The organism is Arthrobacter sp. TmtSoilC51 (assembly GCF_055388015.1).
The window spans coordinates 3,442,717-3,499,142 of record NZ_AP035877.1 but is presented as its reverse complement, the minus strand read 5'-3'; the positions used below and the strand labels follow the sequence as shown (position 1 = coordinate 3,499,142).

52 protein-coding genes, 1 tRNA gene, 1 other RNA gene, 1 pseudogene and 1 riboswitch (2 of these 56 only partly in view) are annotated in these 56,426 nt (G+C 61.5%); of the genes and pseudogenes, 29 read left to right on the top strand and 26 right to left on the bottom strand.

Annotation, left to right across the window (positions count from 1 at the left end):
- Positions 1-1,403, bottom strand: the start of a protein-coding gene (locus ACZ5G6_RS15985; protein ID WP_498686499.1) for a chitobiase/beta-hexosaminidase C-terminal domain-containing protein. It extends 1,906 nt beyond the left edge of the window; the window shows 1,403 of its 3,309 coding nt (coding positions 1-1,403); the start codon lies at positions 1,401-1,403; the stop codon falls past the left edge of the window.
- Positions 1,404-1,665: 262 nt separating this feature from the next.
- Between ACZ5G6_RS15985 and ACZ5G6_RS15980 the strand changes: the two genes are divergently transcribed.
- Positions 1,666-2,556, top strand: a complete 891-nt coding sequence (locus ACZ5G6_RS15980; protein ID WP_498686497.1) for an Rv1352/Rv1906c domain-containing protein — start codon at positions 1,666-1,668, stop codon at positions 2,554-2,556.
- Positions 2,557-2,642: 86 nt separating this feature from the next.
- Positions 2,643-3,179, top strand: coding sequence for a hypothetical protein (locus ACZ5G6_RS15975; protein WP_498686495.1), 537 nt, complete (start codon positions 2,643-2,645; stop codon positions 3,177-3,179).
- 79 nt (positions 3,180-3,258) lie between these two features.
- Here the strand turns inward: ACZ5G6_RS15975 and ACZ5G6_RS15970 are convergent, their stop codons facing one another.
- On the bottom strand, positions 3,259-4,605 hold the full coding sequence (locus ACZ5G6_RS15970; protein WP_498686493.1) for a neutral/alkaline non-lysosomal ceramidase N-terminal domain-containing protein: 1,347 nt from the start codon (positions 4,603-4,605) through the stop codon (positions 3,259-3,261).
- 247 nt (positions 4,606-4,852) lie between these two features.
- A complete protein-coding gene (locus ACZ5G6_RS15965) occupies positions 4,853-7,573 on the bottom strand; it encodes a GH25 family lysozyme (protein WP_498686491.1) in 2,721 nt (906 codons plus the stop codon).
- A 286-nt stretch (positions 7,574-7,859) separates the two neighbouring features.
- Between ACZ5G6_RS15965 and ACZ5G6_RS15960 the strand changes: the two genes are divergently transcribed.
- The 13 genes from ACZ5G6_RS15960 (at position 7,860) to ssrA (ending at position 18,294) form a co-directional block, all read left to right on the top strand.
- The gene (locus tag ACZ5G6_RS15960; RefSeq protein ID WP_498686489.1) at positions 7,860-9,083 is read left to right on the top strand and encodes a TadA family conjugal transfer-associated ATPase; all 1,224 of its coding nucleotides are present in this window, start codon (positions 7,860-7,862) and stop codon (positions 9,081-9,083) included.
- The gene (locus tag ACZ5G6_RS15955; protein WP_223933564.1) at positions 9,083-9,940 is read left to right on the top strand and encodes a type II secretion system F family protein; all 858 of its coding nucleotides are present in this window, start codon (positions 9,083-9,085) and stop codon (positions 9,938-9,940) included. The genes ACZ5G6_RS15960 and ACZ5G6_RS15955 overlap by 1 nt, the downstream gene beginning before the upstream one ends.
- Positions 9,937-10,878 carry a type II secretion system F family protein gene (locus ACZ5G6_RS15950; protein WP_223933562.1) on the top strand — a complete coding sequence of 314 codons (942 nt, stop codon included), beginning with the start codon at positions 9,937-9,939 and terminating at the stop codon, positions 10,876-10,878. The genes ACZ5G6_RS15955 and ACZ5G6_RS15950 overlap by 4 nt, the downstream gene beginning before the upstream one ends.
- 131 nt (positions 10,879-11,009) lie before the next feature.
- Positions 11,010-11,213, top strand: coding sequence for a hypothetical protein (locus tag ACZ5G6_RS15945; RefSeq protein ID WP_498692015.1), 204 nt, complete (start codon positions 11,010-11,012; stop codon positions 11,211-11,213).
- Positions 11,214-11,258: 45 nt separating this feature from the next.
- Positions 11,259-11,645: a TadE family protein gene (locus tag ACZ5G6_RS15940; protein WP_223933560.1), complete on the top strand. Its 387-nt coding sequence runs from the start codon at positions 11,259-11,261 to the stop codon at positions 11,643-11,645.
- A 118-nt stretch (positions 11,646-11,763) separates the two neighbouring features.
- Positions 11,764-12,180, top strand: a complete 417-nt coding sequence (locus ACZ5G6_RS15935; RefSeq protein WP_498686486.1) for a hypothetical protein — start codon at positions 11,764-11,766, stop codon at positions 12,178-12,180.
- Positions 12,181-12,249: 69 nt separating this feature from the next.
- Complete coding sequence (locus ACZ5G6_RS15930; RefSeq protein WP_223933559.1) at positions 12,250-12,660, top strand: pilus assembly protein TadG-related protein; 411 nt, start codon at positions 12,250-12,252, stop codon at positions 12,658-12,660.
- A 70-nt stretch (positions 12,661-12,730) separates the two neighbouring features.
- Positions 12,731-13,846, top strand: a complete 1,116-nt coding sequence (gene prfB / locus ACZ5G6_RS15925; protein ID WP_498686482.1) for a peptide chain release factor 2 — start codon at positions 12,731-12,733, stop codon at positions 13,844-13,846.
- Positions 13,847-14,026: 180 nt separating this feature from the next.
- Positions 14,027-14,791: a cell division ATP-binding protein FtsE gene (gene ftsE, locus ACZ5G6_RS15920; protein ID WP_223933555.1), complete on the top strand. Its 765-nt coding sequence runs from the start codon at positions 14,027-14,029 to the stop codon at positions 14,789-14,791.
- Entirely contained in the window at positions 14,788-15,702 is a 915-nt protein-coding gene (gene ftsX, locus ACZ5G6_RS15915; RefSeq protein WP_223933554.1) for a permease-like cell division protein FtsX, read from the top strand. The genes ftsE and ftsX overlap by 4 nt, the downstream gene beginning before the upstream one ends.
- Before the next feature lie 55 nt (positions 15,703-15,757).
- Positions 15,758-17,170, top strand: coding sequence for a M23 family metallopeptidase (locus tag ACZ5G6_RS15910; RefSeq protein ID WP_223937612.1), 1,413 nt, complete (start codon positions 15,758-15,760; stop codon positions 17,168-17,170).
- 152 nt (positions 17,171-17,322) lie between these two features.
- On the top strand, positions 17,323-17,793 hold the full coding sequence (gene smpB, locus ACZ5G6_RS15905; protein ID WP_026540087.1) for an SsrA-binding protein SmpB: 471 nt from the start codon (positions 17,323-17,325) through the stop codon (positions 17,791-17,793).
- 132 nt (positions 17,794-17,925) lie between these two features.
- Positions 17,926-18,294, top strand: a transfer-messenger RNA (tmRNA) gene (gene ssrA, locus ACZ5G6_RS15900).
- A 21-nt stretch (positions 18,295-18,315) separates the two neighbouring features.
- On the opposite strand, the pseudogene ACZ5G6_RS15895 reads toward ssrA, so the two are convergent.
- Positions 18,316-18,840 (bottom strand): annotated as a pseudogene (locus ACZ5G6_RS15895) (integrase core domain-containing protein); the annotation flags it as partial.
- A gap of 407 nt (positions 18,841-19,247) precedes the next feature.
- Between ACZ5G6_RS15895 and ACZ5G6_RS15890 the strand changes: the two are divergent.
- Positions 19,248-20,255, top strand: a complete 1,008-nt coding sequence (locus tag ACZ5G6_RS15890; RefSeq protein ID WP_223933551.1) for a S1C family serine protease — start codon at positions 19,248-19,250, stop codon at positions 20,253-20,255.
- Positions 20,256-20,309: 54 nt separating this feature from the next.
- Here ACZ5G6_RS15890 and ACZ5G6_RS15885 read toward each other — a convergent pair whose 3' ends face one another.
- Positions 20,310-20,684: a hypothetical protein gene (locus tag ACZ5G6_RS15885; RefSeq protein ID WP_223933550.1), complete on the bottom strand. Its 375-nt coding sequence runs from the start codon at positions 20,682-20,684 to the stop codon at positions 20,310-20,312.
- 120 nt (positions 20,685-20,804) lie between these two features.
- Between ACZ5G6_RS15885 and ACZ5G6_RS15880 the strand changes: the two genes are divergently transcribed.
- The gene (locus ACZ5G6_RS15880) at positions 20,805-22,253 is read left to right on the top strand and encodes an MFS transporter (protein ID WP_498686477.1); all 1,449 of its coding nucleotides are present in this window, start codon (positions 20,805-20,807) and stop codon (positions 22,251-22,253) included.
- A gap of 18 nt (positions 22,254-22,271) precedes the next feature.
- Here ACZ5G6_RS15880 and ACZ5G6_RS15875 read toward each other — a convergent pair whose 3' ends face one another.
- The 7 genes from ACZ5G6_RS15875 to ACZ5G6_RS15845 form a co-directional block, all read right to left on the bottom strand.
- Positions 22,272-22,985: a metal-dependent transcriptional regulator gene (locus ACZ5G6_RS15875; RefSeq protein WP_223933546.1), complete on the bottom strand. Its 714-nt coding sequence runs from the start codon at positions 22,983-22,985 to the stop codon at positions 22,272-22,274.
- Positions 22,986-22,994: 9 nt separating this feature from the next.
- Positions 22,995-23,801: a class I SAM-dependent methyltransferase gene (locus ACZ5G6_RS15870; RefSeq protein ID WP_498691907.1), complete on the bottom strand. Its 807-nt coding sequence runs from the start codon at positions 23,799-23,801 to the stop codon at positions 22,995-22,997.
- An 89-nt stretch (positions 23,802-23,890) separates the two neighbouring features.
- Positions 23,891-25,297: an aminotransferase class V-fold PLP-dependent enzyme gene (locus ACZ5G6_RS15865; protein WP_498686475.1), complete on the bottom strand. Its 1,407-nt coding sequence runs from the start codon at positions 25,295-25,297 to the stop codon at positions 23,891-23,893.
- A 31-nt stretch (positions 25,298-25,328) separates the two neighbouring features.
- Positions 25,329-25,442: riboswitch (SAM riboswitch) on the bottom strand.
- Positions 25,443-25,624: 182 nt separating this feature from the next.
- A complete protein-coding gene (gene hisN, locus ACZ5G6_RS15860) occupies positions 25,625-26,437 on the bottom strand; it encodes a histidinol-phosphatase (RefSeq protein ID WP_223933543.1) in 813 nt (270 codons plus the stop codon).
- Positions 26,438-26,492: 55 nt separating this feature from the next.
- The gene (rsgA, locus tag ACZ5G6_RS15855; RefSeq protein WP_223933542.1) at positions 26,493-27,608 is read right to left on the bottom strand and encodes a ribosome small subunit-dependent GTPase A; all 1,116 of its coding nucleotides are present in this window, start codon (positions 27,606-27,608) and stop codon (positions 26,493-26,495) included.
- A gap of 2 nt (positions 27,609-27,610) precedes the next feature.
- Positions 27,611-28,999, bottom strand: a complete 1,389-nt coding sequence (gene aroA / locus ACZ5G6_RS15850; RefSeq protein ID WP_223933539.1) for a 3-phosphoshikimate 1-carboxyvinyltransferase — start codon at positions 28,997-28,999, stop codon at positions 27,611-27,613.
- Positions 29,000-29,005: 6 nt separating this feature from the next.
- Positions 29,006-29,521 carry a DoxX family membrane protein gene (locus tag ACZ5G6_RS15845; protein WP_223933537.1) on the bottom strand — a complete coding sequence of 172 codons (516 nt, stop codon included), beginning with the start codon at positions 29,519-29,521 and terminating at the stop codon, positions 29,006-29,008.
- A 191-nt stretch (positions 29,522-29,712) separates the two neighbouring features.
- Here ACZ5G6_RS15845 and ACZ5G6_RS15840 point away from each other — a divergent pair, with 191 nt between their 5' ends.
- On the top strand, positions 29,713-30,525 hold the full coding sequence (locus ACZ5G6_RS15840; RefSeq protein WP_275959786.1) for a sigma-70 family RNA polymerase sigma factor: 813 nt from the start codon (positions 29,713-29,715) through the stop codon (positions 30,523-30,525).
- Positions 30,522-30,782, top strand: coding sequence for a mycothiol system anti-sigma-R factor (rsrA, locus tag ACZ5G6_RS15835; RefSeq protein WP_216923992.1), 261 nt, complete (start codon positions 30,522-30,524; stop codon positions 30,780-30,782). The genes ACZ5G6_RS15840 and rsrA overlap by 4 nt, the downstream gene beginning before the upstream one ends.
- 119 nt (positions 30,783-30,901) lie before the next feature.
- On the opposite strand, the gene ACZ5G6_RS15830 is transcribed toward rsrA, so the two are convergent.
- The 6 genes from ACZ5G6_RS15830 to ACZ5G6_RS15805 all read right to left on the bottom strand — a co-directional run bounded on the left by ACZ5G6_RS15830 (position 30,902) and on the right by ACZ5G6_RS15805 (position 37,834).
- Positions 30,902-30,976, bottom strand: a complete 75-nt coding sequence (locus tag ACZ5G6_RS15830) for a 50S ribosomal protein bL37 (RefSeq protein ID WP_369299106.1) — start codon at positions 30,974-30,976, stop codon at positions 30,902-30,904.
- Between the two features lie 91 nt (positions 30,977-31,067).
- The gene (locus ACZ5G6_RS15825) at positions 31,068-31,682 is read right to left on the bottom strand and encodes a PadR family transcriptional regulator (RefSeq protein ID WP_498686469.1); all 615 of its coding nucleotides are present in this window, start codon (positions 31,680-31,682) and stop codon (positions 31,068-31,070) included.
- Positions 31,682-32,530, bottom strand: a complete 849-nt coding sequence (locus ACZ5G6_RS15820) for a DUF4097 family beta strand repeat-containing protein (protein WP_223933534.1) — start codon at positions 32,528-32,530, stop codon at positions 31,682-31,684. The genes ACZ5G6_RS15825 and ACZ5G6_RS15820 overlap by 1 nt, the downstream gene beginning before the upstream one ends.
- An 81-nt stretch (positions 32,531-32,611) precedes the next feature.
- Positions 32,612-33,040, bottom strand: coding sequence for a serine hydrolase domain-containing protein (locus ACZ5G6_RS15815; RefSeq protein WP_498686468.1), 429 nt, complete (start codon positions 33,038-33,040; stop codon positions 32,612-32,614).
- A 237-nt stretch (positions 33,041-33,277) separates the two neighbouring features.
- Positions 33,278-33,877 carry a GDSL-type esterase/lipase family protein gene (locus ACZ5G6_RS15810; protein ID WP_223933530.1) on the bottom strand — a complete coding sequence of 200 codons (600 nt, stop codon included), beginning with the start codon at positions 33,875-33,877 and terminating at the stop codon, positions 33,278-33,280.
- A gap of 141 nt (positions 33,878-34,018) precedes the next feature.
- Complete coding sequence (locus tag ACZ5G6_RS15805) at positions 34,019-37,834, bottom strand: multifunctional oxoglutarate decarboxylase/oxoglutarate dehydrogenase thiamine pyrophosphate-binding subunit/dihydrolipoyllysine-residue succinyltransferase subunit (RefSeq protein WP_498686466.1); 3,816 nt, start codon at positions 37,832-37,834, stop codon at positions 34,019-34,021.
- Positions 37,835-38,320: 486 nt separating this feature from the next.
- Between ACZ5G6_RS15805 and ACZ5G6_RS15800 the strand changes: the two genes are divergently transcribed.
- From ACZ5G6_RS15800 to ACZ5G6_RS15780, 5 genes are all read left to right on the top strand, one after another.
- The gene (locus ACZ5G6_RS15800) at positions 38,321-39,673 is read left to right on the top strand and encodes a hemolysin family protein (protein ID WP_223933526.1); all 1,353 of its coding nucleotides are present in this window, start codon (positions 38,321-38,323) and stop codon (positions 39,671-39,673) included.
- Entirely contained in the window at positions 39,670-40,743 is a 1,074-nt protein-coding gene (locus ACZ5G6_RS15795) for a hemolysin family protein (protein WP_498686465.1), read from the top strand. The genes ACZ5G6_RS15800 and ACZ5G6_RS15795 overlap by 4 nt, the downstream gene beginning before the upstream one ends.
- A 135-nt stretch (positions 40,744-40,878) precedes the next feature.
- Positions 40,879-41,850, top strand: a complete 972-nt coding sequence (locus tag ACZ5G6_RS15790) for a metal ABC transporter solute-binding protein, Zn/Mn family (RefSeq protein WP_498686463.1) — start codon at positions 40,879-40,881, stop codon at positions 41,848-41,850.
- 153 nt (positions 41,851-42,003) lie between these two features.
- Positions 42,004-42,837 (top strand): metal ABC transporter ATP-binding protein, encoded by an 834-nt coding sequence (locus ACZ5G6_RS15785; protein WP_498686460.1) that lies wholly within the window; start codon positions 42,004-42,006, stop codon positions 42,835-42,837.
- Complete coding sequence (locus ACZ5G6_RS15780) at positions 42,838-43,728, top strand: metal ABC transporter permease (RefSeq protein ID WP_223933519.1); 891 nt, start codon at positions 42,838-42,840, stop codon at positions 43,726-43,728.
- Here ACZ5G6_RS15780 and ACZ5G6_RS15775 read toward each other — a convergent pair.
- Positions 43,725-44,192, bottom strand: coding sequence for a Fur family transcriptional regulator (locus ACZ5G6_RS15775; protein WP_223933517.1), 468 nt, complete (start codon positions 44,190-44,192; stop codon positions 43,725-43,727). The two genes, ACZ5G6_RS15780 and ACZ5G6_RS15775, sit on opposite strands and share 4 nt — an antisense overlap.
- Before the next feature lie 94 nt (positions 44,193-44,286).
- Between ACZ5G6_RS15775 and ACZ5G6_RS15770 the strand changes: the two genes are divergently transcribed.
- Complete coding sequence (locus ACZ5G6_RS15770) at positions 44,287-44,964, top strand: MBL fold metallo-hydrolase (RefSeq protein ID WP_498686457.1); 678 nt, start codon at positions 44,287-44,289, stop codon at positions 44,962-44,964.
- Here the strand turns inward: ACZ5G6_RS15770 and ACZ5G6_RS15765 are convergent.
- A complete protein-coding gene (locus ACZ5G6_RS15765; RefSeq protein WP_498686455.1) occupies positions 44,961-46,043 on the bottom strand; it encodes a PLP-dependent cysteine synthase family protein in 1,083 nt (360 codons plus the stop codon). The two genes, ACZ5G6_RS15770 and ACZ5G6_RS15765, sit on opposite strands and share 4 nt — an antisense overlap.
- Before the next feature lie 97 nt (positions 46,044-46,140).
- On the opposite strand from ACZ5G6_RS15765, the gene ACZ5G6_RS15760 reads away from it, so the two are divergent.
- Genes ACZ5G6_RS15760 through ACZ5G6_RS15750 form a run of 3 tightly spaced genes read left to right on the top strand, consistent with a single transcriptional unit; the run spans position 46,141 to position 48,640 of the window.
- The gene (locus ACZ5G6_RS15760; RefSeq protein ID WP_498686454.1) at positions 46,141-47,070 is read left to right on the top strand and encodes a sulfurtransferase; all 930 of its coding nucleotides are present in this window, start codon (positions 46,141-46,143) and stop codon (positions 47,068-47,070) included.
- Entirely contained in the window at positions 47,067-48,215 is a 1,149-nt protein-coding gene (locus tag ACZ5G6_RS15755; protein ID WP_223933510.1) for an NAD(P)-dependent alcohol dehydrogenase, read from the top strand. Before ACZ5G6_RS15760 ends, ACZ5G6_RS15755 begins: the two co-directional genes overlap by 4 nt.
- On the top strand, positions 48,212-48,640 hold the full coding sequence (locus tag ACZ5G6_RS15750) for an HIT family protein (protein WP_223933508.1): 429 nt from the start codon (positions 48,212-48,214) through the stop codon (positions 48,638-48,640). Before ACZ5G6_RS15755 ends, ACZ5G6_RS15750 begins: the two co-directional genes overlap by 4 nt.
- An 82-nt stretch (positions 48,641-48,722) precedes the next feature.
- On the opposite strand, the gene hrpA is transcribed toward ACZ5G6_RS15750, so the two are convergent.
- Both hrpA and ACZ5G6_RS15740 read right to left on the bottom strand, forming a co-directional pair.
- The gene (hrpA, locus tag ACZ5G6_RS15745; protein ID WP_498686452.1) at positions 48,723-52,754 is read right to left on the bottom strand and encodes an ATP-dependent RNA helicase HrpA; all 4,032 of its coding nucleotides are present in this window, start codon (positions 52,752-52,754) and stop codon (positions 48,723-48,725) included.
- 206 nt (positions 52,755-52,960) lie between these two features.
- Positions 52,961-53,131 (bottom strand): hypothetical protein, encoded by a 171-nt coding sequence (locus ACZ5G6_RS15740; RefSeq protein WP_223933505.1) that lies wholly within the window; start codon positions 53,129-53,131, stop codon positions 52,961-52,963.
- 81 nt (positions 53,132-53,212) lie between these two features.
- Here ACZ5G6_RS15740 and ACZ5G6_RS15735 point away from each other — a divergent pair, with 81 nt between their 5' ends.
- Positions 53,213-54,181, top strand: a complete 969-nt coding sequence (locus tag ACZ5G6_RS15735; protein WP_223933503.1) for a GlxA family transcriptional regulator — start codon at positions 53,213-53,215, stop codon at positions 54,179-54,181.
- Here the strand turns inward: ACZ5G6_RS15735 and ACZ5G6_RS15730 are convergent.
- From ACZ5G6_RS15730 to ACZ5G6_RS15715, 4 genes are all read right to left on the bottom strand, one after another.
- Positions 54,178-54,480 (bottom strand): protealysin inhibitor emfourin, encoded by a 303-nt coding sequence (locus ACZ5G6_RS15730; protein WP_223933501.1) that lies wholly within the window; start codon positions 54,478-54,480, stop codon positions 54,178-54,180. The two genes, ACZ5G6_RS15735 and ACZ5G6_RS15730, sit on opposite strands and share 4 nt — an antisense overlap.
- Before the next feature lie 81 nt (positions 54,481-54,561).
- Positions 54,562-55,605 carry a M4 family metallopeptidase gene (locus ACZ5G6_RS15725; protein WP_498686448.1) on the bottom strand — a complete coding sequence of 348 codons (1,044 nt, stop codon included), beginning with the start codon at positions 55,603-55,605 and terminating at the stop codon, positions 54,562-54,564.
- Positions 55,606-55,832: 227 nt separating this feature from the next.
- Positions 55,833-55,905 (bottom strand) — tRNA-Arg (locus ACZ5G6_RS15720).
- Between the two features lie 153 nt (positions 55,906-56,058).
- Positions 56,059-56,426, bottom strand: the end of a protein-coding gene (locus ACZ5G6_RS15715; RefSeq protein WP_223933498.1) for an FAD-dependent oxidoreductase. Its footprint extends 1,135 nt past the window's final position; only the last 368 of its 1,503 coding nucleotides appear in the window; its start codon lies beyond the right edge, outside the window — the gene reads right to left on this strand; its stop codon occupies positions 56,059-56,061.

The following is a 56,426-nucleotide window of genomic DNA, read 5'->3' as shown; positions in this document are numbered from 1 at the left end:
GTCGTCGAATCTACCGAGCAGGACAGGATGGTATCCGCCTCGGAGGTTACGCCCAGGACAGGCGCACCGTTGACTGTTGCTCCAGCGGTAGGTGAGGTGATGACCGGAGCGGCGGGGGCAGTCAGATCAACCGTGAATGACCGGGATACCGGAAGCCCTGTCGGTGCCGCACGTACCGAGAATGTGTACGCGCCGTTGGCCAAGGCTGTGGCTGGCGTATACGTGCCTCCCGTGCACACCTGCCAGACAGGTGTTGCGGTGCTCAATTGGAGGCTGCATTCAAGTGCGCCGCCGGGAGGCGTCGAGGCTACCGTAAAGGTAGGCGTGGAGTCATTGGTGAAGGCCGGGTTGGCTGCCTGGGTTCCGTCTGCCGCCGTCGGACCGCTCACGATTGAAGGTACGACGCCACCGAGGGTGAGCAATCTTCCCTGCTGGGCGGGTTTGGCAGGATCCAGCTGACCTGGATCTTCCATGACCAGGAGCTTGCCGCCGCGCATTGACAGGCCGCCAATCTTGCTGAAACCGAGGGCCCATTGGTTGTTCACGGTGTCAGTGCTCAGGTCAATGCGCGAGACCGTGTCCTTGCCGGCGTCGGCCGTGGTGGTTCCCACACCTGTTCCCGTGTAAAGGACCAGGGGCGACTGCCAGTCGTAGTAGATGGCTGTCGGCTTGCCGACGTTATAGAGCGGCGCGGGTACGAAGTTGGTGAGTACGCCGTCCTCAGGTGCCGTGAACACGGTCAGTCCCGAGGTTTCAGCGACATAAACAACGACGTTGCCGGCACTGTTGCGGTGGGTGGCAGCAAGGCTCAAGGAGCTTGTGCTCACCGAAGCTATTGATTCGATGCTGGGATGGAGAGCCGTTGGATCCACGATCTTCACAATCGACCGGGCATTTGCGAACGACAAATAGATGTTGCCATCGGGGCCGTCACTGACGGCATTCGGGCGGAGGTCGCCGTCGAAGATGGTCAACTGGCTGTCGTAGTCGAATAACCCGGCGGTGGGGTTCCAGACCGCACGAACTACCTCGGAACTTCCGACGGCGGCATCCGGAATGAACGCGATTTCGTCACCATTGCCGTTGTTGGCGGGAGACGGATCGATCATTGCAGGAGTCCCAGCCAGCGCGGGACCCCTTTTGTGTCCAGCCAAGGTGCCTCCAAGGCAGGTGCCTGTCTCGAGGCCGCCCGGTGTAGCTCCTGATGCCTCGGTCACGCGGCAGAATCCTGCACGCGCATCCGAAACCCAGATCCTTCCACCGGGATCCACAACAGCGCCTGCGGCCTTGGTCAGACCAACAGCCAGCGTCTGGCGGGCTTGGTCAGCTGCGGCAGGCCCTCCAGTAAGCACTCCTGTCAGCGCCGCAGCAGCGAGGCTGGCAGTGGCAAGAAGGGCGGTCAATGTACGGCTATGCCGTCTTCGATCCACTCGGCCCCGGGACGGGCTATGGGAGTCTACCTGAGAGGTTCTTGAGCGACCGGCGAGGGCAAGACATGCCAAACCAAGCTGAAGAACACTGCGATTGCGCGTGTCCACCGAGGGATCCCCACTTCATTCGGATGCTCCCCAGCTCCGCATGCATTGGTTATTCGCCCCACGCCGTTCCCGGCTGCGTCTACGTACATCTTCCCCCAATTTTCACATTTGTCACTAGTGACTTTTGATGCAGGGCATTTTTCTTGGCCTCGCGTTCGCCGGTTCCAATGTCTTGACCGCGCCTACGCAGCCCCGCACGATTGAGGTGGAGGTCACAATGCGCAGACTGTTTCCGATCGTGGTGCCGTTGGTGGTGCTGTTGGCCGCCTGCACGGGTCCGTCGCCCCAACCCACCCCGGGAACGACTACGGCGTCGGCAACAGCAACCACCAGCGGAACAGCGGAACCCAGCCACTCGCCGTCGACGGTTCCCAGCAGCAGCACCTCAGGGGACGGCGAACCGTTGGGGGAAGGCGATGAACCCGACCGTTACGCCTATCGCTGCACAAGTCTTGACGCCTCGCCGGAAGTCCAGTTGTCGAGTCTGGCGGAGGTCTGGGCCGCCACAAATTACACACGGATGGGCTCGTGCGATGTCACCTACACCGGCCCGGAACCGTTCCAGCCGACGCCTCGGGAAGCAGAGGCAATTTCGACGGCGGCGCCGGGCGGAGCGGGCGATGATGACGGCCTTGCTGTGATGCTGGACGTCCTCCGCCTGTGTACGCGGGTCAGCGATGAAAGCGGTCCCGGCGGTTTCCAGGGCGCAGGTCACGGGGCGTTGCTCGCCGCAGCCTCGCTTTGCCCAGATGCTCCGCAGGGCAAAATCATCGCGGCGTGGGCCGATGGCACACGGGTAGGCGATGGCATGTACCAAGTGGGCGAGTCAGTCCAACCGGGCAAGTATCAATTGGTCAAGCAAGGCCCGGTCGCAGCTGAATGTAAGTGGTCCGTTGCCGCTGCGGGGGGCGCCCTTGCTGCCGGTGGAGGGCTCCCGGCGGTGGGCCAGAGCGTCGATCTCGCTACCGGCCAAAACTTTACTAGTGACAAATGCGGAATTTGGGGGAAGATGTACTAAGACGCAGCCGGAAACGGCGTGGGGCGAATAACCAATGCATGCGGAGCTGGGGAGCATCCGAATGAAGTGGGGATCCCTCGGTGGACATGCGCAGGCGCAGTGTTCTTCAGCTCGGCGTGGCAGCTCTTGCCCTCGCCGGTTGCTCAGGAACCAATGTAGAAACTTCCCAGCCACCAGCACTCGATATGGCGCCTGTGGTCGCAAACGACAACAAAATCCCCGTGGAACGTCCGGAACCTTTGATCCGGTATCAGTTCACGTGCACAGCGGCAGATGGCAGCCTGATAGGCAAATTCTCGAGCCTTGACGAAGTCTGGGCCTCCACGCGCTACATGCACGTCACTGAGTGCCAAGTGGACTATGTCGGAAATGGACCGCATATTCTGACTCCAGAGGAGACGGCCGCCGTCAATGCCGCCCTGGCAGCGGGTGCCGTTCCCGGAGACGCCTCGGCCCTTTGCCTGCGCATCATTAAGGCCTGCACCCGGACGGATCCCAGGACGCTCGCAGCCTCACTTGCCGCTTATGGAGTTCCTGTGGTGAAGGGCGCCTTGACACTTGCGCCGTTGGCGCCACAGGCGGCCGTGCTCACCAAGTGGCTCAAGACGGCAGTGTCCGGATAGGCGGGCGGCTCCCACAAATTAGACAAACACGCAGGGCGCGGACCTCTTTAGGCCCGCGCCCTTTACAGCGGCCCTGCGGTCAGGCAAGCAAGCTATTCATCGCGTTGATCAGCGTGGTTTCCACGCCATTGGTGCCCGCCTTGAAGTGGGCCAGATGCCCGTAAACGGTCATTGATCCACCGGCTATTCCCGGGAAATCCGGTTCCCAGCCGCCCTCATAACTGCCAAGCGGCATGAACGGTGGAAAGAATTCGTTGCTGGGTATGTAGCAGCAGGATTCGTTCGCGTATCCACCAACGAGGATTCCGTTGGTTCCGCCGTTGCGATTGCGGAAATAGGCCGCATAACCGCTGACGAGTTCGCCCCCGATCATGGCGATCTTTAGTTGCGGACTGCCGTTGAACTTCCACACCTGGAAGGGGGAAGGCACCGCTGTTTTGTAGCTATTGCTGTCGATGCGTCCGATCATGACCTGGGCGTGACGCTGATACCACAGCGGCTGGCCGTTGGGGTTCGCCAAACGAGCCACATATGCGGCGCGAACGGCGGCCAGGTTGTCCGCCGTCGGTGTGATATCCAGTGGAAGCTGGACCTCCTGATAGCGCGTCACCATCGGGCCGCTGAGTGCCCGGCCCGCGGACTGCATGTTTGAATTGACAGTCGCGCCGAGGGCGTCCCCATGCTGGTCCCTGAGTTCCCAGCTGCGGACTCCTCCGGGGTCCTGGTCCCCGGCTGGTCCCTGCACGAACATCGCGAAACAATTCGGGTTCCGGTTCTCGATGTAATTGCAGGCGCCCGCCGCGAAATCTCCGTCAAAGAGTGTGCGCAAACCTGCACTGATCGGGTGGCAGCCGTAGCTGAAGATCACGGCTGCGGGTGTGCCGTTGCCCCGCCTGGCTACCAGAATGGGGACGGCGGTTTCTGTGTATGGCAGGCCTACCCTGTTCGCGGAAAAGTTCTGAGTTGAAACTTTGTAGTCGAAGGTGACTGACTCTTCATTCGCGTTCAAGGCTTCCTGCGCTAGGTTCACGACCGTGTCCTCCAGGTCGTCGCTGTACGAACGGACCAATCCCAGGTCCGCCAGTCCGTAGGCCATGAAGGGGTGCAAGGTGTCGATCAGCGCGGGACCGTTGTGCGTATGTGTCGCTTGGATCAGAATGTCGCTGCTGGACCAATCGGCGAGTTGGATGATCCTGTCGCGGATCCGTTGATGCATGGCCCGAGGCAGCGCCAGGACATCCAACGAGATGATGATGTGGGGGTGGGCGTCTTCCCAGATGAGGATTGCCCGTGCGTAGAGGGGCTCGAACGGCGAGCTACTGGTGGCCTCGCGTCCGCCGTCCGTGGTTCCATATCCGGCCATATACGGATTCGTGCTCAGCGACGGCGTAATATCAGCGCTTGCAGTTCCAACTCTAAACGCCATAAAAGATCACTCCTTGATTGTGCGCAATGGGTGATCTTCGCTTGCCCCCAAACAAAGTCCGTATCCCAAAATGCGCTGAACAGCCAATACGTGAGACCACCTTCATTAGACCATGTGATCCCCGAATTTAGGCCGCTCCACGGCGATATTTATCGCATGGCCGTACGCCGCACAGGCTGGAAATCAACCGAGGGCCCTTTCACGGAAGTTTTCCACGAAAGGGCCCTCGAAAGGGGCGGGTTGCATGCTATTTGGTGGCTGGCGCCAGGATCGTGAGGCTGTTCCAGCCCGTGCCGATCCGAGACAGTGTTCCCCACGACCGGTTCGAACCCACAGGGTAGTATCGGAGCTCGCCGACGGTGGTACGGGCGATGATGCCGCTGGAGCCGGCTCCGGCAAATCCCCGTACCGCACCGAAGCTGGAGATAATATTCCAACCTGTTCCGACCACGCCGGCAGCTTCCTGCATAAAGTTGCCAGTGCCGTTCGAACGGTACAGCTTCAGATCACCTTCTGAGTTCTTGGCCAGGAGGTCCGCATTGGAATCTTTGTCAAAGTCCATCTGCACTATGTCCAGGCCGGTCCAACCGACTCCAATGGAGACACCAGTGGACACCGTTTTTCCCGTGGGGTTGCTGAAGTAATAGAGGCGACCAGTGGAGTCGTATCCTACGAGGCCGGGATGGGCATCGGCTTTCTTCCACGTGCCAGCGGTCAGCGTCCAATCCTTCCAGTTGCTGCCGAGGGCGATCGGAGACCCAAAACCGCTGCCTGTCCGGCCCGGGTAGACGTTTAGCCGGCCGTCGGACCACTGCGCCACAATGTCCAGGGTGCCGTCTCCGTTCCAATCCGTGACGAACCCGGCCTTCAAGCCGGCCCATCCCGTTCCGATGAGGTCCTCCGGGAGAAGCGCGGTGGTGCCCGTTCCGGGATAGCGGTAGAGGTTGGCGTCTGGGCGGACCGCCACCACATCCTCTTGGTCGATGCCGAGGGTTGTCTCTACATCCAAGGGAGCGTCGCTGATCCGGATTGCGTCATCCCAACCCAATCCGATGAGACTGCGGTTGCCCCACGACCCTGAGACTGCAGGGTAATAGTAGAGGTCACCGTTGGCGGTACGGGCGTGAAGCCCCTGCGACCCGGCGTCACTGAAGCCGATGGCTGAACTGACCGACGTCATGCCGTTCCATCCGGAACCAATCACTTGGGGGGCTTCGTTGAGGAAGCTGCCCAAACCATTCGAGCGATACAAGCGAAGGGTGCCGTCGGACGTTCGCGTAACTATGTCCTGGCTGCCGTCGCCATCGAAGTCGATCTGGTTCAGTTGGTGGCCACTGAAACCGGTCCCTATCAATGTCCCGTTGCTGAGCGTTCCACCGCCCGTGTTCGGGTACCGGTACAAATTGCCCAGGTAGTCCTGTCCTATGACGCCCGGATAGGCATCCTTGGAGTTCCACCACCCCACAGTCAGGGACATTTCCTGCCAGCCGGAACCGACCTGGACGGGGGCGTAGAAGCTACCCCCGGGAGCCCCCCGGAAGAACTTCAACGTCCCATCGGGCCATTGCGAAAGAATGTCCTGGACACCGTCCTGGTTCCAGTCCACTACGTACAGCGATTTTGCTCCTGCCCACCCCGAGCCGATTGCCACGGGGCCACTGATCCGCCCGCTTCCGCTTGCCGGGAACACATCCAGGCGGCCCGTAGAGCTTGTCGTGAGAATGTCCGCACCGGACTTGATGGATGGGTTGGAAGGGGTTGAGACGCCGCGTGCGAACGTTCGCAGCTGGTCGTAGCTACCGTTGAAGATGTTGGAATCACCTTCGAACGGCCCTGTGCTGCTGTACTGCCACATGCTGTAATCGCCCCAGCTTGCGGGCAGGTAGCCGGGAGAATTCGTGGGGTTGTTCCAGTAGGAAGCAATCCAAAGCGGGTAGCTGCCGAACGTGGAGTTGCCTACGCACGTATTCCACCAGTCCGTGGTGCTGTAGATAACCGGGAAGCGGCCCGTCAGGGCTTTGACCGTGTTGCCGAAGTCCGCAGCCCACTGGCCAAGCTGTGCTTTGGACATGTTGTAGCACGTGTTGCCGAAGTAGAACCCGTTGATGGTTCGCCCGGCGTAGGGGTTGTATTCGATGTCCAGGACGGGTGGAAGCGTGTAGCCATCCGCTGTCCATCCGCCTCCGTTGGCGACGAAGTACCTTGCCTGGTCCGCACCTGAGGACCAGTTGGGGATGGCGAAGTGGTAAGCGCCGCGTACCATTCCGACGTTGCGTGAACCGTCGTATTGCTGCGTGTAGTTTTCGTTGACGTAGTAGTTGCCCTCGGAGGCTTTTACGTAAGCCCAACGTGAACCTTGGTTCCATTGGCTCTGCCAGTTGACGTTGCCTTGGTGCGCACTGACATCCTGTCCGTGGACACCAATAGTAGGCCTCCAGTGCCCTGGGTCGGCCGCCATGGGCACCACTTGGCCGACTGCCCGTGCGCCGGCAGGCCCTGAATTTCCGTTATCTTGCTTTGCCGCCACGACCCTGGGCGAGCGCTGACCCATTTCTGCTCCGCCCGCCGGAATTGCGGCACGCATTGCCGCCTTCATGGTTTCGGCGTCCGGAGCGTTGCCGGGCATTGCCAGGGTCGTTGGAAGCGTAGCTGGATCGTCCGCCGCGGGGCCGACAGCCGGCAGGGGTGGAACAGCAGGAGGAGGCTCGACGGCGGTGGGCGACGGCTTCTGACTCGTCACCACCGGGGCGCTTTCCGCCGGGACAGCCCGGGGTTCTGTCGACGGAAGGAGTGAGCCTGGCGCTGCCGGGGTCTCTTCGGCGGTGGGAGCTGGAACCGGCCGAGGGCCGGAATTCACGGCCCATGCAGGAACGCCGGGAAAGGTGCCTGCCAGCAGGGCCAGGCAAAGGGCGATTCCAGTCCTGGCAAGTGGCATGCGACGGACCGACTCTACTGAGGTTCTTGTCATATCCAATTCCGGCCCTGTGCCGCGGCTCAGCGGCGCATGGTGTGGCTTGCTGACAAGCTCCGGGGCGGGCGCCTGCGCATGGGACCAAAGGCCAGCTCCTAACGGGCTTTACCCTAACATTCCGAAACTGGAGTGACTAGTGGGGCTGGGGATACTGGAGGGACTCTTGTTTCAATAGTTATCCACAAGCGGCCAAGCAGGACTTGGACCCGGACCACGGCTGTCCTAGCGTAGGTGACTCGAGATACGCCTCTCGGATACGGACACGAAGGTTTTTGGGGGATATATGGAGGCTGTTCGGATTGTGGAGGGTGAGGTCCGCGAGCTTATTAGGCGCCGCGGGTTAGACCCCCTCGAACAGGCAGCGGACGTTCGGCGCTTGGTGGAAGATGCCGTCAACGACTATGACGAAAGGGCTCTCCTGGGACCCCTTCCGCCGCTGGGACATCTGGAAACTGCCCGCCGGCATGTCTTTGATGCCGTAGCCGGATTCGGTCCGCTGCAGCCGTTCTTGGATGATCCCGGCATAGAGGAAATTTGGATCAACGCGCCTCACGAAATCTATGTCGCGCGCAATGGGGAGTCCGAACTCACGGGAATCACCCTGGCCGAGCAGCAAGTCCGGGATCTCGTGGAACGGATGCTCAAGAGCTCGGGCCGGCGGTTGGACTTGTCGTCCCCGTTCGTGGATGCGGCCCTGCCGGACGGATCCCGGTTGCATGTTGCCATTCCTGACATCACCCGGAAGCACTGGGCCGTCAACATCAGAAAGTTCATCGCCAGGGCGAGCCGGCTTGAGCATCTCGTCGAATTGGGCAGCCTCACGCCCCAGGCTGCGAGGTTCCTCGGTGCAGCGGTTGCAAGCGGGCTTAATATTCTGGTCTCAGGTGCCACCCAGGCAGGGAAGACCACAATGCTGAATTGCCTTGCGGCAAGCATTGGCTCACGTGAGCGCGTAGTGACGGTTGAAGAGATCTTTGAATTACAACTCCCACTGCGTGACGTCGTGGGGCTCCAGTGCCGGCAACCGAACCTCGAAGGCCACGGTGAAATTCCGTTGCGAAGACTCGTTAAGGAAGCCCTTCGCATGAGGCCTGACCGTCTGGTGGTCGGTGAAGTCCGAGAAGCCGAAAGCCTCGACATGCTGATCGCGTTGAATTCCGGGCTTCCGGGCATGTGCACGGTCCACGCAAACTCGGCCCATGACGCGGTCACCAAGATTTGCACCTTGCCCCTACTGGCAGGGGCGAACATTTCCAGTGCATTCGTCGTGCCAACAGTCGCCTCATGTATTGACTTGGTAGTCCACTGTGCCCGGCAGTCCAATGGGCGCCGGCAGGTAACCGAAATCCTGTCGCTGGGACGCCGTGTGGAAAACGGCGTCATCGAATCCTCCGTGGTGTTCCGCATGCTTGAGGGGCAGTTGCAGCCCAAAGCCAACTCCATGCCAGCCGTCGACAAGTTTGCCTTGGCTGGTTTTGATGTCGCAGCCCTGCTGGAGCTGAACTGATGGCCCCGTTACTGGGGATCCTTTGCGGCAGTGGAGCTTTCCTCATTTGGTGGTCGACCTGGGAGCATCCACCAGCAGCCACGGCCAGGGAACCCCATCCCCGGCGGTTGGAACTGCTCTTGCTCTCGGCAGGCATAGAAAAGGTCACCGGTGCGGGCCTGCTTCTCAGCTGCGCTGGCTGCGGACTCGTTGCGATGCTCCTATTCTTCGTTCTCACCTCTTCACTGCCCGTCTGCCTTTGCTTCGGGATCTTCGGCGCTTGGATCCCTTTTGGCCTCGTACGTCGTCGGGCGCGGAAACGCCGCGCGATGTTGCGCCAACTCTGGCCGGATGTTGTGGACCATCTCAGGTCAGCCATTCGCGCTGGCCTGGCATTGCCAGAGGCCCTGATCCAACTCGGGCATAAAGGGCCAGACGAACTACGCAGCCTGTTCCTTGATTTTGGTGCCGACTATCGATCGGGCGGTCACTTCGACTCGGCGGCAAACAGGCTCAAGGACCGCCTGGCAGATCCGGTGGCTGACCGGATTATTGAGGCACTCCGGATGACGCGGGAAGTGGGTGGCTCGGACCTTGGACGCATGTTGGGAACGTTGGCCGGCTTTCTGCGGGAAAGCGCCCGGACGCGCAGCGAACTCGAGGCCAGGCAATCCTGGACAGTCAACGGTGCCCGGCTTGCTGTCGCTGCGCCGTGGATAGTCTTGGTGGTTATGGCTGGCAGGCCGGAAGCCATGCTTGCCTATAACACCGGGGTGGGGGCCATAGTCCTGCTGGGCGGACTGCTTGTCTCGGTCATTTGTTATGCAGTCATGCTGCGCATTGGGGCGTTGCCCGAGGATGAGCGGGTCCTGCGATGAGCACGTCGACCGCCATTGCAACGCTCCTCGGACTACTCCTCGGCGGAGGGGCATGGTTGATTCTGGTACGACTTCCATTTATGCGTGGCAGGACCTTCGCGGATCGAATTGACCCGCAGCTTAAGTCGCACAATCTCGAGTCGCGCCTCCTCAGGGCGCCAACGCATAATCTCACACCCTTCGGACCTCTGGAACGCATACTCCGCCCCGTTATCCAGGACGGAATCGGCCACTTGTCCCGCTTCAATGGTGGTGGAGCAGCGCTGCGAAAAAGACTGGCTCGAGCCGGGTCGGCGAAGACGGTGCTGGATTTCCGTGCGGAACAACTTGTGTGTGCCGCAGGTGGATTCTTTCTCGCCCTGCTCGGCGTAGGGCTGGGTGCTGCCTCCGGACGATTCAGCCCGCTTCCATCGCTGATGGCGGTGATCGGAGGTGCTTTGTGTGGATACTTGCTTCGCGATTTCATGCTTGGCCAAAAGATCAAGCGTCGCGAATCGGTGATTCTCGCGGAGTTTCCAAGCCTTGCCGAACTCATGGCACTTGCCGTCGCGGCCGGTGAGAGCGCCGTGGGTGCGATGGACAGGATATCCCGCAGCTCCACCGGCGAGCTTGCCAAGGAATTCACCGCTGTTCTGGCCGACACGCGTTCAGGAAAGTCACTGGTCCAGGCACTCCAGGCGTTCTCGACCCGAACAGAGCTGCCGCCCCTCGTCCGTTTCGTCGACGGGTTGGTGGTGGCCGTGGAGCGGGGGACTCCATTGGCCGATGTACTCCGGGCACAAGCTGCCGATGTCCGGGACGCTGCGAAGCGGGAACTTATGGAATCAGCCGGTCGAAAGGAAATCGGCATGATGGTGCCTCTTGTATTTGGAGTCCTTCCACTAACGGTCATTTTCGCAGCGTTTCCAGCACTCGCTGCGCTGCAGTTGAGCCTTTGACAGGACCCAGCCGGCACATTGACCACCTAGCCTTATCCCTCCACAGCACCTACACATCCAGAAACACAAATCAAACACACATTGGGGAAGTAATGAACAAGCACGGACGCCCGTTTTCTGCCACAAACACGATGACCTTGCCCCTTTTCCCATGGGCGTTCGCGGTGATGGCGGGAAATGCAGTATCGCCACTGGAAGATGGTGAGCGCGGTGACGTCCCTGGATGGGTGATGATCACCTTAATGTCCGCCATATTGGTCGCGGGTCTTCTCGCCATTGCATCGCCGGCATTGGCGGACCTCTTCGCGCAGGCCATGGCCAAAGTGGGCGGCTAGGACATGGGGCAGGTACGCTGCCGCGTACAGAATCGCCATCTCCACGTGCCCAGCGCAAAGGAATCTGGGGAACGGGGTTCTGCAGTTGTGGATTTTGTGCTGGTTGGCGCACTGCTGACGTTGTTTTTCATGGCAATCGTCCAGCTCACGCTTGTCCTTCACGTGCGGAACACGCTTATTGATGCTGCAGCGTCGGGAGCTGGGTATGGGGCCCTTGCCGATCGAACGGCCGCAGACGCGAAGGCAAGGACATCCGAACTGATCGAAATGACGCTCAATGGCGACTTCGCAACAGACGTGGCTACCGCTGAAACAAGACTGGATGGAATTCGTACCTTGGAAGTGACCGTGAGGGCCCCCATTCCAGTCGTGGGGCTCATCGGCCCTGGAGGATTCATGGAGGTGAGCGGACATGCTGCGCTGCCGGAGTAGCGTGCAGAGTCCGACGCCGTTACCCACTTCCACAATGCACGCCATGAGGCATCGGCTGGGTGGGATCCGGCAGCCGGAGCCCGACCCCTCACGAGACACGGCTGCGAATTGGGCAGGCGTGGAAAGTCAACGGGGCAGCGCAATGGTGGAGTTCACGTTCCTGGCTGTGTTGCTCATGGTTCCGGTGGTCTATTTCCTGGTAACCGTAGGCCAAATCCAAGGCGGATCCTTCGCGGTAGTCGGTGCGGCAGATCAGGCAGCAAAAGTTTTTGTTTCGCAGACTAAACCCGCCCTCGCGAGGACTGCCGCGGAGCAGAGTGTCCTCGTGGCGCTGAAGGATTACGGCTATCCGGCGCAAGCGGCCAAAATTCAAATCTCATGCGACCGGTCAGACTGCCTTTCGGCAGGGGCAACAGTGACGGTATCGGTTCGACTGACTGTCCCCCTACTGATGGTTCCGTTTGGTGACGCACTTCATTTGGACGCTGCCGTGCTCAATGCCTCTGCTACTCAAGTCGTTGGGCGCTTCAAATGAGCCAAAAGTGAGGAGGAGGCACAGGTGATGGCGAAAGGGCGGATAAGAGGCAGTGCCGAAGAGGGGCAAATGAGTGTGCTGATTGTTGGCTTCGTGCTTCTGGCGCTCCTGCTGGCCTCGGTGGTCATTGCTACTTCGGCGATCTACCTGGAACACAAGAAACTCCTGTCCTTGGCTGACGGTGCGGCCCTTGCCGCGGCTGATTCGTACGTAGTGGGCGACATCGAAGGAATCAGTGCGCCCTCAGCATCGCTGGTGGATGAGCGGGTACTGGGCGCAGTTGATCTGTATCTGGGCAGCAGCGATGCCTTCTCCAAGCACGATCACTTGGCAATTGCTCCTGGAACGGGCAGTTCAAACGGTGGTACCGCGGTGGTGGTCTTGAGTGCCATCGCCCATCCGCCGTTGGTCAATTTCCTGCTGCCCGGGGGAATTCCCGTTGAAGCCAGATCCACGGCCAGGTCCCGGCTCACGCAATAGCGCAATGATACGGACGCAATGACGTAGCCCAGTCGGGGGAGCCCGGCTGATAGCGTACGCTGGAAAGACCATGGCTGAGATTGATTTTCCCGCAGAAATCCGCGCGCTTCGCGCCACTTACAGTTCCATCGAGAACGTCACCGATGTTGATGCCTTGAAGGCCGAGATCGCCGAATTGAGTGAGCAAGCTGGGGCGCCGGACCTTTGGGATGACCCCGCATCCGCGCAGGTTGTCACTTCGCGTTTGTCCCACCGGCAAGCCGAAGTGGAGCGCTTGTCCAAGCTGGCTTCCCGGATCGACGACCTCGAAGTTCTCGTGGAGCTCGGCCAGGACGAGGGCGACGAAGCGTCCATGGACGAGGCAGCCAAGGAGCTTGCCTCTATTCGCAAGGCCCTCGCCGAGCTCGAAGTTGTCACCCTGTTGTCAGGCGAATACGACGAACGGGAAGCTGTGGTGACCATCCGGGCAGGAGCAGGTGGCGTTGACGCCGCTGACTTCGCCGAGATGCTGATGCGTATGTACCTGCGGTGGGCGGAGCGCCACGGTTACCCCACCACCGTGATGGACACGTCCTATGCCGAAGAAGCAGGTCTGAAGTCCGCCACGTTCGAGGTCAAGGCGCCGTACGCTTTTGGCACGCTGAGCGTCGAGGCTGGCACACACCGCCTTGTCCGTATCAGCCCCTTCGACAACCAGGGCCGCCGGCAGACCTCGTTCGCCGCCGTCGAGGTGATCCCGCTGATTGAACAGACCGACTCCATCGAGATTCCGGACAACGAAATCCGCGTTGACGTCTTCAGGTCCTCCGGGCCTGGAGGACAGTCAGTCAACACGACCGACTCCGCCGTGCGCCTGACACACATTCCCACGGGGATCGTCGTGTCAATGCAGAACGAAAAGTCGCAGCTTCAAAACCGGGCCGCGGCCTTGCGTGTGCTGCAGTCGCGGTTGCTGCTTGTTAAGAAGGAACAGCAGGACGCTGAAAAGAAGGCCTTGGCTGGCGACGTCAAGGCATCATGGGGAGATCAGATGCGCTCCTACGTGCTCAATCCGTACCAGATGGTCAAGGACCTGCGCACGGAACACGAAGTAGGCAATACGTCGGCGGTGCTGGACGGCGACATCGATGACTTCATCGATGCCGGTATCCGTTGGCGCACGGGCAACCGGAACGCAGCCAGCTAGGTTCTCGATTCGCCGTTCCGGTAGTGTCCGATTCGGCGACACGCCCCGGAAACCCCCGGAATCCCGGCTGCTGCGTGCGTATAGTCGAGTGGCCGGTGCTCTCACTTCCCCCATCGAAAGCCCGCGCTCCGGCTGTTGGACTGGGCGAGTACGTCATGTCCGGCGGGGTTCTAAAGGGCCATGATCAGATTTGAGAATGTCACCAAGGTCTACGAGCAGAATGCCCGACCGGCGCTCGATTCTGTCAGCCTTGAGATCAACCGCGGTGAATTCACCTTCCTTGTGGGCGCCTCGGGCTCAGGAAAGTCCACGTTCCTGAGATTGATCCTGAAGGAAGACAAAGCATCCTCAGGTTCGGTTTACGTAGCCGGCCAGAACGTGGCCAACATTTCGAGCTGGCGAGTGCCCAAGCTGCGAAGGGGTATCGGCGTCGTCTTCCAGGATTTCCGCCTGCTCCCGCAGAAGAATGTCTTCGCGAACGTGGCATTTGCCATGCAGGTCATCGGCAAGAGCCGCTCCATCATTCGGGAGACAGTTCCTGAAGTATTGAAGACCGTGGGTCTTGAGGGCAAGGAACGGCGGATGCCCCACGAACTCTCAGGTGGCGAGCAGCAGCGCGTGGCCATTGCCCGTGCGGTGGTAAACCGCCCAGGTATCCTCCTCGCGGACGAGCCCACCGGAAACCTTGACCCCATTACCTCGATGGGAATCATGGGGGTCCTGGACAAGATCAACCAGAACGGCACCACTGTAGTCATGGCTACCCACGACGACGACATCGTTAACGAAATGCGCCGCCGTGTGGTGGAACTCAAGAATGGCAAGGTCATCCGAGACGAAGCTAAGGCCCTGTACACGTCCATGATCCCGGTTGTGGGTGAATCCCGCCGGCTCCGGGATGCCAGTGGCGAAGAAATCAACCGCGCGCAGGGGGCACAGCTGTGAGGCTCCTTTTCATCCTCGGGGAAATCGGCAGCGGTTTGCGCCGCAACCTGTCCATGGTGATCTCGGTCGTATTGGTGACCTTTGTTTCCCTGACGTTCGTTGGCGCAGCGGGTATGCTGCAGATGCAAATCAACCAGATGAAGGGCTACTGGTACGACAAAGTCCAGGTTGCCGTATTCCTTTGCAACGACGGCTCGACGGCGGTTGGTTGCGCCTCGGGGCCAGCCACCAAGGAACAGCAGGACAACCTGCAGGCCATGTTGGAGTCTCCCGCCGTCAAGCAATACATCAACGACTTCCAGTTTGAATCCCAGGCCGAGGCCTACAAACACTTCAAAGAGCAGTTCTCCAATTCACCCATTGTTGATTCTGTGTCCGAGGACCAGTTGCCGGCCTCGTTCCGCATCAACATGAAGAACCCTGAGAAGTACCAGATCATCAGCGAAACATTTTCCTCGCAGCCGGGCGTTGAGACGGTGAGTGACCAACGCCAGGTCTTGGAGCGCATCTTCTCTTGGATGAATGGCGCTTCTGTGGCCGCGATGGGTGTGGCCGCGGTGATGATCTTCTGTGCGGTGCTTCTAATCACCACCACGATCCGGCTCTCCGCCTTCAGCCGGCGCCGGGAAACGGGCATCATGCGCCTGGTGGGCGCCTCGAAGACAGTCATCCAGTTGCCGTTTATCCTGGAGGGCGTGATCGCCGCCGTCGTCGGGGCCGTGTTGGCATCCGTGACGCTGTGGCTCATGGCACACTTCTGGCTCAACGGTGACCTCTCCAGGCAGTTCCTTAACACTCCCTTCATCTCATCGACGCAGGTCCTGGTGATCGCGCCGGTGCTGATTGCGCTCGGCGGTGGCTTGGCCGGGATATCCTCCTTGTTGACCCTCCGGCGCTACTTGAAGGTTTAGTGATGACGGACGTATGGCGACGAACGACTGTGCTGACAAGCGAAAAGGACTCATGATGACCACGTTGGACCGGAACTCCCTGCGCTGGCGCCTTGCGTCCGGCCAAGCCAGGATTCTTGGTGGCGTGCTCGCTCTGGGCCTCGCTGTGAGCCTCCTGTCGGGTGCCCCCGCTGCCCACGCGGACAGCCTGGACGACCAGCAAGCTGCGCTCGAGGCTGAGTCGGCCCGCGTCCAGGCGTCCTTGGAGTTTGTGGACTCGAAGATCGCCAAGGCGGCGGGCGATCTCGTCATCTACCAAGGACGCCTCCCCGGCGCCCAGCAGGCACTTCTGGAAGCACAGGGCCGAGTGGCCAGTGCCGTCAAGGAGGTCGAGGCTTTGGCTGCCAGGGTGGAGCTTGCCCAGCAGAACAAAGCCAAAATTACTGAGCAGCTTGAGAGCGACAAGCAGAAGATCACCGATACGAAGAAGCTGATCGGACAGATCGCCTCACAGGCCTATAAGTCGGGGGGCGTTCCCACCAACATCGCCCTGCTCTTCGGATCCAACGAGTCCGGCAGCCTGACAGAATCCATGGACCTTGCTGATCAGGCCATGCGCAGCCAGAACGCTGCAATGACCAAGCTGACCCAGCAGAACGCTACCAACGTGAACTCCCAGGCACGATTGGCCGCAGTCGAGGCTGAGATCCAGGACCTGAAGGCCAAGGCTGACGCCGCGCTTGAGCGGGAGAAGGCAGCACGCGACGAGGCTGCGAGTAAGAAAGCCGAAGTCGACAAGCTCATCGAGGACACTACCCGCCTGAATGGACAACTGCAGGCGGCAAAGCCGGGCATCGAAGCCGATCTGGCCCGCGTGAAAGCGGAACAGGACTCTGTCGCGGCCGAAATCGTCGAGAGGGACCGCAAGCTGAGGGAGGCGTGGGAAGCCGAACAGCGTCGGCTCGCGGCGGAAGCTGCTGCCGCTGCGGCTGCCGCTGCGGCAGCGCAAGGAAGACCGGCACCTCCTGAGCAGCCGTATGTTCCCCCGGTGGGTTCGCCCTCCGCCTTTGGTTTGCGGCACCCGTTCGCCAGCTATGTACCCATCACGTCAGGATTCGGCTGGCGGGCAACCCCGCCCGGCACCATCGATTTCTACGGTACGGGCGGTTACATGCACACTGGCATCGACTTCGGCGCGGCCTGTGGTACGCCGGTCTATGCTGCAGCGGCTGGTACCGTCTTCAACTCTGGTTGGAACTCGGCCGACGGCGGTGGATGGCGCGTGAAGCTGTCCCACGGCGTGGTGCAGGGCAACTCCCTGACAACGATCTACTACCACAACAGCAGCATTGTGGTGGCCAATGGCCAGCAAGTTTCGCAGGGGCAACTTATTGCGTACTCGGGTAGCACAGGTAACTCGACGGGGTGCCATGCACACTTCGAGACCTGGCTGAACGGTGCGGCAGTGGATCCCATGACCCTCCTCTAGGGGCCGGTCCGGTGCCTTCTTCAGGGAACAGGCGTCAGGGAACAGGCGTCAGGGAACAGGCGTCAGGGGACGGGCTTCAGAAGCTCAGAAACCAGGGCCGGCGGGCTCTGGCGTACACTAGTTGAAATCCGCATCTAACAAGGAGTTCTACCGTGCCCAAGGAAAGTGGCCGTAAGGTAGTGGCCACCAATCGGAAGGCCCGGCACAACTACCATGTCCTGGATACCTACGAGGCCGGCATTGCGCTAATGGGTACCGAAGTGAAATCCCTCCGTGAAGGCCACGCCTCCATGGTGGACGGCTTCTGTACCTTCTACAATGACGAACTGTGGATGGAGGGTATCCATATCCCTGAGTACCATCAGGGGAGCTGGACCAACCATGCCGCGCGCCGCCGTCGGAAGCTTTTGCTCCACCGCGAAGAACTGGACAAGATCTCGCAAAAGATCCGCGAATCCGGCTTCACGGTGGTGCCGTTGCAGCTTTACTTCCTGGACGGTAGGGCAAAGGTTGAAATTGCCATAGCACGCGGTAAAAAGGACTACGACAAGCGCCAAACGCTGCGTGAGCAGCAGGACAAACGCGAATCGTTGCGCGAACTGCGGGAACGCAACCGCCGGTAGGCGTTGGACGCCAACGCGCCCCGCCAAAGCTTGTGTCGTGGGAATGATCTTCGGGGCGCATGCGTTATGATGGATAGTCCGGTAGGGATTTGATCACTTGATGAATGCCTTGCCGGTTTGGTAACAAAATACGGGGATGATCGGTTTCGACGATGTTAGTCGCGACAGGTGAAGCGGGCCGAGGATGCAGAATTATCTCGTAAACGCTGTCTGCAAACCAATAAGTGCCGAATCTAAGCGCACTGACTTCGCTCTCGCTGCCTAAGCAGTAAGACAGTCCGTCAGCCCGGGGTTGCTATCGCCCCGGTTCCTGGCGTCATTTAGATAGCCACTGCTGTTTGCCTTCGTCATTGAGGTAAACGGGACTCTTAGATGACTGGGCCCGGATCAGCCACCTGTTTGCAGGATGGCTGGGGCCGAGAAAATCCGACGCAAACTGCGCCCGGAGAAGCCCTGACAAAACGACATCGGACGGGGGTTCAATTCCCCCCATCTCCACCGTGTGATGTAGCGGGACATCCTTTACGGATGTGTCGGGACATCATTGACACCCCCGGTCTTCGGACCGGGGGTGTTTTGTTTTTTCTGGTAGCCGCGGTCTGGGTTGATTGTGAACTCCGCGAGGACTTCGCCGGTTCCGTGTTCGATGGTCAGGACGTGTTCTTCGTGGCCGAGCAGGATCACTCGTTTGTGCTTGTGGAGTCGACCGATGCCCAGGTGGCGGAGGCGTCCGGCGTAGCGGAGTGAGACTTTCCCGTCGGCATCGACCCGGTCGGTGCGGGTCCGCCAGTGGTCGCCTTGGATGGCGAGCTTCGGGGCGGCTTTGGGGGCGGCGTTGTAGGTGGTAGCCGGTGTGCGCCGGTTCAGGGCACGGTGCGGGCGTTCGTGGTTGTAGATCTGCTTGAACTTCGCGAGCTGGTGGTTCAGGTCCTCGAGGGTGTGGGCGCGAGGCTGCCCGGCAAGCCATTTTTTCAGGGTCTGGTGGAATCGCTCGATTTTGCCTTGGGTTTGGGGATGGCCTGGGTGGCCGTTCTTCTGCGTGATGCCGCCCTCAAGGACGGCCAGGACGATGACCTTGTTCTTCGACATGGCCCAGCCCATCAGGGCATGTGTCGTCTATGTCCCGCGACATGCCGGCAGTGTCGACGATGTCCCGCCACAGGCACTGTCAAGGATGTCCCGCCACATGTGTAAATGATGTCCTGAAATCACACACCCCCATCTCCACCGGAAAGCCCTCGGATCCTTGTGATCCGGGGGCTTCTTCTTTGCCCGAACAGGATGCTCGGGGCCGTTCACCCACGGCGTAGGGGAACGAGGACTAGCGGGCATGTCCCGGCCGTTGTACAGGGTAGGCACTGAACGTACTGGATCCAGTCGCTAATCATGGATTGGAGCCGGACAGGACGTGCATGGCCGCCGGCAAACGGCGCCACGGCAGCAGGAGGCATGGGATGAGTACCGAGCCAGAGTTTGACATTCCGGACGTCGGCCCGGAGCAAGAATCGGATGCGCGCGAGGATGGCGACGCCTTGGATGCGTACTCCCAGATCGTCATTCGCGTCGCGGACTCCGTCACGCCCCACGTCGCCGCGATCGAGATGACAAGTGCGCGCCGGAACGGTCAACTGCGTGTGGGCAGCGGATCGGCTGTGGTTTTCACTGGTGACGGGTACATGCTGACCAATGCCCACGTCGTGGCAGGCATCCAGTCCGGAAGGGCAGTGTTCGCGAACGGCAAGCAGACGGACGTGGAACTCGTGGGTGCTGACCCATTGTCTGACCTTGCCGTCGTTCGTGGTCTCAAGCCCACTCCGCCACCCGCCATCCTGGGTAACGCCGATTCGTTGCGGGTTGGCCAGCTGGTGATCGCGGTGGGCAATCCCTTGGGCCTGGCCGGATCAGTGACTGCAGGGGTGGTCAGCGGCTTGGGACGATCCATTCCCGTCCGGGCAGGTGAGCACAGGCGTGTTATTGAGGACGTCATCCAGACCGACGCTGCCCTCAACCCGGGCAACTCCGGTGGCGCCCTGGCCGACACCCGGGGCCGCATCGTGGGCATCAACACGGCCGTGGCTGGATTGGGCCTTGGACTCGCCGTACCTATTAATAGGACCACCCAGCGGATCATCGCCTCCCTGCTCAGGGATGGGAGGGTGCGCCGCGCCTACCTGGGTTTGGTGAGTACGCCTATTCCGCTGGATGCCAGTGCGGTGGTGCGGACTGGCCAAAAAGAGGGGCTGCGTGTGGTGGAAGTCATTGCCGGCTCGCCCGCGGAATCATCCGGGCTCCAGCCAGGGGACCTGGTGCTTCGCGCCCAGGGCAGGGCTGTGTCCAGTGCAGAGAGCCTGCAGAAGCTGCTGTTTGCCGAGGCCATAGGCGAACCTTTCCCGCTGACCGTGCTTCGTGATGGCAAAACGTTGCAGCTGATAGCGGTTCCTTCGGAGATGAGCCAGCAGTGATGAGCCAGCAATAAAGAGAAAGGCAACAGTGAGGCGGGCAGCAGCCGGACCAGCCTAGGCTCGCTCCTCGCGCACGTCGACCACGCCGATGAAGCGGCTGCCAACACCTTCATATTCGCTGCGTACGTCGCCCAAGAACAGTTCCGGCAATTCACTGTTCTTGTGGTGTCCGCAAAAGACGAAGGAGAAGTCGGGCCACCACTTCTTGGGCCGTACCGCCTCTGAATACCCGCACACGGCGCATGTAAGGTGGACCCAGACAGGCCGTTTGCCCGTTCGGTTGGCACGTGACTGGACCAACCAGGCCGGTGGATTGTCCTGGAGATCGCGAAGCTCGGCTTCTGACAGCCGTGACGGAATGCCGTGGCGCTGGGCCATTTCCATGGAGATATCAAGGGCCAATGCTGCGTCACGTCTGCTAATCACCATTCAACGATACGGGACATCGCGGCGGAGGAATGCCAGGGCTGCCTATGACGAATGGCCGGAGGGGCGGACTTGCTCCATAGTCTCTCCGGACCAAGCCCACCTGAAGCGTAGGCTGTGCACATGACGGATGCTTCCGCCCTGCCGCCCCGGACACCGCTTCAAAAACGGGTGCTCGTGGTTGCAATTGTGGCTTCTTTTATTGCCATCCTGGATGGTTTCGTGGTGAACCTGGCACTCCCGGCCATCGGGCGCGAGCTCGGCGGTGGCTTGGTCATCCAGCAATGGGTGGTGGATGCGTATCTATTGACCCTCGGGGCCCTGATTCTGGTAGCCGGTTCATTGTCCGACCACTTTGGCCGGGCACGGATCCTCGAATGGGGGCTGGCGGGCTTTGCCCTGACGTCAGTGATGTGCGGCCTGGCTTGGAACGGGGAGGTCCTTGTGGTGTCCCGCGCACTTCAGGGTATTGCGGGGGCCCTCCTTGTGCCCAGTTCGTTGGCCATGATCATTACGTCCTTCTCCGGGCCATCCCAGTCCAAAGCGATTGGCCAGTGGTCCGGCTGGACGAGTGCTGCCGCCATCGTTGGGCCGCTGATTGGCGGGGTCTCGGTGGACATGTTGTCCTGGCGCGTTATCTTCTTCATCAACGTTATTCCGGCCATTGCAATTTGGCCTCTGCTCGCGGGCCTTCGGGCCTCCGACGCGGCCAGGGACAAGAGCAAGGGAATCGACTACCTCGGTGCGGTCCTTGCCATGATCGGTCTGGGTGGTCCTGTCTACGCCTTCATTGAACAGGGCCGGATGGGTTGGTCGAGTGTGCAGGTCTGGATGCCACTCGTGGTCGGTGTCGTGGCCATGGCGTTGTTCGTTGTCCACGAAGCGAGGACCAAGCAACCGATGTTGCCGTTAAGGCTGTTTGCCATTCGCAACTTTGGCTGGGGCAACCTGGCGACGCTCGCGATTTACGGTGGGATATCGCTTGGATTCTTCGTCCTGGGAATCTACCTCCAGCAGGTGGGAGGCATGGGGGCTACCATCGCGGGAATTGCACTGCTTCCAGCGACCGTCATCCTGATGCTGACGGCGTCCTACTTCGGTGGGTTGGCCGGAAAGTATGGTCCGCGATGGTTCATGACTGTGGGGCCGCTGTTGTGCGGTGTTGGTTTTCTCATGTCCCTATCCGTCCAGGAGCCACTGAACTACTGGACCCAGGTGTTGCCGGGCCAGATAGTCTTTGGTGTGGGACTCACCACCCTCGTCGCGCCACTCACTGCTGCGATTCTGGGCGCGGTACCGCAGGAAGAGGCCGGAATCGGTTCGGCCGTCAATAACGCTGTGGCCCGTATCGCCGGCCTCATCTGTATTGCTTTTGCCGGCCTGATCGTCGGTCCGGTGTTCTCACGGCAAGGTTTGTACAACGCCTTGATAGTCACGGCGGTACTGTTCGTTGTCGGGGCGGTGGCGTCCGCCGTCGGGATCCGTAACCCCGCTCCGGAAGCCGCAGTTGCCGCTGGGAGCGAACCGGATGCAGCGTCCGACGACGGCGGGTCGGCCAGCCAGCGTACGTAGCCTGGGCAGCGCATCGGGTCATCGTGCGGGAAGTACGCAACCTTCGTGGACTTCGGCGCTCTGGACCCAAAGTGCCGAGGTAACTTCGTCGGCAAGATCAAACTCGCGGCGCTGTGGACCGCTGCCAATCCGAACAACGAGGGCTCCGCCGAAAGGTTTGCGGCCCACAACTTCCACCGGAGCGTCCAAGGTGATCTCTTCCGACGCGAGGTAGCGGAGGAGATCGGGGTTTTCATCGCTGATCCGGGTGATGCGGCCTGAGTGGCCCTCGTCCAACTCGATCATGCGGTAGGCGTGCGGCAACTCCACCGATCCGTCTGCCGAGGGAATGGGGTCGCCATGGGGATCCCGGAGGGGATGGCCAAGCTTGGCGGCCATGCGCTCGATGAAGGTATCGGACACAGCGTGTTCCAACATCTCAGCTTCGTCGTGGACTTCATCCCAGCTGTAACCGAGTTCGTCCACGAGGTAAGTCTCAATGAGGCGGTGGCGCCGGACCATGGACAGTGCCAGGCGCATGCCCTCCGGAGTCAGCCTGATAGCACTGTAAGGCTGGTGATCCACCAAGCCCTGGTCCTTGAGTTTGCGGACCATTTCAGACACCGAGGAATTGGCAACGCCAAGCCGCTGGGCAAGCTGGGAGGACGTAATTGGTTTGTCCTGCCACTCCGTGTACGAGTAGATGACCTTGACGTAGTCCTCGATCGAGGAGGAGGGCGTACTGGTCTTCACACACCAAGCCTACCGTGGCAGGGCGCCCTGGATCTTGCGGGCCCGCCAAGTCTGCGTCACGTACGGCAGTTCCAGGAGCTGGCCGGGGGCGTGGCCCAGATGATCGTAGAGGTACCATTCCAGGTTGCCCATGACCTTCGCCCGGGTGGCCTCGTTGGCGCGGAGGTAGTAGCTGCGCGATTTGGTGAGCTCCATGATGTCCTCCGGCGACACAGCGTCCAGCCAACTGGTGAGATGGCTCTCCACATCCGTGAATTCCGGTCCGATAACTGGCCGGAAGCCGGGCTTGTGGACATCTCCGGCGTGCATGATGCGCGATAGCCGGTGGACCCAGGGCACAGAAGTGTCCAGTTGGTTCCATACGAGGCCAAGAACTCCGTGGGGGCGAAGGATTCGGGCGATTTCCGTGCTGGCCTTGAGCGGGTCACACCAGTGCCAGGCCTGGGCAACGCTGACGACGTCGAATGCTGAGTCCGTCAACCCTGTTGCCTCGGCCGTTCCCTCCAACGCCTTGACGTCAGGATAGGACTTTTGCAGTTGCTCCAGCATGTCCAAGGAAGGATCGACGGCGGCCACCTCAAGTCCGCGTTCCACCAAGAGGGCAGTGAATTTTCCCGTTCCCGCTCCGAGATCCGCGGCGGACTTCGCTCCCAGAGGAAGAAGCCAGTCCACTGAATCTGCGGGATAGCCGGGCCGAACGCGATCGTAGTGTTCCCCGCCGTCCTGAAAGCTCAGGCCCAGCTGGCGGCGGCGGGTGGCATGCAGCTTGGGTCCACCGGGGCTACCCGTGCCTCCGGAAAGACCTCGGGAATGCATGGCCACGCAACAACTCCTTTACCGCAAACGCCTGGGATACCGTACGAATTTACCGTAAGGACCATGCTGACGCTCCCGGCTCAGGCCGCTTAGTCAATAGTGCAGGGCGCGGCACCTGCGGTGCCTGGCGTATTCGGTGCCCATTCCGGGTAGCTGCGGTGGTCATTGGCCGGTACCCAGCGGCCCTCGTCCACCACGTAGTCCCAGCCGAGCCCGGTGCGCTTGAGTTCCTCGATACCCGCCAGCAGCCGTGTGGCATCCTCCAAGCGGGAGCCCACGCCGAAGCTGGCCCGCAGCGAGCCCGAAGGGAGCCCGAGCCGCTTGAGCAGGGGGTGCGCGCAGAAGCGGCCGTCACGAAGCCCTACACCGTGTTCTGCGGCGAGGTAAGCCGCGACCAATCCGGCGTCGAATCCTTCCACCGAGAAGTTGACCACGCCGATGGTGTCCTCTGAGTCGCTGAAGATCCGGTGGACGGTAACGCCGTCGATTGCCTCAAGTCCCTGTACCAGGTACGAGCGGATGGCCGCTTCATGAGCATGCCAGGCCTCTTGGTCCAGCGCGGCGAGCACCTGCGTAGCGCGGGCCAATGTTGCCGCGCCCAGGACGTTGGGGGAGCCGCCCTCGTGACGTGCGGGACCGGAAGCCCAACTGACCGAGTCGAGGCGGGCTTCACGAACAGCGCCGCCGCCGGCAAGGTGGGGAGTGCCGGCGTCAAGCCAGTCAGGGCGCCCTACAACAACGCCGGCGCCGAACGGAGCGTAGAGCTTATGCCCGGAGAATACGATGTAGTCGACGTCTGATTCGGTGATGTTGATGCGGCGGTGCGGGGCAAGCTGGGCTGCGTCCACCACAATCCGTGCACCGTATTCGTGCGCCAGGGCGGCGAGTTCGGCGATCGGCAGGATTTCGCCCGTCACGTTCGAAGCCCCGGTAACTGCCAGCAAGGACACGCCGCCTTGACTGAGTTCCTCGCGGAGCTTTGCCACGGTAGCGGTCAGTGTAGAACCAGCTACGACGCTGCGGTGCGGAACGCCCTGCCAAGGCAGGAGGTTGGCATGGTGCTCGATGTCCAGGTAGAGGACCTCGCCGGTCGGCTTTCCGTCGAGTTGCGGAAGGCAGCCTGCCAACAGGTTGAGTGAATCCGTGGTGTTCCGGGTGAAGATGACGGAATCGTCGGGGCGGCCGCCAACGAACTCACGCACGATGTCGCGGGAGTTCTCGTAGACGGACGTGCTGATCTGGGAAGCGTAGCCCGCACCGCGGTGGACACTCGCGTAGTAGGGGAGGATCTCATTGAGATACGCAGAAACGATGGTCAGGGCCGGAGCCGACGCTCCGTAATCGAGGTTGGCGTAGCGGACGTGGCCACCCTGGATCAGGGGAGCTTGCAGCTCCGCGCCCGTGACAGCGGCCAGGGGCCTGCCTGCAGCGGCTTCCTGCGCTGCTCCGACCGCAAAGGACGGCAGGACGGTGGAGTTGAACGTAGCAGTGCTCATGGGACCTCACTCAAGAAGGACCCCCACAGGGGATCCGCGCTTGCCGTATCCCTTCCGGACCGGCCAGGTCGTCACCCGGGGCACCCCACCGCGAATGGAGGGTTGCCGGCCAGCAAACCGGGGTTTAGCGCTGGCACTCGTGACCTGTAAAGAGGTTAGGGCAAGCCTCCGGCCTGTTCCAAAGTCGCTTCGCTTTGTTAAGCGGATTGTTACGAAGCGTGCCGAAACAGCCCTTTGGGCGAAGAAAAAACGGCGGATGCCCCGTAAAGGAGGCATCCGCCGTCGAAAATTCTATCCACAGCCAGATGTCTTGCTCGTATCGCTGGATCAGAGGAGGTCATCCAAGGCGGGGTTTAGCCGTTTGAGGACCTCTGAATGCAGGATGGAGTTGGTGGCCAAGGCGTTGCCCCCGAAGGGGCCATCCTCGCCTTCCAACGAGGTGAAACGGCCGCCGGCTTCCGTGACGATGGGTACAAGCGCGGCCATGTCGTAAAGGTTCAATTCCGGCTCGCAGGCGATATCCACGGCCCCCTCGGCCACCAAGCAATAGGACCAGAAGTCGCCGTAGGCACGCGTGCGCCAGATGTCTTCCGTCAGACCTAGGAATTCGTCGAGATTGCCGCGTTCCTTCCAACCGGAAAGGCTGGAATATGACATCGAAGCATCGGCCAGGCGCGAAACGTTGGACACCTTGAGCCGGGTGGCCGAGGCCAGGGAGCGCCCCATATAGGCGCCCATGTCCTTTGCCGCCCACCAACGTTTGCCGAGTGCGGGAGCACTGACAACTCCAACCACCGGCTCGCCTTCGTCCACGAGTGCGATCAGGGTGGCCCACACTGGAACGCCACGCACGAAGTTCTTGGTGCCGTCGATGGGGTCGATGATCCAGCGCCGGGAGCCGTGGCCGCTGCTGCCGAACTCCTCGCCGAGGACAGCGTCCCGGGGGCGCGAGCGCGACAGCTGGCCCCGGATTGCTTCTTCCGCAGCCTTGTCGGCATCAGTAACGGGAGTGAGGTCAGGCTTGGTCTCGACCCGCAGATCCAGTGCCTTGAAGCGGTCCATGGTTTGGGCGTCCACGGAATCCGCCAGCACGTGGGCCAGTCGCAGATCATCGTTGTAGCTGGATACGGGTTGGGTCATGCCACCAAACTATCGTGAAACTTTCCCTGCAGTTGGATCCGTGTTCCACCAATGTTTAGTTGACGGTACCCAGTTCCTTGGTTTCCTTCGCTTCCAAACGCGGGTCTGCGCCCAGCAGCCGCCGGAGCGAAGACAACCGTGCCACTCCGGAAGGACCGGCGTTTCCCTCGTTCACCCACGCGTCAAGTCCACAATTGATGGCACTGGCATCGTGTTTGCAGCCGCGGTCGCAAGCTTCGGTGCCCGGTTCCAAATCGGGGAAGGAATGCAGGATGCGATCGGGGTCCACGTGCGCGAGTCCGAAGGAACGAATACCGGGGGTATCGATGATCCAGCTACCGGACGGCGCGTCCGCCAGCTTCAAGGCCAACGCCGACGACGACGTATGCCGGCCCCTTCCGGTGACAGCATTAACGCCACCCGTAGCGCGCTCAGCGCCGGTCAGGGCGTTGACCATGGTGGACTTGCCGACTCCCGAATGGCCAAGCATGACTGTCACTTTGCCATCAAGGTGGGCCCGCAATTGGGCAACGGCGCTGCTGTCCAGACGCGCGGACAGTCCGTCGTCCGATCGGGCGTCAATACCGGAAGCTTCGGCGTCGGCCGTACGGCTGATGATGACAGGGAAGTCCAGGCTGAGATAGTTGGACAACAGCTCGGCAGGATCCTTGACGTCAGCCTTGGTGACGAGCAGCAGTGGCTCGATCCCGGCGTCGTAGGCTGCAACCAAGGCGCGGTCGATAAAGCCAGTGCGCGGTTCCGGGTTGGCCGCGGCGACCACCACCACAAGTTGGTCCGCGTTGGCCACCACCACTCTTTCGATGGGGTCGGTATCATCGGCGCTGCGGCGAAGGACCGTCTTGCGTTCTTCGACACGCACCAGCCTTGCCAGGGTGTCCGGCGCCCCCGATACGTCGCCCACCAGCGCGACGAAATCGCCGGGGACCACGGGATTTCGCCGTAGTTCACGCGCGCGTGCGGCGATGATAATACGCTCGTCCGCGGAGTCTTCCCCAACGATGGCCGTGTAGCGCCCGCGGTCTACCGTGATGATCCGGCCGATGACTGCGTCATCATGGCTGGGGCGGTCCTTGGTCCGGGGCCTTGATCCTTTTTTGTTCGGACGGATCCGGACGTCCGATTCGTCCCAGGAGCGTGCGTCGCGGCCCATGGTCAGTTGCTGGCCTCACTGGTGACGGTCTCATCGTCGCCTGTGCGCTGCTGCAGCATGGCCTCCCACATCTGTGGAAATTCGGGCATCGTCTTGGACGTCGTGGCGATATCTTCCACCTGCACACCTTCAACGGCGAGCCCCAGAATGGCGCCCGCCGTAGCCATGCGGTGGTCGGCATAGCTGTGGACGACGCCTGCGTGCAAAGCAGCCGGGCGGATGATAAGGCCGTCGGCTGTTTCCTCTGCGTCGCCGCCCAGCCGGTTGATTTCAGCGGCCAACGCGGCGAGCCGATCGGTTTCATGGCCACGAAGGTGGGCGATACCGGTCAGCCTTGACGGGCCCGTAGCCAGGGCGCACAGCGCTGCGACCGTGGGCGCAAGTTCGCTGGTTTCGTCGAAGTCCGCGCCCTTGATTTCCGGACCGCCCTTCACGGTGAGGGTACCGTTCTCGAGGGTTACGGTGGCCCCCATGGCAGTGAGTATGCTGCGCCAGAGGTCGCCAACCTGGGTGGTTTGCATGGGCCAATTGGGGATCCGGACGGTTCCGCGGGTTGCCAGTGCAGCAGCGAGGAACGGGCCGGCGTTGGAAAGGTCCTGTTCGATCCGCTGGTCGAATGCCTGGATGGCTCCGGGGGAGACCCGCCAGTGGTTGGGCACCGAGTCATCGACCTTGACGCCGACGCTGCGCAGGACGGCCACGGTCATGTTGATGTGGTCAAGGCTGGGCACTGGCTTGCCGACGTGCTCCAGGTGCAGGCCCTCAGTGAACCGCGCCCCGACGAGCAGCAAAGCCGAGACGAATTGGGACGATGCGCTTGCGTCGATCACCAGGTGGCCACCCCGGACCTCGCCCGTGCCGTCCACCGAGAAGGGAAGGGCCGACGGCGTCCTGCCGCCTTCGGTGGCGACGGGAACTCCGAGAGCGAGCAGTGCTTCGATGATGGTCCCCATGGGCCGCTTGCGGGCGTGGGGATCGCCGTCGAACATGGTCGAACCATTGCGCAGCGCAGCCAAAGGTGGAACGAACCGCATGACTGTCCCGGCAAGGCCGCAATCGATGGCAGTGTCCGCACCCGCAGCTGAAGGATCCATGGGGGTGATCTCAAGGTCCGGTCCGTAACCACCGTCGCCGGGTACCTCGGTGACGGTGGCGCCCAGTTGCCTCAGCGCCTGGATCATCAGGACGGAGTCACGGGAATGAAGGGGGGCCCGGAGCCGGGAAGGTCCGTCGGCCAACGCTGCAAGGACCAGGAACCGGTTGGTGAGCGATTTTGAGCCCGGCACCGTCACTGTGGCATCCACTGGCCTTGTGGCATAGGGAGCCGCCCACAGAGGCAGGGTATGGATGGAGTTCGTTGAGCCCGTGTTTGCTGCGGTGGTACCTGTCATGCTTCCTTATGCTCCAACTGCGTTGTCTACGGCCTTGCGTACTGCTTTGTCTGCCCTCTTGAACTGCTTTCCGGTGACCTTCCTGGCGTCGGCCGCCAGGTGTTCGGCCCGCCATGCCAGGCTCGGGCGGCCTTCTGTGTCGACAGACGCCAGCAAAACGCCGCCGGTAAGGGAAATGTTCTTCAGGAGTTGGGCCCGGCGTGCATTCCGGCCTTCCTTGGAGCTGATGTCCGCTGACCGCCACTCCACATAGGAGTTCAGCGCGGAAGTCAGCGCCAGAACCGTCGCAGCGAAGCGGGAAAATTTGCCAAGCCCCAGCAACGCGCCGGCACCTAGTTGCGCCCCGCCGATAACCCGGGCCAGGACTTTCTCGTCAGTCGGGAAAGGCAGGGACTCAGAGGCGCGGCGAAGCACAGGCGACAATTGCTTCGCAGTGTCGTCCGCGTTCTTGAGCTTGTCCAGACCTGCGATGACGAAGCTGGACGCGAGCATCGGCCGCGCGAGAAAACGGATAACAGACATGTCTTGCCTCCTGGATGGCTTGTCATAATTTCATGACGTTATTCAGTAAGTGCTGTGTTCAAGGGGTGCAGTCTGCTCTAGTCTTGCACCTTTGCGGAATATTTACCCAGCGCCTGCCGTTGTGAACAACAAGCACGGTGAAGACCGGGCCGCGGCATGGTGTTGCCGCTTCGCTGAACGGAGTTGGTTTTTTGACCTTGGTTAAGGACCGAGTGGGTCTCCTGGAGCCTGGGTATCCTGCGCAGCCGGATTCCCGGAAGCTGACAGTAGACTTGGCAACGATGAGCACCATTGAACCGGCCGCAGCGGCCATGTACGAAGCAGCCGACTCGTCCCCGGAGGATAGCGCCGCCGATGCCCCGGCACCGGCCGACGTCGATGTCGCTACGGAAACTCCCGAACAGCGGCGGGAACGCTTCGAGCGCGACGCCATGCAGTATGTGGACCAGCTGTATTCAGCGGCTATGAGGATGGCTCGTAATCCGTCCGACGCCGAGGACCTCGTCCAAGAGGCTTATACCAAGGCGTTCTCGGCTTTCCACCAGTACAAGCCGGGGACCAACCTCAAGGCCTGGCTTTACCGGATCCTGACGAACACCTACATCAACCTCTACCGGAAACGGCAGCGGGAACCGCTGCAGTCCAACTCGGACACGATCGAGGATTGGCAGTTGGCCAAGGCTGAGTCGCACACGTCGTCGGGCTTGCGCTCCGCCGAGGCTGAAGCCTTGGACCACCTGCCGGATTCCGACGTCAAGAGCGCATTGCAGGCCATCCCGGAGGAATTCCGGTTGGCTGTCTACTTCGCGGACGTCGAGGGATACGCGTACAAGCAAATTTCAGAGATCATGAACACCCCCATCGGCACTGTCATGTCGCGACTGCACCGCGGCAGGAAGATGCTGCGGGACATGCTGGCGGACTACGCCGCAGAACGGGGCTTCAAGGCCCACACCGAAGACCAGGCCACGGCCGGGAGCAACAATCAGGAGAAAGAGCAATGAGCGACTGCCAGGGATTGGGCGATTGCGACGACACTCGGATGCAGCGGATCTATGAGTACCTCGATGGCGCGCTGACACGCGAGGACCTCACGGAAATCAAACAGCACCTGGATACTTGCGAGGAGTGTGCCGAGCAGTATGACCTTGAATGCCTGATCCGCACCATGGTCAAGCGTTCGTGTACCGAGTCCGCGCCGGAGAACCTCAAGAACTCAATACTTGACCGGATCCACTCCATCAAGCCGGTGGAGGCCTGATCCAGCGCTGGCCGCTGATCCAGCCAGGGCTTCGGTAAAGGCCCAACAACGCCAAGGGCCCCGGAAACCGTAAGGTTTCCGGGGCCCTCGCTTCTAAGCCTTGACGCTAAGCCGCTGGCTTAGGTGTTGGGACGCTTGCCGTGGTTCGCGCCGCCGCGCTTACGGTCACGACGCTTACGTGCACGCTTGCTCATAGCTGGCCTCCTTCAATGATTGATACTCAATAGAGCTGCCCTCCAGTTTCGCACATCCGGGCGTTCGGTCGCGAACCGGGTTGGGCGGTTGTCAGCTTCGCAGCGAATTCCTGATCGAGATGCGGGCCTGGTCCAACACGGCACGCACTGTCTCAAGGGTGACGGGATTCAACGGGTGCGAGGCGCTGTGCTGGCGCAGCTCCACGCGGATGTCATCCCGGAATGATTGGACCAACAGCTCGGCCTCTTTGAGCATTCGCTGGCCCTCAGGGGAGAAGCCTGCTGTCCGGCTCTGGTAGGTGGCGGCCGTCGCATTGATGCGTGCGGCCTCAGCCGTGGCGGCGAGATCTGCCTTCAGCCCACGCATGTTGCTTCTGATGTCTTCCCGCAGGTTGTCTGCCAGCCGGCGAACAGAGGCCGAGATATTATCCTCGACGTCCGCCAGCTCCTGGCGCCGACGGTTCAGTTCCGCCAGCCCTGCCTCCGTGATGAAGTACTTGGTGCGCCGGCCTTCTGTCCTTGTGACCACAAGGCCTTCCTCCTCCAGCTTCCCAAGACGCGGATAAATCGTCCCGGCGCTGGGGGAGTAGGTACCGCCGAAGCGGTCACCCAAGTCCTTGATCAGCTCGTATCCATGCTTGGGCCCTGGCTCAAGGAGTGCCAGTAGGTACAAGCGCAGGGCGCCGTGCGCAAAAACAGGAGGCATCAGAGACCTGCCTCCCCGGGCACCGGGTGGTCATTTTCCGAGGCCGGCTCTGTGCCGTGGATGATGTATGTCTTGCCCGAGACTGTATTGGTCCGCACCACCATGAGCCGTTCATCCGGACCGACGATTGTCTCCACCTTGCTTCCGGGCTGGGCATACATCTGGTCATCAATGATGACGGTGCCGCTGGCGGACTTTGCAATGATGTCCAGGCCGACGTCGTGCGGCAGCCGGATGGTCAGGTCACCTGACACGGAATTGGCTCCGAGGTCGTTGGTGTAGTCGTGGAGATCGAAGCTCAGGTCCCCGCTCACAGTGCTGGCCCTGACATTCTTGAAGTTGCCCGAAGCGGTGACTTCACCCGAGACGCTCTTGGCGGTCAGGACGCCGTCGTGGTTTCTTGCGATGACTTCGCCACTGACGGTGTTGACGTGCAATTCACCGCTGGTCCCATCCGCCATAACCGAGCCCGAAACTGTGTTGAGCCGGACCCGGCCGTTGATGCCGGAGACCATGCCATCGCCGTTCACGGTTCCCGCTTCGACGTCCACTCCAGGCGGCAGCGCGATCCCGACCACTACCGAGTTGGTGCTGGTGTTGTTGACAGTCCCCATCAGGTTTCGGAACCATCCTTGTGGTCCTTGGAGCTGATGGCGTACCTCGAGGCGGCCGTTCACGAGTGTGATGGTCAGGGGGTCGCCGCTGATCTCGCTGACCTCTATCCGGACGAAGGGTTCGTCGTGGGTGACGACGTCGAACCTGCCCTTTACTATTCCAAGTTTGAGCGAGTGGACATCATCCACGTCGATGGTTTGTGGGCCGGTTACGGTCCAGAGCTCGTCAGGCATGATCCCTCCAAATTGCGATATATCGCGTTGATGAAAACACGATATATCGCGAATGAAGAAGAGGCAATGGCCTGCGGAGAATCAAGCGGCAGGGCGGTAGATCTTGCCGATCAACGCGCGGGCGATGGATCCAGGAGGCTTTCCCTCGATTTTCTCGGCAATGAGACCCAAGAGGACCGTGTTGGTGTTGGAGTAGTGGAACCCCTCGCCTGGCCCAAAATATGGGGGATGGGCGAACGCCAGGGCAAGGAGCTGTTCCGGCTCCCATACTCTCTGCGGTTCCTGGTCCATGGCAGAGTTGAGCTCCAGGGTCTCGGTGTAGTTGAACAGCCCACTGCGCATGGTCAGGAGTTGTTCCACGGTGATCCTGTCACCGCCGGGAACGTCGGGTCGATGCTTGGAAACGGGATCGTCCAGGGAAAGCTTGTTCTCCTGCACGAGTTGCAGGGTGACGGTGGTTGTCCAGGTCTTGGTGACAGATCCGACTCGGATATGATCGTCCGCCGACACAGGGCGTTCGCTACCCCGAACGCCCGTGCCCTAGGAAGCGCTGAGTTTTCCTTCCGGAGTGCGCAACAGCACCATGGCGCCTGGCACCAGGCGTCGAGGGTGCCTGCGTGGCCGGCGACGACGATCATGCCGATTGCGATGGAGGGCCGGAACTGCAGGAAACTGTGGCCGCCAGGATGGCAACAACTGCCGCTGTGGAAACTGCTCTGACACAACCCTGCAGGTTCGGCGTCATGGCTACTCCGGTTGAGCGATATTAAGCCATTGGAACCAGCCACGGTGCAGGACGAGCCACGCAATCAATCCGTAGCCGGCCTGTCCCGGTGTTCCCCCATTGGCTGCGAGGTCCGTCCTCCACTGCTCATGGTTGAGCAACGGGGAGAATGTGTCAACGTAGTGGTGGTTGCGCCGGGTGGTGACATCGGCAAAAGCCGTGTTGAGATCGGCCAGGCGCTTGTTGCGAGCGGGGTCCAGGGTGGGCGGGGGACCAACGACGAAGACTTCGACCCCACTGTGCGATGCACCATCAAGGATGTTGGCGAGGTTCAAGCGGCTGCGCGCCGTGGAAAGGCCGAACTCCAGGTCGCGGCCGGAGAGTCCTATCACGAGCCGGTTTTCGTGCGAGTCGCTGAAACGCCGGCCAGCTTCGTCCTGCCATCGGGAAGCCAAGCCCTCAGTGCCTTCCATGGGGCAGGGGAGTGAGAAGCTTTCCACCACGACGCTGTCCTGGGGTGTACGGGCCAGCACTCTTCCGAGCCAACCCAAGGCGCGGGGGTCACCCAGGCCAGCGAGCAATTCATCTCCTACAGCCGCGATACGCAGCTTCCTGTCTTCCACGGTTACCTCTTCACACTCGTTACGGTCCTTGCACGGCTTTTGGATCTGCGGCCGGCTTGATGAACCGGGTACCTGTCCCATTAAACAGAACTGCCCGGTCGGAGGTGCATTGACAGCACCTCCGACCGGGCAGTTTTTTGGCTACTTGCGTTCGAACGCCTGCTTGATCAAGGCATCCTGCTCAGCAGCGTGGCGCTTCATGGAGCCTGCGGCAGTAGATGCAGATGCCGGACGCGACACGAGGCGGAGCTTGCGATCCAGCTCCGGTGCCAGGTTCAGGCCCATGAACGGCCACGGACCCTGGTTGGCGGGCTCGTCCTGGGCCCAGACGATGTCCGCGTTCGGGTACTTGGCGAGCTCTGCATCAATCTCGGCCTTCGGCAGCGGGTACAGCTGCTCCACGCGGATGATCGCCGTCGAGGTGTCCCCGGACTTCTGTCGGTTGGACAGGAGGTCATAGTACAACCGGCCGGAAACCAGGATGACGCGGTCCACGTTGGCAGCCTGCACTTCGGGATCACTGATGACTGGCCTGAACCCGCCGGTGGTGAAGTCCTCGACGGCGGACGCGGCACCCTTGAGGCGGAGCAACTGCTTCGGTGTGAAGATGATCAACGGCTTGCGCGGACGGCTGTAAGCCTGGCGACGCAACAGGTGGAAGTGCGACGCTGCCGTGGTGGGGTTGGCGACGATCATGTTGTCCTCGGCACAGAGCTGCAGGAACCGCTCGATGCGTGCCGATGAGTGGTCAGGACCCTGGCCTTCGTAGCCGTGCGGCAGCATCAGGACGAGTGAGGAACGCTGGCCCCACTTCTGTTCTGCGGAGGAAATGAATTCGTCGATGATGGTCTGTGCACCGTTGACGAAGTCACCGAACTGGGCTTCCCACAGCACGAGGGCGTCGGGGCGCTCCACCGAGTATCCGTATTCAAAGCCCATGGCGGCGTATTCGGAGAGCAGGGAGTCGTAGATCCACAGCTTGGCCTGGTTGTCCGAGAGGTTGCCCAGAGGCAGCCACTCGTTGCCATTGGCGCGATCGTGGAACACTGCGTGACGCTGCACGAAGGTACCGCGGCGCGAGTCCTGGCCGGCCAGGCGGACGGGAACGCCTTCCATGATCAGCGAGCCGAAGGCCGCGATCTCGCCGAAGCCCCAGTCAATGCCGCCTTCACGGGACATTTGCTCGCGCTTTTCCAGAAGCTGCTTGAGCTTGGAGTGAACCGTGAAGCCCTCCGGGATCTCAAGGTGGGCCTTGCCGATCCGTGCCAGGGTCTCAGGGGAGATGGCTGTGGAAGCCGGCGAGTTGGTTCCAAAGTCCGCCTGCTGGGCAATCGGGCGCTCGATGTCCGAGACCGCAGCAGAATCAGCCGTGATGATCGGGATGGGGGAGGTCTGCGCAGCATGCGTCTCAGCGAAGACCCGCTCCAGGCGTTCCTGGTAGTCACGGAGCAATTGCTCTGCTTCTTCCTCGGTGATATCGCCACGACCGATCAGCGATTCTGTGTACAGCTTGCGCACCGAGCGCTTGGCTTCGATCAGGTTGTACATCAGGGGCTGCGTCATCGAGGGGTCGTCACCTTCGTTGTGACCACGGCGGCGGTAGCACACCATGTCGATGACGACGTCCTTGTGGAAGCGCTGGCGGAACTCGTACGCGAGCTGCGCAACGCGCACCACGGCCTCAGGGTCGTCGCCATTCACGTGGAACACGGGGGCCTGGATCATCTTGGCAACATCAGTGGAGTACGTCGATGAACGCGAAGAGGACGGTGCCGTGGTGAAGCCAACCTGGTTGTTCACGATCACGTGGATGGTGCCGCCGGTGCGGTAACCACGCAACTGGGAAAGGTTAAGTGTCTCGGCAACAACGCCCTGGCCAGCGAATGCTGCGTCACCGTGAACCATGATGGGCAGGACCGGGAAGGATTCGCCCTGGTCCAGGCGGTCCTGCTTGGCACGGACGATGCCTTCGAGTACGGAATCGACTGCTTCAAGGTGGGAGGGGTTGGCGGCGAGGTAGACCTTGGTCTGCTTGCCGTTATCCGAGGTGAACGTGCCTTCAGTGCCGAGGTGGTACTTGACATCTCCGGATCCCTGGACCGAGCGCGGGTCCTGGGTGCCTTCGAATTCACGGAACACCTGTGCGTAGGTCTTGCCTGCGATGTTGGTGAGCACGTTGAGGCGGCCACGGTGGGCCATACCGATGGCGACTTCGTCCAGGCCGTCGTCGGCGGCGTCCGAAATGACGGCGTCAAGCAGCGGAATAAGCGACTCGCCGCCTTCAAGGGAGAAGCGCTTCTGCCCGACGAACTTGGTCTGGAGGAAGGTTTCGAAAGCCTCGGCTGCGTTCAGCTTGGAAACGATGCGCAGCTGCTCTTCGCGGCTCGGCTTGGAATACGGGTGCTCCAACTGGTCCTGGAACCACTTACGCTCCGCCGGCTCCTGGATGTGCATGTATTCGATGCCCGTAGTGCGGCAGTAAGCATCCCGGAGAACACCCAGGATGTCGCGGAACTTCAGCTGCGGCTTGCCGCCGAAGCCACCGGTAGGCCATTCGCGGTCCAGGTCCCAGAGCGTGAGGCCGTAGGTCAGGACGTCCAGGTCAGGGTGCTTGCGCTGAACGTATTCCAGGGGATCCGTGTCCGCCATGAGGTGGCCACGCACACGGTAGGAGTGGATCAACTGCTGGATGCGGGCAACCTTGTTGATCTCGTCTGCAGGGTCAACCTGGAGATCAGGGCTCCAACGGACGGGCTCGTAGGGAATGCGGAGGGCTTCAAAGATTTCATCGTAGAAGTTCTGTGCGCCAAGCAGGAGCTGGTGGACGAGCTTAAGGAACTCGCCACTGCCTGCGCCCTGGATAACCCGGTGGTCGTAGGTAGAGGTCAGCGTGAGGATCTTGCTGATGGCGTTCTGGGCGATGATCTTCTCGCTGGCACCCTGGAACTCCGCCGGGTAATCAAGGGCACCGACGCCGATGATGGCTGCCTGGCCCTTGGACAGACGCGGTACGGAGTGAACCGTGCCAATGCCGCCGGGGTTGGTCAGGGAGACCGTGGTGCCGGCGTGGTCATCCGCAGTGAGCTTGCCGCTGCGGGCACGCTTGATGAGGTCCTCATAGGTGTGCCAGAACTCGGCGAAGTCCATGGTCTCCGCCTTCTTGATGTTGGGAACCATCAGGAGGCGGGTGCCATCGGGCTTGGGCATGTCAATAGCGATGCCGAAGTTGACGTGGGCAGGCTGGACGGCGCTCGGCTTGCCATCAATTTCGTCATAGTAGACGTTCATCGACGGGAACTGGGACAGCGCGCGAACTACTGCGTAGCCGATGAGGTGCGTGAAGGACACCTTGCCGCCGCGGGCACGTGCAAGGTTGGAGTTGATGACGACGCGGTTGTCGATCAGCAGCTTGGCGGGAACTGCCCGGACGCTCGTGGCGGTTGGCACTTCAAGGCTGGTCACCATGTTGGTAGCGATGGCCTTGGCCGGTCCGCGGAGGACGGAAACGACGTCTTCTTCCGGAGCAGTTGGCGCTTTGGTGCTCTTGGGCAGCTGGGCGGGAATCGGTTGTGCGGCGTTGCCGCCGACGGGCTTCTTTGCTCCGTCCTTGGCTACCGTGGCCGGGGCTTTCTTCGCCGGGGCCGCAACAGCAGCTTCACCGGCAGCAGCGGCAGGGGTGGTCGCAGGGGCAGCTTCGGGAGCGGCCGGCGCCGGTGCCGGTGCCGCTGCAGCCGGAGCTACCACGGGAAGTACTTGGGTGGGGGGATTGGCAGCGGCTGGGGCTGCGGAGGTTCCGTTGGAAGAAGTGCCGTCACCGGTGTCGAAGGATTCGAAGAGCGGCCACCACTTGGCGTCGACCGAATTCTTGTCCTGCTGGTACCGCTCGTACAGTTCGTCAACGAGCCACTCGTTTCCGCCAAATTCCTCTGGTAGACGGTGGCTGGGCTGCTCTGGCACTTGAAATACGCCTCTTCCATGAGTTTTGATTTCCCGCTGGCCAAGGTTGCTTTTCCGCAACGATGCACCAGGGTCCGGGTCCCGCGAACTCAGACCTTTGTCAGTCTAGTTAGGATCGTTGGTTAACTGCCAATACTGGTGACCTAAATCATGTTGAGGCCGACGTAATGCTCGGGCACTCCATTTTCTTCAAGCAGGAGACCACTGCGCGGGCCCGCGGCACCTGCCCTGTAGACTGAAACCCTTATGGACAGTAAATCTAGGTGCCGGCCTGGGAACTGTCGGGGGAGCCAATCAGGCAACTCCGCACAGCGCACCCCTCGAGCCGGCAACACCCGTTCACATGCCCATCACGCGCCGGCGTTCCAAGCCGGTGGTGCCACAGACCATGCGTCTGAGGCACCCGATCAGCCTCCGCCGGGGCGAATCTCCCCCGTCAGCGGAACTTCCAAACTGCAAGCGCCTGCCCTTGGAGGGATGCGCTAAGTGGAATGGGTTCTTCTCCTTGCCGGCTTTGCCCTGATTCTTGGCACCGGCTTCTTTGTAGCAGTTGAGTTTTCCTTGGTCGCCTTGGACCAGGCCAGCGTTCAGCGGGCAGTCGAGAACGGCGACCACGCCGCGGCTCCGCTCCTGAAATGCTTGAAGTCCCTGTCCACCCAGCTTTCCAGCTGCCAACTTGGCATTACGATGACCACGCTCCTGACAGGTTTCGTCATGGAGCCATCTGTGGGGCAGCTGCTTGTGGGTCCGCTGGGCCTGCTTGGCCTCACTCCGGAAGTCGCACACTCCATAGCCCTGGTTGTCGCGATGGCCTTCGCCACCCTGCTGTCGATGCTCCTGGGCGAGCTGGTGCCCAAGAACATGGCCATCGCCCTGGCATTCCCGCTGGGCAAGAGGCTGGCCCGTGCGCAGCTCATTTTTACCGCCGTCTTCAAGCCCGCGATCGTGGTGCTCAACGGGTTCTCCAACAGGGTGCTGAACCTTTTTGGACTGGAAGCGAAAGAGGAAATCTCGGGAGCGCGGACTCCGGCCGAGTTGGCTTCCCTCGTCCGGCGCTCTGCCGAGCTGGGCACGCTGGACGCCGGCACCGCAAACTTCGTAGCGAGAACCTTGAACTTTTCGGGGCGCACAGCAGCGGACGTCATGACGCCACGGATCCGGATGGAAACGATCGACGCGGACCAGCCCGTGGCTGACATCCTCGACGCCGCCCGGAGGACCGGATACTCCCGCTTCCCGGTCATCGGTGACTCGGCTGACGACATCCGCGGCGTGGTCCACGTCAAGAAGGCAGTGGCCGTGCCCGCGGACCGTCGGGCAAAGCTGCAGGCAGGTGCCATCATGACGGACGTACTTCGCGTTCCAGAGACCATCCATCTGGATGCGCTTCTGTCCGAACTGCGCGAAGGAAACCTGCAACTGGCTGTTGTACTCGATGAATATGGTGGCACTGCCGGTATCGCTACCCTGGAAGATCTTGTGGAAGAGATCGTTGGCGAGGTCTCGGACGAGCACGACAAAGTCCGTCCGGGCCTTCTGCAGAGCGCCTCCGGCGACTGGTACTTTCCTGGCCTGCTGAGGCCGGATGAAGTGTCCGAACAAATCCCCAACCTGACCGTTCCTGATGAGTCTGCCTACGAAACTGTTGGCGGTTACGTGATGAGCAAGCTTGGCCGCATTGCAAAGGTGGGTGACGTGGTGGACGCCGGCGGGGGCACGCTGACGGTGACACGGATGGACGGGCGGAGAATTGACCGGATCTGCTTCCACCACATTGCCGATGACGAGGCCACGCTTAAGGACACGCAGAATGACCGCCACGAAGCAGGTGCCGTATGAGTGACTGGGCAGGAATTGCCTGGCTCGTGGTCCTCTTGATCGGCAATGCCTTCTTCGTTGCTGCTGAATTCGCCGTCATGTCCGCGCGCCGTAGCCAGATCGAGCCTTTGGCGGAGGCTGGCTCAAAACGGGCCCAAACCACCTTGCGGGCCATGGAGAACGTGTCCCTGATGCTGGCCTGCGCACAACTGGGCATTACAGTCTGCTCGCTCCTGATTCTTCAGGTTGCAGAGCCGGCCATCCATCACCTTTTGGCGGAGCCGCTTGAGATGGTTGGCGTGCCGATGGAACTGGCGGATGTCATCGCCTTCGCGATTGCACTCCTGTTCGTCACGTTCCTGCACGTGACCTTCGGAGAGATGGTACCCAAGAACATCTCGGTCTCCGTGGCAGACAAGGCGGCCCTCCTGTTGGCGCCGCCGCTGATGTTTATTGGCCGTCTGGTCAAACCGGTGATCTGGACACTTAACCGGCTGGCAAACCACATCCTCCGATTGATGAAGATCGAGCCCAAGGACGAAGTGTCGTCCTCGTTCACCCTCGAGGAAGTCCAGTCGATTGTCCAGGAGTCCACGCGGCATGGCCTGGTGGACGACGACGCAGGTTTGCTCAGCGGTGCTTTGGAATTCTCTGAACACACGGCGTCGCACATCATGGTTCCGTTGGACAAGTTGGTGGTCCTCAGGACGGCGACGACTCCGATCGAGTTGGAAAAGGCTGTCAGCCGTACCGGCTTCTCGCGTTTCCCCATGGTGGACGACGACGGCGAACTCGCCGGATACCTGCACGTCAAGGACATCCTCTCCATACCGGAGGAGGGGCGCCGCCATCCTATTGCTGAGGGGCGGATCCGTTCCCTGGCGAACCTCTCCCCGGAGGACGAGATCGAACAGGCGATGTCTGTGATGCAGCGGACCGGGTCCCACTTGGCCCGCGTGGTTGATCCCGGAGGGGCGACGCAGGGCGTGTTGTTCCTTGAGGACGTGATCGAGCAACTGGTGGGCGAGATCCGCGACGCCACCCAGGCGACGGGAATCCGCCGCCTGGGCGGTCCGCAGACGCAGCAATAGCGACAATCATGGCTGGCGTCGGCCTTTGGGTGGTCGACGCCAGACATGCTAAATAGGAATCATTCCCATTTAGGGCTAAGCTGAACTCAACCAGTAGATGTTTTTGATTCTCATTTGAGTAGATGTGAGGTTCCCGTGCGCCGTTCCGTCGCCCGCATGTCATTGGCCGCTTCTGCCGGCCTTGCCGCCCTGTTGCTTTCTTCCTGTTCCGGAAGCGCCGGGGCAGGAGCGCCGTCCTCATCGTCGGGAGCCATTGAAGTGGTGACCTCCACGAACGTGTACGCGGATGTCGTCAAAGCTGTTGGCGGGGACAAAGTCAAAGTGAATGCGATTATCACCAAGACCAGCCAGGACCCGCATTCCTACGAAGCCAGTGCACAGGACAAGCTGGTTATTTCCAAGGCCAAGCTCGTGGTGGAAAACGGCGGAGGCTATGACGAGTTCCTCCACAAGATTGCCGACGAGACCAAGGTCGGCCACGAAAACATGATCAGCGCCGTTGAGGTCTCGGGGCTGGCTCCCGAAGAGGAAAGCCATAGCGACGCTGCGTCCTCCGAAGAAGGGCACAACCATGACCACGGCGGGTTCAACGAGCACGTCTGGTACAGCCTGGACACGATGGCCAAATTCGCCGATGCGGTTGCCAGCAAGCTCGGTAGCCTGGATGCTGCGTCGGCCTCGACTTTTTCAGCCAATGCCGCCACGTTCAAGGCGAAGCTGACAGAGATCAACGGGAAGCTCGGTGCCCTCAAGGAAGCCAACGACCACGCTCCTGTGGCGATCACCGAGCCCGTTCCCTTGTACCTGCTGGCAGCAGCTGGACTGGAGAACAAGACTCCGGAGGCCTACAGCGCTGCCATTGAAGAGGGGATCGACGTTCCGGCATCTGTCCTGAAGGAAACAACTGACATGGTCAGCGCCGGAGGTGTCCGGCTGCTGGCTTACAACGAACAGACGGAAGGGCCGCAGACTGAGTCCGTCAAGCGGGCCGCGGAGGCTGCGGGCGTGCCGGTGGTGAACTTTACGGAAACATTGCCGGACGGAAAGGACTACGTGCAGTGGATGACAGGCAACGTGGATTCCATCGCGGCTGCACTCAAGAAGTAGATTTCCTGGCCTTCCATTGCGGTGCCGGCCCCGTGCGCGTCCTAAGATATTCAGGATGGCTGCGGGGCCCCCGTCTCTCACCAGCACAGGATCCTGCACCAGCACAGGCGCCAACCTAGAGGCGCCAACAACAGTTGCGTTCGCCAGCAATTCATGAATCGAGGACGACTTTTGACACCCGTAGTGAGCCTCCGCGGAGCGAGCCTTCAGTTCGGCAAGAGGACACTCTGGCGTGATCTTGACCTCGACATCAATCCGGGGGAGTTCTTTGCCGTCCTCGGGCCCAACGGCAGTGGTAAGACCAGCTTCCTGAAAGTTCTGCTGGGCCTTCAGGAACTGAAGTCGGGAACGGTTTCCTTGGGCGGGCACCCGGTTGAACGGGGAAGCAAACGGATCGGTTACATCCCCCAGCAAAAGTCCTTCGCGCCCGATACGCCTTTGCGCGCACGTGACCTGGTTGGGCTGGGCATCGACGGGCACCGTTGGGGTATGCGGCTGTCCTCGGGCAAGGTAAACCAGCGCATCGATGAACTGCTGGAGCTGGTGGGAGCCTCGGACTATGCGAAGGTGCCTGTCGGGCAGTTGTCCGGCGGAGAGCAGCAGCGGCTTCGGGTGGCGCAGGCATTGGCCACGGAACCACAGGTGCTCCTTTGTGATGAACCGCTGCTGTCCTTGGATCTGCATCATCAGCAGGGCGTCAGTTCGCTCATTAACGAGCAATGCCATGCGCGCAACAGTGCCGTTGTCTTCGTAACCCACGAAATCAATCCCGTAATCGACTACGTTGATCGCGTCCTGTACTTGGCTGGCGGCCATTTCCGCGTCGGGACGCCACAGGAAGTCATGACCACTGAAGTTTTGTCGGAGCTTTACAACAGCCATGTGGAGGTCATCCACGCCAACGGGAGAATCGTCGTCGTCGGGCTTCCTGACGCGACCACGCACTTCCACGACGACGCGCACGCCACCGCTGGGCAGGAGTTCTAAATGGACCTGGATGGAATCCTGCAGACCATCTTCAACTTTGAGAACTATGGCGAATTGCTGGTACTTGTCCAGAACTCCATCTGGGCCGGGGCTGTCCTGGGACTTCTTGGCGGGCTTGTTGGCACGTTCGTGATGAAGCGGGACCTGGCCTTCGCCGTCCATGGCATCTCTGAACTGTCCTTCGCGGGTGCGGCTTTTGCCCTGCTGATCGGGGCCGACATCATTTTCGGCTCGCTGATTGGCTCAGTGGCTGCGGCGGTGCTGCTGGGATTCATGGGTGTGAGGGCCCGTGACAAGAACTCGATCATCGGCGTGATCATGCCGTTCGGGCTTGGCTTGGGCATCTTGTTCCTTGCCCTGTATGAGGGCCGTGCCGCAAATAAATTCGGCTTGCTCACAGGCCAGATCGTTTCCGTGGACACTGTCCAGCTTCAGGCCCTCGCCGGCACGGCCGTTCTGGTGATGATTGCCCTTGCCGCAATCTGGCGCCCGCTCAGTTTCGCAAGCGTGGATCCTGAAATGGCTGAAGCCCGCGGTGTGCCTGTTCGTGGCCTGGCGATCGGCTTTATGGTGCTGCTTGGAGTCAGCGTGGCCTTATCCATCCAGATTGTCGGCGCACTGTTGGTCTTGGCACTGCTCATTACGCCAGCCGCGGCCGCACTGCGGGTTACTACCTCACCACGCCTTGTGGTGCTGTTGAGTGTGGTGTTCGCGACCGTCGCCACGGTGGGTGGCATTCTGCTTGCCCTTGGCAGCCGGATACCCATTAGCCCCTACGTCACCACGTTGTCATTCCTTATCTACGTGGCGTGCCGCGTGATCGGGCGGGTGCGGGCAGACCGTGGCCTCAATGGCCGCGTCTCAAGGGACCAGCCTGCGGGCGCTCTCTAAAGCCTGCCGGCGGCCTTCTTGGCTGTGCATTCGGGGCACAGTCCAAAGATCTCGACAGTGTGCGCGACCTCAGTGAAACCATGCTCAGCGGCTGTGCGCGCCGCCCAGGTTTCGACGGCGGGGGCCTCCACTTCCACAGCTTTGCCGCAGTTCCGGCACAGCAAGTGGTGGTGGTGTCCCGTCACTGTGCAGCGGCGGTAGACGGCTTCGCCCTCACCGTTGCGGAGGACATCAATGAGTCCATCGTCTGCAAGGGACTGCAGGATGCGGTAGGCCGTAGCAAGGGATACAGAGATGCCCTTGTTCTGCAGCAGTCGGTACAGTTCCTGGGTGCTGACGAAGTCGTCCAATTCATCCAGGGCGGCACTGACGGCCAGGCGCTGCTTGGTAACGCGCTGCTCCCTGACGCCGGTGGCCGCAGGCGAAGCTGGGCCTGTCGTGGCGGAATTGGTGCCCTGTGGCATTGAAAGACTCACTTCCCTGGGAACGCTGGCAAACCCCAATTTTACCAGCAGGGGAGGCTTGGAAACTGTCGGCGGCCGCCCCTAGGCTGTGACCATGAAGCTCACCAAGTTCACGCATGCCTGTGTCCGCCTGGAGAAGGACCGGCGGGTCCTGGTCATCGATCCCGGCACCTTCTCCGAGTCCGAGGAAGCCTTGGCAGGCGCACATGCAGTACTTGTAACCCACGAGCACAACGACCATATTGATCGCCCGGCCGTGCTGGCCGCCCTACGCAGCAACTCTTCGCTTGAGGTTTATGCGCCCGCGGGCGTTGCGAAATCCCTCACCGAGGCAGCACAGACCGACGCAACTGGATCCGACGCTTTGGTCAGGCGCATCCACGTGGTTGAACCGGGATCCGGTTTCGAGGCAGCGGGGTTCCAGGTGCGGACCTTCGGTGGCCAGCATGCCGTTATCCATGCGCAGATTCCCGTGGTGTCCAACATCGGTTACCTGGTGGATGGGAATGTCTTCCACCCGGGTGATTCATTCGTGGTCCCGGACGGAATCAATGTCCAGACTCTCCTGGTGCCCATTCATGCGCCATGGTCCAAAGTGGGGGAAGTGGTGGACTTTGTCATCTCCGTGCGCGCACCCCGGGCGTTCCCCGTCCATGACGGTCTGCTTAACGAGCTGGGCAGGGGAATTGTGGAGGGCCACGTCACCCGGATCGGCGCCCGTTACGGAACCACTTACACGCGACTCGCGCCCCGCGAATCCATAGAGGTCTAATCCGTCCAAATACCGGTTTCGTGGAAGCGGTCCAGCGCAGCTTCGTACGGTGAAGGGTTCAGTCCTTTGCTGGCCAGCCACGCGGCGTCGTTATAGCTGCCGGTATAGCGCTCGCCGCCGTCGCACATGAGCGAGACAATGCTTCCCTTCCGCCCCTGGGAAACCATCCGGGCCACGAGTTGCCAGACGCCCCAAAGGTTGGTGCCCGTGGAGGGCCCTGCGTGCAAGCCCGTGAACTTGCGCAGGTGCCGCATTGCTGCCACGGAAGCTGCATCCGGGACCTGGATCATGTGGTCGATTACGGCCGGGACGAAGCTCGGCTCGGCGCGCGGACGGCCGATACCTTCAATGCGGGATGGCAAACCGGTGGCCGCGGCAGCGTCACCGTCCCGCCATGCCGGGTAGAAGGCAGAGTTCTCCGGGTCCACCACTGCAAGGCAGGTGCTATGCCTGTTGTACCGCAGGTAGCGGCCGATGGTCGCGCTCGTGCCGCCCGTTCCTGCGCCCACTACGATCCACTCGGGTACCGGATGCTCTTCGCGGGAGAGCTGCTGGAAGATTGATTCAGCGATGTTGTTGTTGCCCCTCCAGTCCGTGGCGCGCTCGGCGAAGGTGAATTGGTCCATGTAATAGCCGCCGGACGTTTTCGCCGTCTCCTCCGCCACCGCGTATACCTCCGAGGCGTGGTCCACAAGGAGGCACGCGCCACCAAATTCCTCGATGAGGGCGATCTTTTCCGGGCTGGTGGTCTTGGTCATCACAGCGATGAACGGCAGGCCAATGAGACGGGCGAAGTACGCTTCCGAGACTGCAGTGCTGCCGCTGGAGGCTTCCACGATCGTGGTGCCCTCCGTGATCCAGCCATTAACCAGGCCGTAGAGGAACAGCGAACGGGCCAAGCGGTGTTTGAGGCTGCCGGATCGGTGCGTCGACTCATCCTTCAGGTAGAGATGGACGCCCCAATTCTCGGGCAGGGGGACTGCGTAGAGGTGCGTATCTGCCGAACGGTTGTTCTCAGCTTCGATCTTGCGAATGGCCTCGTTGGCCCAAACCCTGTCCTGGATGCACGAATTGCTCACCGGACAAGCGTACCGGCGCGGTAGGGAACACAAGACTAGGCTGGAAGACTGGCAAGGGTGGGAGAGCGCCCACGCACTCAGACCTGAAGGAGAGCAGATGACCATTCTGATGGACGCGTCCGAAGTACACCGGCGGCTCGCGGCGGGCGTGCGGACCATACTCCTGGACGTTCGATGGGTCCTGGGGAGAACGGATGGACGTAGCCGGTACTTGGAAGGCCATCTGCCAGGTGCGGTTTTTGTGGACCTGCCCAGCGAACTCGCGGACCACGCGCAGCCCGCCTTGGGCCGCCATCCCCTTCCGTCCGTGGACAGCTTCCAGGTTGCCGCGCGACGATGGGGGATCAACGACGGCGACACCGTAGTCGCGTACGACGACAGTGGCAGCATGGCCGCGGCCCGAGCCTGGTGGATGCTGAGGAACGCAGGCGTGGAAAACGTCTACCTGCTCGACGGCGGCCTGGCCGCTTGGCGCGCGGAAGGTCACCCGACGGAGGCAGGCGAGGTGACTCCCGACGTCGGGAATGTCACCCTGGGCGGCGGCAACATGCCGACGATCACCGAGGAGGAAGCTGCGCACTGGCATGAACAAGGCGTACTGCTGGATGCACGGGCCGAGGAACGGTACCGGGGCGAAATCGAACCGATCGATCCCCGTGCCGGACATATTCCGGGCGCTGTGAGCGCACCGACCACCGGAAACGTCACCGCGGAAGGCACGTTCCTGCCAGCGGAGGAATTGCGCAGGCGCTTCGCTGAATTGGGAGTTGACGCCTCCGCCAACGTCGCTGTGTATTGCGGTTCCGGCGTAACGGCCTCGCATCAGGTCGCCGCCCTGGAACTTGCCGGATATTCAGCGGCGCTCTTCCCGGGTTCGTTTTCGCAATGGTCAAACAATGCGGACAATCCCGTAGCCGTTGGCAGTGAACCGTTCGAGGCTGAACGCGAGGCGAAGGATGGGGATACCCCAATCGCCCGCCGCCCAAGTGGCACAAGCGCCGGTGCCGGGAGTAGCGTCGGATCATGACGCCTGGACGCCCCGTGCCCCCGCCCCTAGCGAAGCCAATCCCCGTGCAATCATCGGAACTGGCAGGATCCACGCTCGCGGCAGCGTTTGGTGCCACCTCCCCGGACAGCGGACTGGTACCGCTGACCGTGGCGCGAAGGGCGCCGAAGGAAGACGATGTGGAGATCGCGATCGAGTTTTGCGGTCTTTGCCACTCGGATGTTCATGCGACACGTGGTGAATGGCGTTTGCCACCCTATCCGCTGGTCCCGGGCCACGAGATCGTTGGCCGGGTTACCCGAGTCGGCGCCGCAGTGCAGGGTTTCGTTCCTGGTGACCGTGTCGGCGTTGGCTGCCTGGTGGATTCCTGCCGCGAATGCGAGAGCTGCCTGGAAGGACTGGAGCAGTACTGCGAGCGGGGCAATGTTGGCACGTACGGAGTTCCGGACCCGCGCAATGGCGGCGCAATCACGCAGGGCGGATATTCGACGTCGGTGGTGGTTGACCGGCGCTTCGTGCTGCGCATCCCTGAAGCCCTGGACGCCGCGGCCGCCGCTCCGCTGTTGTGCGCCGGAATCACCACTTATTCGCCGTTGAGGTATTTCGACGTCGAAGCGGGAGATTCGGTGGGAGTGGTGGGGCTTGGCGGCTTGGGCCACATGGCCGTCAAGATCGCCAAGGCCATGGGCGCGGAGGTAACTGTGTTTACCACTTCTGAAGCGAAGTTCGGCGCCGCACGGGAATTGGGAGCGGACCACGTGGTGTTCTCGAAGGACCCCGAGGCCATGGCGGGTGCCAACCGCAGCATCGATGTCATGATTGACACCGTCGCCGCGCCACACGACCTCAACCCCTACTTCCGCACGCTGCGGCTTGATGGAGCACTTTTCCAGCTTGGACTGCCGGGTGAAGACATGCCGCCCGTCAGCCCGGGGCTCCTGATACGCCGTCGATTGGCCTATACAGGTTCGCTGATTGGCGGGATCGGGGAAACCCAGGAGATGCTCGACTTCTGCGCCGCGCATGGAGTTGCCAGCGACATTGAGATCGTAGGCGCCGAACAGCTCAATGAAGCGTACGACCGCATGGTGGCCGGGGACGTAAAGTACCGTTTCGTGCTGGACACCGCAACACTTCAGGAACCGTCAGAAAGGGCAGATGCATGAGCACGCTGTTCACCAAGATCATCAATGGGGAAATCCCAGGCCGCTTCGTCTGGAAGGACGAGGACGTTGTGGCTTTCCTGACCATCGCCCCGATCACGCCGGGCCACACGCTGGTGGTGCCTCGTGAGGAAGTGGATTCCTGGACGCACGCCAGCCCGGAGCTGTTGGCCAAGGTTATGGACGTTGCCCAGAGCATCGGCAAGGTCCAGGAAGAGCTCTTCAGTGCCAAGCGCGTGGGCGTCCTGATGGAAGGCTTCGAGGTTGAGCACTTGCACGTGCACATCTGGCCCGCCTATTCAATGGCGGACTTTGAGGTGCACAACGTGGACCATAACCCGGATCCTGCGGTCATGGATGCCACGGCCGTGAAGCTCCGCGCTGCCTTGCGGGCTGCCGGCCACGAAAGCTTCGTGCCCGAGGACTGAGCGTTCCAGACAAGTTAACCCGGCGGTGCTGAATCAGCACCGCCGGGTTGCTTTTAAGTCGGACCTAAGCAGGCGGCCGGACCTAGGCAGGCGCCAAGGCCTGGTTGAGGACCGTTCGGATTCGCTTCTCGGAGACCGAGTAGGCCGTACCCAATTCGACGGCGAAGAGGCTGACACGCAGTTCCTCGATCATCCAGCGCACCCGGGTTAACTCCGCCCCTGCCCGGCGTCCAGCGTGCAACGCTGACACAGCGTCGTCGTAGTCATCCTCCAGCGCCTGAACGATTGCCATATTCAGTCCATCGCGTTGCACGTTGCCCGGGAGCTTCTCCAGCCGCTTCTCGATCGCTTGCAGGTACCGCGGGAGCTGGCTCAGCTGCGCGTAGCCCGTCTGTGCCACAAAGCCCGGAAAGACCAACTGTTCCAGTTGGCTCTTCATGTCATTCAGGGCGCTGATGAGGGGCAGGCTGGCACTGGACTTCAGCTGCTTCTGGATCCTGCGCGTGCTCGCCAGGATGCGTTCGACGACGGCTGTCACCGTAAATACCGTATCTATCAGCTCAGCGCGGACTACTTCATACAACGCATCAAAGGCTTCTTTATCCCAAGGAAGTGCCTCTGGCGTCAGTTTGTCGATGGCGGCGAGGGCGCAGTCTGCGATCAGGGCACTGACGGAGCCGTGTGGGTTTTGGCTGAACGTCAGCTTCTCCGTATTGCTCAGATGCTCCAGCACGTATCGGTCCGGGGCGGGGATTCGCAGTGCCAGGAGCCGGATCACCCCACCACGCATGGCAGCTTCCTGCTCTTGCCGGGTTTGGAAGACGCGGAGGGCTACAGATGTACCCTCATCCACGATCGCCGGGAAGCCGGTGACGGCGTGTCCCTTGACCGTTCGGGTGACTTGGCGCTCCACGGTCCCGAAATCCCACTCGGTGATCCCAGTGCGTTCGGCAACAACTCCAGGAGCAGGGGAGGCGTCGGGGTGCACGCCATGATGTGCATCAGGGCTCAACCTGGCGCCGGCCGCCGAACTTGACCCGCCTTCTGAACTGGCCCCGGCCGCTTTTCCGTTTGACGCGCCCGGCCTTCCGGTTCCTTTGCCACCCTTGCCCGGGGCCGTCGTCGCTGGTGTCGCGCCGAGCGACTCTGCGATTGCCCGACGAGTCGCCGGGGCCAGCTTTTCCTGCAGTTGTGGCAGGTCCTTGCCTTCATCGAGGACCTTGCCCTTGCTGTCCACCACCTTGAAGCTCACCCGAAGGTGGGGAGGCACTGCCTCCCAATTCCATGATCCCGGTGGGATGACGTGCCCGCGAAGTCGGCGAAGAACCAGCTCCAAGGATGGCTCGAGCTCGTCCGTGGCGGGGTCGAAGTCCTTTTCCAAGGCTGCGGTAGCCTGGCGGGCAACGTCAGGTGCAGGCACAAAGTTCTTCCGGACCTGCTTCGGGAGGGATTTGATGAGCGCCGTGACCAGCTCCACGCGTTGTCCCGGAATCTGCCACCGGAATGGTGCATCGTCCAATTGGTTCAGGAATAACACCGGAACCTCTGCGGTGACGCCGTCGGAGGGATTCGGAGCAGACCCGGGAGCTACCGGATGGAACTCATAGCTCAGGGGGAGTTCGAAGCCCTTGTGCAGCCACGTCTTGGGGTAGGCGGAATCATCCAGGGCCTCGGCGTCCTCGCTCATCAACAGCGATTGGTCGAAGTCCAGCAGCGCAGGATCCGCTTGGCGGGCCTCCTTCCACCATTTGTCGAAATGCCTTTCAGACACGACGTCCTTGCCCACCCGGGCGTCATAGAACTCGAAGAGCGTCTGGTCATCCACCAGAATGTCCCGCCGGCGCATTCTGGTCTCAAGCTCCTCAATCTCCTGCAGGAGCGCGCGATTGCGGTGGAAGAACTTGTGGTGGGTCTTCCACTCGCCCTCCACCAGCGCGTGGCGGATGAAGAGTTCACGGGACAATTCCGGATCGATGCGGCCGTAGTTGACCCGCCGGTTTGGGATGATTGGCACGCCGTACAGCGTGACTTTCTCGTGGGCCATCACAGAGCCCTGCCGTGCGGACCAATGGGGCTCGCTGTAGGAGCGCTTCACGAGGTCCGGGGCTACCTGCTCCACCCACAAAGGATCGAACCTGGCAGCTACCCGTGCCCACAAGCGGCTCGTTTCCACCAGCTCGGCGGCCATGACGAATGCAGGAGATTTCTTGAACAGGGCAGAGCCGGGGAAGATCGCGAAGCGGCTGCCGCGGGCGCCCGCGTATTCCCGCTTGCGCTCATCAAGGAGGCCGATGTGGCTCAGCAGGCCTGACAGCAGGCTGATGTGGATCCCCTCGTGGTTGCCTACGGGGTCAGCTTCACGCTTATTGTCCAGCGTGATGCCCAGGGGCTTGGCGAGTTGGCGAAGCTGGGTGAAAAGGTCCTGCCACTCACGGACGCGAAGATAGTTGATGAACTCGTTACGGCACAGTCGCCGGAACTGTGTGGAGGACAACTCGCGTTGCTTCTCCTGGACGTAGTTCCACAGGTTGAGGAAGCCGGTGAAGTCCGAGTTCTCGTCCCGGAACCGCGCGTGTTTCTCCGAGGCGAGCTGCTGCTTGTCGGTCGGCCTTTCGCGTGGATCCTGGATGGTAAGGGCTGCCGCCAGGATCATGACTTCGCGGACACACCCGCGCTTTCCGGCTTCGACAATCATGCGGCCGAGCCGGGGGTCCACCGGCAGTTGGGCAAGCTTCTGCCCGACGGCGGTCAGGCCACTGCCGCCCGGACGGTTACCGCGGGGATCTTTGGACGCAGGCGTGCCCGTTGTCGCCGGGCTGAGGGCGCCCAGTTCGCGCAGTAGGGTGACGCCGTCGTTAATGGCGCGGGAATCAGGCGGTTCCACGAACGGGAAGTTCTCAACGTCTTTGGGACCGCGGGCAACACCCATGGCCGTCATCTGGAGAATAACGGCGGCAAGGTTGGTCCGCAGGATCTCCGGGTCCGTGAACTGCGGGCGGGACTCAAAGTCCTCTTCGGAGTAGAGGCGGATGGCAATACCCTCGGACACGCGGCCACAACGCCCGGACCGCTGGTTCGCCGAGGCTTGGGACACGCGTTCGATCGGTAGCCGTTGGACCTTGGTCCGGTGCGAGTACCGCGAGATGCGGGCCGTGCCGGTATCGATCACGTATTTGATGCCGGGGACAGTCAGCGAGGTTTCCGCGACGTTCGTGGCGAGGATGATGCGCCGCTTTCCACCGGGATTGAAGACCCGATGCTGCTCCTGCAGGCTCAACCTGGCAAAGAGAGGCAGGACTTCAGTGCCGGCGAGGCGTCGGTTGGTCTGTATGCGGCCATTGATGGCCTCGGCGGCGTCGCGGATTTCGCGCTCGCCGGAGAAGAAAACGAGGATGTCGCCAGGTGCTTCCTTGGCCAGCTCATCCACGGCGTCACAGACTGCATCCAGTGGGTCCCGGTCCTCTTCCAGTTCGTCGTCGGAGCTGTCCTCGTCCGCGCCGGCAGGCTGTGACAAGGGCCGATACCGAATCTCTACCGGGTAGGTGCGGCCGGAAACCTCGATGATGGGCGCGGGGGATTCCTCCGTGCCGAAGTGCTTTGCGAAGCGTTCAGGATCGATGGTGGCCGAGGTGATGATAATTTTCAGGTCGGGCCGCTGGGGCAGGATCCGCTTGAGATATCCCAGGATGAAGTCGATGTTGAGGCTGCGCTCGTGGGCCTCGTCAATGATGATGGCGCTGTACCTTCGCAGGAGCTTGTCCCGTTGGATCTCGGCAAGGAGGATGCCATCGGTCATGAGCTTGATTTTGGTTGATGCGCTGACCTCCCCAGTGAAACGGACCTGGAAGCCGACTTCCTGGCCAATCTCGACGTCCAGCTCCGACGCTATGCGCTCTGCAACGGTCCGGGCCGCCAGTCGGCGTGGCTGCGTGTGGCCGACCAGGCCTTTATCGCCCAAGCCGAGTTCCAAGCACATCTTGGGGATCTGGGTGGTTTTGCCCGAGCCGGTTTCGCCGGCAATGATGGTCACCTGGTTTGCGGCGATCGCCGCCATCAGATCCTCGCGGCGCTCGGATACCGGCAGCTCAGCGGGGTAGGAAATATGAAGTGTCATGGCTGCTGCCAGTCTACTGTGGCTTCTCGCCAACGTCCGCTGTCCCCGTCACATGTCAGGCAGGCCCGGCAGTCCTTCAACAGCAGCGCTGGAAGCGGGGCGCATAGGGACGCCCGTCGTTCAGGAAATCCTGATGAATTCCGTGAAGGACGGGCGTCGGTGGGATGGGCCGTTGCTGAGTGCTTCCAGTGCGCTGCCGGTGGCGGCTAGTAGATACGTGGATTCCAATACGGCGTGCTGGGAGCATCAAAGGCGCTCCAAGGCTCCTTGGAGTTGACGGGCGGGTTGTGGCCGCGGCCGTCCTTCAAGAGGGCGCCCAAGGTGGCGGCGACAGCAGTGACTAGGACGATGAAGAGGATGATTCCGAAGATTTCCATGCCTCCATCCTTCTCCGGGGGACATCCAGGAAACAGTGGCAGAAATGCCCCATTTAGACAATTTTCTGCCACACTGGAGATATGTTGAAGTCAGTAGCCGTGATAGTTGTCCCCAACTTCTCGATCTTCGAGTTCGGTACGGCCTTTGAGGTCTTCGGAATCGATAGATCTGACCGTGGCGCAGGCGTACCTGCTTTCGACTTCAGGGTGTGCGCGCCGGAACCGGGGGACATTCGAATGAAGTCCGGGCTCTCGTTGCACGTCGACCTTGGACTGGAGGCTGCTGCTGATGCTGACCTCGTCATCATGGCGCCCTTCGGGAGGGACCAGGAGGTCCCCGAATCTGTCATGGATGCACTCCGGGCGGCTCACGCCCGCGGCGCGTGGGTGATGTCCATCTGCTCCGGCGCTTACGCGTTGGCCCGGGCCGGCCTGCTTGATGGCCGGCGATGCACCACCCATTGGCACTACTCGCAGGATCTGGCGAGCCGCTACCCGGCAGTGGTAGTGGATGAGAATGTCCTCTATGTACAGGATGGAACCATCATTACCAGCGCAGGAACTGCCGCCGGAATTGATGCCTGCCTCCATCTTGTCCGTGTAGAGCTGGGAGCCAACGTAGCTGCCGCGATCGCGCGCGACATGGTAGTCCCGCCACATCGCGACGGCGGCCAAGCCCAGTTCATAGACCGGCCAATGCCGCGCTGTGGGTCAGCGCCCATGGAGGAACTCCTGCGGTGGATGGTTGAACACCTCGACGAAGAACACAGTGTCAACGAGTTAGCTGGCCGGTTGCACATGTCGCCCAGAACATTCGCACGCCGCTTCAGGGCGGAAACAGGGACTACACCTGCGGCTTGGTTGAACTCCCAGCGTGTGCTCCGGGCGCAGGAACTGTTGGAGTCCACGGAGCTCAATATCGATGAGATTGCCCGCGAAGCAGGGTTCGGGCATTCCGTTCTGCTGCGCCACCACTTCACCAAGGTGCTGGATACGAGTCCGCAGAGTTACCGGAGGGCCTTCCGTGGGCAATTGGCCGAGGCGATCTAGCGGCGGACCCCCAGGCGGCCGCGGGATTCGGAGCCTTCAGCCTTGGCGCATTCCACCAGCTCCTGCCAGGGTCCTGTGACGGCGCGCTCGGGCAACGTCGCCCGCCGTTGGCCTGCCCTGATGGAGTACATGAAGCGATCCGGTTCGTTCGCCGTCCTGGCGTGGTTCTTTGCCTCGTCCCAGGGGCATGCCTCAACGATCGGCAGCCAGCGCTCTTTTTCATCGTCAGAAACTGCCTCCACGCTCCAGACGCGTGTCATTGCGGCTATGCCCCCACTGCGTTGGACCGTGATTTTCATGACCGGCTGCTTCTCGTTCGACGTGTTGGCCTAGCCAACGACGGCGGGACGGCCCGTGGCCGGACGGTCCCGCCGGCTGGTCTAAACCTTGACCTTCACAGTCTCCCACGCCTTAAGGACGGCGTCATGCTCTACGGAACCAACTCCAAAAAGTTCTTCAGCTGTAGCCGCAGTGGTCTTGGCGAACTTGCCAAAGGTGCAAGCTGGCGGAAGTGACCCTCCAGTGAGCGTCCCGTACCAGATCTGCCCCGGCACACCCCAAGCGTTGCCGCCCAACTCGGAGGCAACAAGGTAGAACGCCCTGTTGGGGATGCCCGAATTGATGTGCACTCCGCCATTGTCCGCACTGGTCCGAACGTACGTGTCCATGGAGTCAGGTTGCGGGTCCTTACCCAGAAGGTCGTCATCGTAGGCGGTACCCGGGGCCTTCATCGAGCGCAAGGCCACACCTTGGACCTTGTCGGTAAAAAGGCCCTCGCCGATCAGCCAGCTTGCTTGCTCGGTGCTTTCCTGCTTCAGGTACTGCTCCACGAGCACCCCGAAGACGTCCGACATGGACTCGTTCAGGGCTCCGGCCTGGTTACGGTAATTGAGCCCAGCAGTAAATTGAGTGACGCCGTGGGCCAGCTCGTGGCCGATTACGCTGACGGACTTGGTGAAGCGCTGGAAAATCTCACCATCGCCATCCCCAAAGACCATCTGGTTCCCATCCCAAAAGGCATTGTCGTACAGATTGCCGTAGTGAACGGTCGCGTCCAGTGCCAGGCCGGCACCATCGATGGAATCCCGGCCGAAGATCTCTGCATAGAGTCGGTGCGTGCTGCCCAGGCCGTCATAGGCCTCGTCGGCAGCGGCGTCCCCAGTAGGGGCAGTGCCTTCCTTACGGACCACCCTGCCGGGCAGGTTTTCGGAGGTATCGGCGTCGTAGATGGTGCGCTTGGGTGGGCCCGGCTTGGCCGCCAGGGCGCTTGGTGACACCGCGGGGGCCGGGGACGCGCGGACCGCCTGAAGATCCTTAATATGCAGGAGCGACTCCTTCGCGGCACGGGCAACAGCCCATAACCGTGGTTCGCTCTGGGCAGCAATCCTTCGCAGCATGTAAGGCGGAATGATCGAACACTTCACGGTAACCCCTCTTGGCTCTTGGCGACTGGCAGTTGTGATCAGCCTAGGAGTGGGGGATGACAATTTTGGGGTGTGCGCCCGGCAAGCCCCGAACTGATAGTGGCAACCCGGGTTGCGGAAGATGGCCAGCCCCGGGTTATGCAGTTGCGGGAGGGGGTCATGGGACAACGTGTATGGATGGAATGCAAAAAATACCCCGCCAGTTGGACTGGCGGGGTATCCGTATGTGCCCTCGATAGGATTCGAACCTACGGCCTTCTGCTCCGGAGGCAGACGCTCTATCCCCTGAGCTACGAGGGCATCCGGGGTTCCCTCCGTTGCCGGTGGGACGTCCTAGAGCTTAGCAGCCACTGAGCCCTAAAAGAAAACGCGGCGCGGGTCCAAGCACAATGCACTCTTGAGCGCCGTGCACCACAAGGCGGGGCGGGTAGCGCCAGGCCGGTACCCTGCGGGTCAGTACCCTGCGAACGAGTCAACATGTACCCGCCGCGCGCCTGCGCCGCGTGCTGCGGCACGCAGGGAGTCCACGCTCGCCGGGGAACCAGAGACGTATACCTCGCGGTCTGCGATGTCCGGTACCAGTTCCTTGAGGCGCTGCGCGTCGATCCTGGAGGTTCCGGCGTCGTGCATGAAATCCGGGGGAGTGGAGCCGTCCGCGAGCCGGGCGATGACCTTCACCCCGGATTCCTCCAATTGCTCACAGGCGGCGAGTTCGCTGCGCCCTGCGGCAAGGTACAGGACCACGGTGTCCCGGGTGGCGGCGTCGGACGCAAGGTGGGAAAGAAACGGCGTGATTCCGATACCAGCAGCTATCAGCAGGA

What these genes read in the sequence shown, in the direction of transcription:
- ACZ5G6_RS15945 (WP_498692015.1), top strand. Translation starts at nt 11,010, where the DNA reads ATGACCTTGCCCCTTTTCCCATGGGCGTTCGCGGTGATGGCGGGAAAT.
- ACZ5G6_RS15960 (WP_498686489.1), top strand. Translation starts at nt 7,860, where the DNA reads ATGGAGGCTGTTCGGATTGTGGAGGGTGAGGTCCGCGAGCTTATTAGG.
- ACZ5G6_RS15980 (WP_498686497.1), top strand. Translation starts at nt 1,666, where the DNA reads ATGCAGGGCATTTTTCTTGGCCTCGCGTTCGCCGGTTCCAATGTCTTG.
- ftsE (WP_223933555.1), top strand. Translation starts at nt 14,027, where the DNA reads ATGATCAGATTTGAGAATGTCACCAAGGTCTACGAGCAGAATGCCCGA.
- ACZ5G6_RS15890 (WP_223933551.1), top strand. Translation starts at nt 19,248, where the DNA reads ATGAGTACCGAGCCAGAGTTTGACATTCCGGACGTCGGCCCGGAGCAA.
- ACZ5G6_RS15970 (WP_498686493.1), bottom strand. Translation starts at nt 4,605, where the DNA reads ATGGCGTTTAGAGTTGGAACTGCAAGCGCTGATATTACGCCGTCGCTG.
- ACZ5G6_RS15955 (WP_223933564.1), top strand. Translation starts at nt 9,083, where the DNA reads ATGGCCCCGTTACTGGGGATCCTTTGCGGCAGTGGAGCTTTCCTCATT.
- ACZ5G6_RS15880 (WP_498686477.1), top strand. Translation starts at nt 20,805, where the DNA reads ATGACGGATGCTTCCGCCCTGCCGCCCCGGACACCGCTTCAAAAACGG.
- prfB (WP_498686482.1), top strand. Translation starts at nt 12,731, where the DNA reads ATGGCTGAGATTGATTTTCCCGCAGAAATCCGCGCGCTTCGCGCCACT.
- ACZ5G6_RS15755 (WP_223933510.1), top strand. Translation starts at nt 47,067, where the DNA reads ATGACGCCTGGACGCCCCGTGCCCCCGCCCCTAGCGAAGCCAATCCCC.
- hisN (WP_223933543.1), bottom strand. Translation starts at nt 26,437, where the DNA reads ATGACCCAACCCGTATCCAGCTACAACGATGATCTGCGACTGGCCCAC.
- ACZ5G6_RS15950 (WP_223933562.1), top strand. Translation starts at nt 9,937, where the DNA reads ATGAGCACGTCGACCGCCATTGCAACGCTCCTCGGACTACTCCTCGGC.
- rsrA (WP_216923992.1), top strand. Translation starts at nt 30,522, where the DNA reads ATGAGCGACTGCCAGGGATTGGGCGATTGCGACGACACTCGGATGCAG.
- ACZ5G6_RS15775 (WP_223933517.1), bottom strand. Translation starts at nt 44,192, where the DNA reads ATGCCACAGGGCACCAATTCCGCCACGACAGGCCCAGCTTCGCCTGCG.
- ACZ5G6_RS15845 (WP_223933537.1), bottom strand. Translation starts at nt 29,521, where the DNA reads ATGTCTGTTATCCGTTTTCTCGCGCGGCCGATGCTCGCGTCCAGCTTC.
- ACZ5G6_RS15760 (WP_498686454.1), top strand. Translation starts at nt 46,141, where the DNA reads ATGACCATTCTGATGGACGCGTCCGAAGTACACCGGCGGCTCGCGGCG.
- aroA (WP_223933539.1), bottom strand. Translation starts at nt 28,999, where the DNA reads ATGACAGGTACCACCGCAGCAAACACGGGCTCAACGAACTCCATCCAT.
- hrpA (WP_498686452.1), bottom strand. Translation starts at nt 52,754, where the DNA reads ATGACACTTCATATTTCCTACCCCGCTGAGCTGCCGGTATCCGAGCGC.
- ACZ5G6_RS15795 (WP_498686465.1), top strand. Translation starts at nt 39,670, where the DNA reads ATGAGTGACTGGGCAGGAATTGCCTGGCTCGTGGTCCTCTTGATCGGC.
- ACZ5G6_RS15730 (WP_223933501.1), bottom strand. Translation starts at nt 54,480, where the DNA reads ATGAAAATCACGGTCCAACGCAGTGGGGGCATAGCCGCAATGACACGC.
- ACZ5G6_RS15910 (WP_223937612.1), top strand. Translation starts at nt 15,758, where the DNA reads ATGACCACGTTGGACCGGAACTCCCTGCGCTGGCGCCTTGCGTCCGGC.
- ACZ5G6_RS15735 (WP_223933503.1), top strand. Translation starts at nt 53,213, where the DNA reads ATGTTGAAGTCAGTAGCCGTGATAGTTGTCCCCAACTTCTCGATCTTC.
- rsgA (WP_223933542.1), bottom strand. Translation starts at nt 27,608, where the DNA reads ATGGGCCGCGACGCACGCTCCTGGGACGAATCGGACGTCCGGATCCGT.
- ACZ5G6_RS15930 (WP_223933559.1), top strand. Translation starts at nt 12,250, where the DNA reads ATGAGTGTGCTGATTGTTGGCTTCGTGCTTCTGGCGCTCCTGCTGGCC.
- ACZ5G6_RS15975 (WP_498686495.1), top strand. Translation starts at nt 2,643, where the DNA reads ATGCGCAGGCGCAGTGTTCTTCAGCTCGGCGTGGCAGCTCTTGCCCTC.
- ACZ5G6_RS15740 (WP_223933505.1), bottom strand. Translation starts at nt 53,131, where the DNA reads ATGGAAATCTTCGGAATCATCCTCTTCATCGTCCTAGTCACTGCTGTC.
- ACZ5G6_RS15825 (WP_498686469.1), bottom strand. Translation starts at nt 31,682, where the DNA reads ATGCCTCCTGTTTTTGCGCACGGCGCCCTGCGCTTGTACCTACTGGCA.
- ACZ5G6_RS15750 (WP_223933508.1), top strand. Translation starts at nt 48,212, where the DNA reads ATGAGCACGCTGTTCACCAAGATCATCAATGGGGAAATCCCAGGCCGC.
- ACZ5G6_RS15965 (WP_498686491.1), bottom strand. Translation starts at nt 7,573, where the DNA reads ATGACAAGAACCTCAGTAGAGTCGGTCCGTCGCATGCCACTTGCCAGG.
- ACZ5G6_RS15785 (WP_498686460.1), top strand. Translation starts at nt 42,004, where the DNA reads ATGAATCGAGGACGACTTTTGACACCCGTAGTGAGCCTCCGCGGAGCG.
- ACZ5G6_RS15820 (WP_223933534.1), bottom strand. Translation starts at nt 32,530, where the DNA reads ATGCCTGACGAGCTCTGGACCGTAACCGGCCCACAAACCATCGACGTG.
- ACZ5G6_RS15870 (WP_498691907.1), bottom strand. Translation starts at nt 23,801, where the DNA reads ATGCATTCCCGAGGTCTTTCCGGAGGCACGGGTAGCCCCGGTGGACCC.
- ACZ5G6_RS15865 (WP_498686475.1), bottom strand. Translation starts at nt 25,297, where the DNA reads ATGAGCACTGCTACGTTCAACTCCACCGTCCTGCCGTCCTTTGCGGTC.
- ACZ5G6_RS15885 (WP_223933550.1), bottom strand. Translation starts at nt 20,684, where the DNA reads ATGGTGATTAGCAGACGTGACGCAGCATTGGCCCTTGATATCTCCATG.
- ACZ5G6_RS15770 (WP_498686457.1), top strand. Translation starts at nt 44,287, where the DNA reads ATGAAGCTCACCAAGTTCACGCATGCCTGTGTCCGCCTGGAGAAGGAC.
- ACZ5G6_RS15780 (WP_223933519.1), top strand. Translation starts at nt 42,838, where the DNA reads ATGGACCTGGATGGAATCCTGCAGACCATCTTCAACTTTGAGAACTAT.